66 protein-coding genes and 1 pseudogene are annotated in these 54,418 nt (G+C 27.4%); 48 read left to right on the forward strand and 19 right to left on the reverse strand.

Going from position 1 to position 54,418, the window contains the following annotated elements; translation table 11 throughout:
- Positions 1-620: 620 nt before the first annotated feature.
- Positions 621-950, forward strand: coding sequence for a hypothetical protein (locus OY14_04370; protein ID AJA90689.1), 330 nt, complete (start codon positions 621-623; stop codon positions 948-950).
- A gap of 232 nt (positions 951-1,182) precedes the next feature.
- On the opposite strand, the gene OY14_04375 is transcribed toward OY14_04370, so the two are convergent.
- Positions 1,183-2,355, reverse strand: a complete 1,173-nt coding sequence (locus OY14_04375) for a hypothetical protein (GenBank protein ID AJA90690.1) — start codon at positions 2,353-2,355, stop codon at positions 1,183-1,185.
- 219 nt (positions 2,356-2,574) lie between these two features.
- Here OY14_04375 and OY14_04380 point away from each other — a divergent pair, with 219 nt between their 5' ends.
- Positions 2,575-3,060: a hypothetical protein gene (locus OY14_04380; GenBank protein AJA90691.1), complete on the forward strand. Its 486-nt coding sequence runs from the start codon at positions 2,575-2,577 to the stop codon at positions 3,058-3,060.
- Between the two features lie 275 nt (positions 3,061-3,335).
- Positions 3,336-3,863 (forward strand): membrane protein, encoded by a 528-nt coding sequence (locus OY14_04385; GenBank protein AJA90692.1) that lies wholly within the window; start codon positions 3,336-3,338, stop codon positions 3,861-3,863.
- 81 nt (positions 3,864-3,944) lie between these two features.
- Here the strand turns inward: OY14_04385 and OY14_04390 are convergent, their stop codons facing one another.
- From OY14_04390 to OY14_04400, 3 genes are all read right to left on the reverse strand, one after another.
- Positions 3,945-4,784 (reverse strand): hypothetical protein, encoded by an 840-nt coding sequence (locus tag OY14_04390; GenBank protein ID AJA90693.1) that lies wholly within the window; start codon positions 4,782-4,784, stop codon positions 3,945-3,947.
- A gap of 88 nt (positions 4,785-4,872) precedes the next feature.
- On the reverse strand, positions 4,873-6,129 hold the full coding sequence (locus tag OY14_04395) for a hypothetical protein (protein AJA90694.1): 1,257 nt from the start codon (positions 6,127-6,129) through the stop codon (positions 4,873-4,875).
- 402 nt (positions 6,130-6,531) lie between these two features.
- Positions 6,532-6,996 carry a chpAI protein gene (locus OY14_04400; GenBank protein ID AJA90695.1) on the reverse strand — a complete coding sequence of 155 codons (465 nt, stop codon included), beginning with the start codon at positions 6,994-6,996 and terminating at the stop codon, positions 6,532-6,534.
- A gap of 170 nt (positions 6,997-7,166) precedes the next feature.
- Here OY14_04400 and OY14_04405 point away from each other — a divergent pair, with 170 nt between their 5' ends.
- The 15 genes from OY14_04405 (at position 7,167) to OY14_04475 (ending at position 17,891) form a co-directional block, all read left to right on the forward strand.
- A complete protein-coding gene (locus OY14_04405; protein AJA90696.1) occupies positions 7,167-7,502 on the forward strand; it encodes a hypothetical protein in 336 nt (111 codons plus the stop codon).
- Entirely contained in the window at positions 7,499-8,371 is an 873-nt protein-coding gene (locus tag OY14_04410; GenBank protein ID AJA90697.1) for a hypothetical protein, read from the forward strand. The genes OY14_04405 and OY14_04410 overlap by 4 nt, the downstream gene beginning before the upstream one ends.
- 2 nt (positions 8,372-8,373) lie before the next feature.
- On the forward strand, positions 8,374-9,000 hold the full coding sequence (locus OY14_04415; GenBank protein AJA90698.1) for a hypothetical protein: 627 nt from the start codon (positions 8,374-8,376) through the stop codon (positions 8,998-9,000).
- Between the two features lie 56 nt (positions 9,001-9,056).
- On the forward strand, positions 9,057-10,091 hold the full coding sequence (locus OY14_04420) for a hypothetical protein (GenBank protein AJA90699.1): 1,035 nt from the start codon (positions 9,057-9,059) through the stop codon (positions 10,089-10,091).
- Positions 10,092-10,115: 24 nt separating this feature from the next.
- Complete coding sequence (locus tag OY14_04425; protein ID AJA90700.1) at positions 10,116-10,295, forward strand: holin; 180 nt, start codon at positions 10,116-10,118, stop codon at positions 10,293-10,295.
- Positions 10,292-10,705: a hypothetical protein gene (locus OY14_04430; protein AJA90701.1), complete on the forward strand. Its 414-nt coding sequence runs from the start codon at positions 10,292-10,294 to the stop codon at positions 10,703-10,705. Before OY14_04425 ends, OY14_04430 begins: the two co-directional genes overlap by 4 nt.
- Positions 10,695-11,060, forward strand: coding sequence for a hypothetical protein (locus OY14_04435; GenBank protein ID AJA90702.1), 366 nt, complete (start codon positions 10,695-10,697; stop codon positions 11,058-11,060). Before OY14_04430 ends, OY14_04435 begins: the two co-directional genes overlap by 11 nt.
- A gap of 204 nt (positions 11,061-11,264) precedes the next feature.
- On the forward strand, positions 11,265-12,074 hold the full coding sequence (locus OY14_04440; protein ID AJA90703.1) for a cell surface protein: 810 nt from the start codon (positions 11,265-11,267) through the stop codon (positions 12,072-12,074).
- A 9-nt stretch (positions 12,075-12,083) separates the two neighbouring features.
- The gene (locus OY14_04445; GenBank protein ID AJA90704.1) at positions 12,084-12,974 is read left to right on the forward strand and encodes a cell surface protein; all 891 of its coding nucleotides are present in this window, start codon (positions 12,084-12,086) and stop codon (positions 12,972-12,974) included.
- A 628-nt stretch (positions 12,975-13,602) separates the two neighbouring features.
- The gene (locus OY14_04450) at positions 13,603-14,796 is read left to right on the forward strand and encodes a peptide transporter (protein ID AJA90705.1); all 1,194 of its coding nucleotides are present in this window, start codon (positions 13,603-13,605) and stop codon (positions 14,794-14,796) included.
- A gap of 47 nt (positions 14,797-14,843) precedes the next feature.
- Complete coding sequence (locus OY14_04455) at positions 14,844-15,428, forward strand: partition protein (GenBank protein ID AJA90706.1); 585 nt, start codon at positions 14,844-14,846, stop codon at positions 15,426-15,428.
- Positions 15,404-16,156, forward strand: a complete 753-nt coding sequence (locus tag OY14_04460; protein ID AJA90707.1) for a chromosome partitioning protein ParA — start codon at positions 15,404-15,406, stop codon at positions 16,154-16,156. Before OY14_04455 ends, OY14_04460 begins: the two co-directional genes overlap by 25 nt.
- A gap of 29 nt (positions 16,157-16,185) precedes the next feature.
- Positions 16,186-16,731: a permease gene (locus tag OY14_04465; GenBank protein ID AJA90708.1), complete on the forward strand. Its 546-nt coding sequence runs from the start codon at positions 16,186-16,188 to the stop codon at positions 16,729-16,731.
- A 262-nt stretch (positions 16,732-16,993) separates the two neighbouring features.
- The gene (locus tag OY14_04470; GenBank protein ID AJA90709.1) at positions 16,994-17,188 is read left to right on the forward strand and encodes a hypothetical protein; all 195 of its coding nucleotides are present in this window, start codon (positions 16,994-16,996) and stop codon (positions 17,186-17,188) included.
- Between the two features lie 271 nt (positions 17,189-17,459).
- Positions 17,460-17,891: a BppB gene (locus OY14_04475; protein AJA90710.1), complete on the forward strand. Its 432-nt coding sequence runs from the start codon at positions 17,460-17,462 to the stop codon at positions 17,889-17,891.
- Between the two features lie 438 nt (positions 17,892-18,329).
- On the opposite strand, the pseudogene OY14_04480 reads toward OY14_04475, so the two are convergent.
- The 3 genes and pseudogenes from OY14_04480 to OY14_04490 form a co-directional block, all read right to left on the reverse strand.
- Positions 18,330-18,892: pseudogene (locus OY14_04480) on the reverse strand (hypothetical protein).
- Between the two features lie 135 nt (positions 18,893-19,027).
- Positions 19,028-19,576: a cytochrome D ubiquinol oxidase subunit II gene (locus tag OY14_04485; protein AJA90711.1), complete on the reverse strand. Its 549-nt coding sequence runs from the start codon at positions 19,574-19,576 to the stop codon at positions 19,028-19,030.
- Between the two features lie 536 nt (positions 19,577-20,112).
- The gene (locus OY14_04490) at positions 20,113-20,436 is read right to left on the reverse strand and encodes a hypothetical protein (protein AJA90712.1); all 324 of its coding nucleotides are present in this window, start codon (positions 20,434-20,436) and stop codon (positions 20,113-20,115) included.
- A gap of 105 nt (positions 20,437-20,541) precedes the next feature.
- Between OY14_04490 and OY14_04495 the strand changes: the two genes are divergently transcribed.
- From OY14_04495 to OY14_04520, 6 genes are all read left to right on the forward strand, one after another.
- Positions 20,542-21,135, forward strand: a complete 594-nt coding sequence (locus OY14_04495; protein AJA90713.1) for a hypothetical protein — start codon at positions 20,542-20,544, stop codon at positions 21,133-21,135.
- A gap of 3 nt (positions 21,136-21,138) precedes the next feature.
- Positions 21,139-22,491, forward strand: coding sequence for a phage portal protein (locus OY14_04500; GenBank protein AJA90714.1), 1,353 nt, complete (start codon positions 21,139-21,141; stop codon positions 22,489-22,491).
- A 293-nt stretch (positions 22,492-22,784) separates the two neighbouring features.
- On the forward strand, positions 22,785-23,186 hold the full coding sequence (locus OY14_04505) for a hypothetical protein (protein ID AJA90715.1): 402 nt from the start codon (positions 22,785-22,787) through the stop codon (positions 23,184-23,186).
- A gap of 121 nt (positions 23,187-23,307) precedes the next feature.
- Positions 23,308-23,496, forward strand: a complete 189-nt coding sequence (locus tag OY14_04510; GenBank protein AJA90716.1) for a hypothetical protein — start codon at positions 23,308-23,310, stop codon at positions 23,494-23,496.
- A 164-nt stretch (positions 23,497-23,660) separates the two neighbouring features.
- The gene (locus tag OY14_04515) at positions 23,661-24,194 is read left to right on the forward strand and encodes a hypothetical protein (GenBank protein ID AJA90717.1); all 534 of its coding nucleotides are present in this window, start codon (positions 23,661-23,663) and stop codon (positions 24,192-24,194) included.
- A 175-nt stretch (positions 24,195-24,369) separates the two neighbouring features.
- Positions 24,370-24,744, forward strand: a complete 375-nt coding sequence (locus OY14_04520; GenBank protein AJA90718.1) for a hypothetical protein — start codon at positions 24,370-24,372, stop codon at positions 24,742-24,744.
- Between the two features lie 75 nt (positions 24,745-24,819).
- Here the strand turns inward: OY14_04520 and OY14_04525 are convergent, their stop codons facing one another.
- Complete coding sequence (locus OY14_04525) at positions 24,820-26,406, reverse strand: ABC transporter substrate-binding protein (GenBank protein AJA90719.1); 1,587 nt, start codon at positions 26,404-26,406, stop codon at positions 24,820-24,822.
- 168 nt (positions 26,407-26,574) lie between these two features.
- Positions 26,575-26,760, reverse strand: a complete 186-nt coding sequence (locus OY14_04530; GenBank protein AJA90720.1) for a hypothetical protein — start codon at positions 26,758-26,760, stop codon at positions 26,575-26,577.
- A 189-nt stretch (positions 26,761-26,949) separates the two neighbouring features.
- Here OY14_04530 and OY14_04535 point away from each other — a divergent pair, with 189 nt between their 5' ends.
- From OY14_04535 to OY14_04635, 21 genes are all read left to right on the forward strand, one after another.
- Entirely contained in the window at positions 26,950-27,600 is a 651-nt protein-coding gene (locus OY14_04535; GenBank protein AJA90721.1) for a hypothetical protein, read from the forward strand.
- Positions 27,601-27,714: 114 nt separating this feature from the next.
- Positions 27,715-28,323, forward strand: coding sequence for a hypothetical protein (locus tag OY14_04540; GenBank protein AJA90722.1), 609 nt, complete (start codon positions 27,715-27,717; stop codon positions 28,321-28,323).
- 368 nt (positions 28,324-28,691) lie between these two features.
- Positions 28,692-29,921 (forward strand): phage portal protein, encoded by a 1,230-nt coding sequence (locus tag OY14_04545; protein ID AJA90723.1) that lies wholly within the window; start codon positions 28,692-28,694, stop codon positions 29,919-29,921.
- 11 nt (positions 29,922-29,932) lie between these two features.
- Positions 29,933-30,535, forward strand: coding sequence for a hypothetical protein (locus OY14_04550; protein AJA90724.1), 603 nt, complete (start codon positions 29,933-29,935; stop codon positions 30,533-30,535).
- A 54-nt stretch (positions 30,536-30,589) separates the two neighbouring features.
- Positions 30,590-31,201: a hypothetical protein gene (locus OY14_04555; protein ID AJA90725.1), complete on the forward strand. Its 612-nt coding sequence runs from the start codon at positions 30,590-30,592 to the stop codon at positions 31,199-31,201.
- A gap of 16 nt (positions 31,202-31,217) precedes the next feature.
- Entirely contained in the window at positions 31,218-32,135 is a 918-nt protein-coding gene (locus OY14_04560; GenBank protein AJA90753.1) for a hypothetical protein, read from the forward strand.
- Positions 32,136-32,138: 3 nt separating this feature from the next.
- A complete protein-coding gene (locus tag OY14_04565) occupies positions 32,139-32,600 on the forward strand; it encodes a hypothetical protein (GenBank protein ID AJA90726.1) in 462 nt (153 codons plus the stop codon).
- A complete protein-coding gene (locus tag OY14_04570; GenBank protein ID AJA90727.1) occupies positions 32,597-32,971 on the forward strand; it encodes a hypothetical protein in 375 nt (124 codons plus the stop codon). The genes OY14_04565 and OY14_04570 overlap by 4 nt, the downstream gene beginning before the upstream one ends.
- Entirely contained in the window at positions 32,968-33,318 is a 351-nt protein-coding gene (locus tag OY14_04575; GenBank protein ID AJA90728.1) for a hypothetical protein, read from the forward strand. Before OY14_04570 ends, OY14_04575 begins: the two co-directional genes overlap by 4 nt.
- On the forward strand, positions 33,315-33,854 hold the full coding sequence (locus OY14_04580) for a hypothetical protein (protein AJA90729.1): 540 nt from the start codon (positions 33,315-33,317) through the stop codon (positions 33,852-33,854). Before OY14_04575 ends, OY14_04580 begins: the two co-directional genes overlap by 4 nt.
- Positions 33,855-33,907: 53 nt before the next feature.
- Entirely contained in the window at positions 33,908-34,978 is a 1,071-nt protein-coding gene (locus OY14_04585; protein ID AJA90730.1) for a hypothetical protein, read from the forward strand.
- Complete coding sequence (locus OY14_04590; protein ID AJA90731.1) at positions 34,978-35,400, forward strand: hypothetical protein; 423 nt, start codon at positions 34,978-34,980, stop codon at positions 35,398-35,400. Before OY14_04585 ends, OY14_04590 begins: the two co-directional genes overlap by 1 nt.
- Before the next feature lie 45 nt (positions 35,401-35,445).
- On the forward strand, positions 35,446-35,937 hold the full coding sequence (locus OY14_04595; protein ID AJA90732.1) for a hypothetical protein: 492 nt from the start codon (positions 35,446-35,448) through the stop codon (positions 35,935-35,937).
- Positions 35,930-36,145 (forward strand): hypothetical protein, encoded by a 216-nt coding sequence (locus OY14_04600; GenBank protein ID AJA90733.1) that lies wholly within the window; start codon positions 35,930-35,932, stop codon positions 36,143-36,145. The genes OY14_04595 and OY14_04600 overlap by 8 nt, the downstream gene beginning before the upstream one ends.
- 8 nt (positions 36,146-36,153) lie before the next feature.
- Positions 36,154-37,539: a hypothetical protein gene (locus OY14_04605; protein AJA90734.1), complete on the forward strand. Its 1,386-nt coding sequence runs from the start codon at positions 36,154-36,156 to the stop codon at positions 37,537-37,539.
- Between the two features lie 20 nt (positions 37,540-37,559).
- Positions 37,560-38,123: a hypothetical protein gene (locus OY14_04610; protein ID AJA90735.1), complete on the forward strand. Its 564-nt coding sequence runs from the start codon at positions 37,560-37,562 to the stop codon at positions 38,121-38,123.
- Between the two features lie 39 nt (positions 38,124-38,162).
- A complete protein-coding gene (locus tag OY14_04615; protein ID AJA90736.1) occupies positions 38,163-38,966 on the forward strand; it encodes a membrane protein in 804 nt (267 codons plus the stop codon).
- A 123-nt stretch (positions 38,967-39,089) separates the two neighbouring features.
- Positions 39,090-39,365, forward strand: coding sequence for a hypothetical protein (locus OY14_04620; protein AJA90737.1), 276 nt, complete (start codon positions 39,090-39,092; stop codon positions 39,363-39,365).
- Between the two features lie 41 nt (positions 39,366-39,406).
- Complete coding sequence (locus OY14_04625) at positions 39,407-39,676, forward strand: hypothetical protein (protein AJA90738.1); 270 nt, start codon at positions 39,407-39,409, stop codon at positions 39,674-39,676.
- 66 nt (positions 39,677-39,742) lie between these two features.
- Entirely contained in the window at positions 39,743-40,684 is a 942-nt protein-coding gene (locus tag OY14_04630) for a hypothetical protein (protein ID AJA90739.1), read from the forward strand.
- Entirely contained in the window at positions 40,674-41,246 is a 573-nt protein-coding gene (locus OY14_04635) for a hypothetical protein (GenBank protein ID AJA90740.1), read from the forward strand. Before OY14_04630 ends, OY14_04635 begins: the two co-directional genes overlap by 11 nt.
- Before the next feature lie 37 nt (positions 41,247-41,283).
- Here the strand turns inward: OY14_04635 and OY14_04640 are convergent, their stop codons facing one another.
- The 4 genes from OY14_04640 to OY14_04655 all read right to left on the reverse strand — a co-directional run bounded on the left by OY14_04640 (position 41,284) and on the right by OY14_04655 (position 45,060).
- Positions 41,284-42,510, reverse strand: a complete 1,227-nt coding sequence (locus OY14_04640) for a lipoprotein (protein ID AJA90741.1) — start codon at positions 42,508-42,510, stop codon at positions 41,284-41,286.
- A gap of 498 nt (positions 42,511-43,008) precedes the next feature.
- The gene (locus OY14_04645) at positions 43,009-43,227 is read right to left on the reverse strand and encodes a hypothetical protein (GenBank protein ID AJA90742.1); all 219 of its coding nucleotides are present in this window, start codon (positions 43,225-43,227) and stop codon (positions 43,009-43,011) included.
- Positions 43,228-43,324: 97 nt separating this feature from the next.
- Positions 43,325-44,074: a lipoprotein gene (locus tag OY14_04650; GenBank protein AJA90743.1), complete on the reverse strand. Its 750-nt coding sequence runs from the start codon at positions 44,072-44,074 to the stop codon at positions 43,325-43,327.
- A gap of 362 nt (positions 44,075-44,436) precedes the next feature.
- Entirely contained in the window at positions 44,437-45,060 is a 624-nt protein-coding gene (locus OY14_04655; protein AJA90754.1) for a hypothetical protein, read from the reverse strand.
- A gap of 245 nt (positions 45,061-45,305) precedes the next feature.
- Between OY14_04655 and OY14_04660 the strand changes: the two genes are divergently transcribed.
- Positions 45,306-45,485: a hypothetical protein gene (locus OY14_04660; GenBank protein ID AJA90744.1), complete on the forward strand. Its 180-nt coding sequence runs from the start codon at positions 45,306-45,308 to the stop codon at positions 45,483-45,485.
- A gap of 235 nt (positions 45,486-45,720) precedes the next feature.
- Here OY14_04660 and OY14_04665 read toward each other — a convergent pair whose 3' ends face one another.
- The 6 genes from OY14_04665 to OY14_04690 all read right to left on the reverse strand — a co-directional run bounded on the left by OY14_04665 (position 45,721) and on the right by OY14_04690 (position 51,990).
- Positions 45,721-46,704, reverse strand: coding sequence for a hypothetical protein (locus tag OY14_04665; GenBank protein AJA90745.1), 984 nt, complete (start codon positions 46,702-46,704; stop codon positions 45,721-45,723).
- 175 nt (positions 46,705-46,879) lie between these two features.
- Positions 46,880-47,722 carry a hypothetical protein gene (locus OY14_04670; GenBank protein ID AJA90746.1) on the reverse strand — a complete coding sequence of 281 codons (843 nt, stop codon included), beginning with the start codon at positions 47,720-47,722 and terminating at the stop codon, positions 46,880-46,882.
- Between the two features lie 173 nt (positions 47,723-47,895).
- A complete protein-coding gene (locus tag OY14_04675; GenBank protein ID AJA90747.1) occupies positions 47,896-49,101 on the reverse strand; it encodes a lipoprotein in 1,206 nt (401 codons plus the stop codon).
- A gap of 158 nt (positions 49,102-49,259) precedes the next feature.
- On the reverse strand, positions 49,260-49,940 hold the full coding sequence (locus OY14_04680; GenBank protein ID AJA90748.1) for a hypothetical protein: 681 nt from the start codon (positions 49,938-49,940) through the stop codon (positions 49,260-49,262).
- A gap of 85 nt (positions 49,941-50,025) precedes the next feature.
- The gene (locus OY14_04685; GenBank protein ID AJA90749.1) at positions 50,026-50,742 is read right to left on the reverse strand and encodes a hypothetical protein; all 717 of its coding nucleotides are present in this window, start codon (positions 50,740-50,742) and stop codon (positions 50,026-50,028) included.
- A 363-nt stretch (positions 50,743-51,105) separates the two neighbouring features.
- On the reverse strand, positions 51,106-51,990 hold the full coding sequence (locus OY14_04690; GenBank protein ID AJA90750.1) for a hypothetical protein: 885 nt from the start codon (positions 51,988-51,990) through the stop codon (positions 51,106-51,108).
- 480 nt (positions 51,991-52,470) lie between these two features.
- On the opposite strand from OY14_04690, the gene OY14_04695 reads away from it, so the two are divergent.
- Positions 52,471-53,316 (forward strand): porin, encoded by an 846-nt coding sequence (locus OY14_04695; GenBank protein AJA90751.1) that lies wholly within the window; start codon positions 52,471-52,473, stop codon positions 53,314-53,316.
- A 202-nt stretch (positions 53,317-53,518) separates the two neighbouring features.
- Positions 53,519-54,328 (forward strand): FAD-dependent thymidylate synthase, encoded by an 810-nt coding sequence (locus tag OY14_04700; protein ID AJA90752.1) that lies wholly within the window; start codon positions 53,519-53,521, stop codon positions 54,326-54,328.
- Positions 54,329-54,418: the final 90 nt, after the last annotated feature.

Here is a 54,418-nt window from a genome sequence, read left to right on the forward strand (position 1 = left end):
GGTGTAATCTTAAGCTATTTTGCTCGAAAAGACTTATACTAGTACACAATAATTATTTAATTATTGTGTACTAGTATAAGTCTTTTCGAGCAAAATAGCTTAAGATTACACCTTACACTAAAAATTGATTATTAAGACATTACTTTTACTTTTACTTTTACTTTTACTTTTACTTTTACTTTTTTTAAAAAAGTTTTCACAATATTTATCTAATAAAGCCCAAAAAATCCCTCAATTCTACGATTAGATTTTAATAAATCCAATTTTTCAAAATCCATACCAAGTTTCTTTAAATCTAAAAAATTAATAATTGCTATTATCTTTTTATAAAAAAATCTCTTTCCTTTTAAAAACGATTTTCGAAACTGTTAACAGCTTTCTAATAAAATATTAAATTTTTTAATTTTTGGAAATTTCAAAATTAACAATACATTGTATTTATATTAGGATAAATAAAATATATTGTTTTACTTTTTATATTAAATACAAAATGTGTCATACTCCCTAGCTATTCTTAGAATAATAATTTTATTATCAAATAATAAAATTATTTGATATTTTGTCAATATGGTATATAATATTATTTAATAATGGTTAAATATCATATTAAAGAACGTATTTTGAAAAAACATGTATTTACTAAAATAGTATTAATGGTTGGCAATGAAATATATAATTTAAATACGAGAAAAACCTTGAAATTATTCTACAACATTCAAATAAGACAAAAAATAACTTCTTTAAGGGGTTATATAAAAAAACTTATAAAAGTTAAAGGGGTTTTTAATAAACTTGAAAAAAGTAATACAGCAAATAAGCCAAATCAGAGAGATTTTAAAATAGGGCAACTTAATTCCAAACATTACTTTAAATTAATAACTAAAAAATCAAACAAACAGCAAAATAAATTGGAAATTTTAAGTCCAAAAACACTAGAAATGCTCAATTAATCATTAAATTGATAAATGGTTTTAAAGAGTTTAAGGAAGAGAAGATTAATCTTCGATTCCTTTTTTTTAAATTTAAAAGTAATATATAATATATTTACTAAAAATCGCCTTGGGAACTAATTCAATAATAACAAAAAGTGCAAATACTGAAAAATAAGTACAATAAATCAGCATTTCAAGAAGATTTCAACGCCCTAATGGGCGTTGAAATCGATCTACAAAATTATTTTTATTATTTAATAGCCACTACCAAAGTATCTAAAGCTTTAATTCTTTCTTTTAATTTTTTAGAAAAACCTTTTGCTTCATCAAGCTTAGTTAATAAATCTTCATAATAATGACTACTACTTCCAAGCATGCTAATTAATTCTTTACATCTATGAATTAAGTTTGAATAATATATTGATTGTAATTTCTCAGGACCAATGCCTTTGGGATTAGAATTTATATAATCTTCGTAATTATAAACATTTTTGAAATCTGCCTCTTCATGGATTGAAAATGATTTAAAATAAAGCTGCTTCAAAGTACTGTCTTTGTGAACATTGCCACTTGTTAATGCCTCATCATATCCAATCAGCTTTACAGCCTCATTAACTAAATTAAGAGATTTACTATTTTCTGCTTTAACTTCCCTATCAAAAAGAAATCTTAAAGGGTATGGATAACTGGTAGATAGTACTTTCTCATAGTAAAGCTTTGACTTAGTAGTTGCAATTTTAGCCTCTAAGATTATATCTAGGATTGAATCTAATACATTCCCCATTTTCATCTTTATAGTCTCATCATCATCCTTATACCCAAACAAACTTCTAAATCCGCTTCTAATAGGAGCTCCAATAAGACTCTTAAATGAACCGCCTATGTCTGTCCAACTCATTGAAGAATCTTCTTTATACTCCAACCCTTTAGCTTGCTTTTCAATCTCAGATTTAACTTTTTCAAATTCTTCTTTTACATTTAATTTCTCTTCTTCACTTGGAATTTTTGTAAAATCCAATACTACAGGAGTAAAAGAGCTTCTAGTAGAGTAAGAATAAGAATCTTCTTCTTCAATAGCATTAGAATAACCACTAAAAATAGTTTGTGACTCAGATCCATATGAATCATAAGAAACTTCAAAAAGATTTGATTCACCCTCAAGAACATTAAAATGATTGCTTGATCCTGCCATATAAGAAGAAAATTCTCTTTCCCCAGAAATGAAATTATTTGTTTCACCACCCAACCCAATCAAACAGTTTTCCAAAGCCTCATCCTTATCAAGACCTTCAACAGCTGCCTTCCCGCCCAAAGTAATTCCTGCTTCTAAATACCCTTTAACTCCTCCTTTTGCATTCATATCACAGCTTGCAATTAAAGCTAAAGACATAAGCATAATTTTATTAAAAATCTTTTTTCCCAAAATTTTCCTCCTTTGTCTGTAATAAAAACAAACATTATACAGCAAATACTAAAATTTGCTCTTCAAAACAAAAACTTATTAGGGATTTTTACTTAACTTAAAAAATTGATTTTTGCAAATCACAACCTTCTTTACTTACAATAAAAAATAATATTAATTTATTCTAAATTGAGCTAATATTTTACTTGTCAAAATTTATTCTCAGGAGATAACAAAAATATGAAAAAAATTTCAACATTAATATTGATTTTTTGCTTAACAATTCAAATCTTTGCTACAAAAGATAAACAAGATAGAATTGAAAAAGGAATTGAAAGTTTTAATAAATACGATGCGGACAAAAAAAATCCAATAGGACCATTTCTTTTAAATTTATTTTTGCCTTTTGGAATAGGATCCTTTGTCCAAGGTGATTATATTGGCGGTAGCTCCGTGCTAGGATTCAATTTACTAGGAGCAATCCTTTGGGGAACTGGTATTATGCTTAACGCCCGTGAAGCGCAATTAACTGGAACCATACTAATAGGAGTAGGAGCAAGTATGATTTTAACATCCTACATAACCTCACTTATTATTCCATTTACATTTGCAAATTGGTATAATGGAAATCTTAAAAAAAGGCTCAGCACTGAACTTGCGGGCTTTGAACCTAATTTTGATATTGGAATAAATGGATTCCAACTGTCATTGAAAAAAAGCTATTAAATGAATAATAGAATAGTAAAATTTTTATTTCTACTATTAGATAGTAGAAATAAAAATTAAATTAAAATCTCTTTTAAAAGACCTTGAGAATGCTGAACATTCTTACAATATTTAAACTTGTATAATATTAATCATTAAAATGCTCCAAATGCGAAATTGGCATAATTATTAATAATGCATAATTATTATTATTAATTAAAATGTTCTAAATATCATATTTAAATGATATAATTACTAATTATTAATAATTAAAACTACTTTTTAAGGAGACTATTTTGAAAAAAAGTATTATTATATTTACCATGTTGGCATTTCTATTTAGCTGTACAAATAAAACTAATGTTGACAATCTAAATAATGATCTGGATGAAGAATCTCAAAAATTACAATCTAAACCAAATCTAGTTGATGATGATAGAATTGAATTTAGCAAAACAACAGATTTAGAAAAGTTAATCAGCAAATTAAATTTAAATGACACTGAAAAAGAAGCACTAACCTTTCTAACAAACTCGTTAAAAGAAAAATTAATGGACGAAAATATCGGCATAAATTTCAAAAAAACTGGTGGAGATGAGAGTAAAATAGAAGAGACTATACATCAATTCTTATCGGATTTAAAAGAAAATGAAATAAAAGAAATGCTTGCAAAAATTAAGGAAAACAAAGATAAAAAAGAACAAAATCCTAATAATGCTCAAGAGCTAGATACTTACAAAAGTATACTTGCTAGCGGATTTGATGGGATGTTTGAAAAAATAGACTCAAAAAATACATTTGAAAATCTTAAAATAGTCGAATAATAAACTCAAATTAAGTCTGAAATTTGTAATTAATTGAAAAAAAGCTAGTGGTTAAAAACCACTAGCTTTTAAAACAACCTTTTAGTTAATCAACGAACTGAATGCACAACTTTTACTTTTTATACTAGGATATTTTTCAATTATTTTTTTCATAGAAACATCAAAAAGCTTAGAATCAAGTGAAATTCTGTGAACCTTCTCATTTTGCGGATTTTGTTTAGACTTAATGGTAACCTCAGCAATCATATCGCTCCAAGCTCCGTTGCTATAAAGAGCAGTAAAAGCTTCAACCACCTTTTTAGCATCACTAACCCCAAAAGGATAGGCGGTTACAAGTCCCGATTCAACCGATTTTTCAGACATTGGAACTCCAAAAAATCCTCCCTTATTCTCATTAAAATTAATATCTCTTCCCTTACTTATCAATTTAAATCCAGAAATAGAATAAAGAGGATCACTCTCAATAGTAGTCTCAAAAATTATTAATGGCATGGCATAAGAAATATAACTCCCATCAACAGGGGAAACAAGATAAGAATACTTAATGCCTTTAAGCTCTTCAATAGAACGACCACACTCATCAAGCAAATCTCTGGCTTTAATTTTCACCCACCTAACATTAACCGATAAAAACAACATGGAAATTGATTTTGTTCCTTCTAAAAACTCAATTTGGTTGTAATCAATAAATTTATTTTTATTTTCAAGAACCTTTAAAGGCTTATAATTTTGAAAATCAGACACCACCCCAGAATTATCATACAATAGACCAAAATTAGTTAAACCCAAAACCCTTTTCCCCTGACCCAGTCTACCTGATCTATTTACTCCAAAAAGCTCACTTTCTTCTTCTATTTCTGACTTACTATCTAAAGAACAGCTGAAAATTAAAACTACAACAGATACAATGACTCTTTTCAAAACACTCCCCCCTTAATATTTAAAATTCTTAAATTATATTATTAGAAGCAAATGTAGTCCATTTAACAATAAAATCAAAATAAAAAAATCAACGCCTGCTAATCTCTTTTACCAAACTGTTTAAAATGCGATTTATATAATCATAGAGTTTTTTATTCTTACCAATATTGTTGTAATAAAGTTTAAAAATCTCTAAAAAAGTATTTCTAACCTTAAGAATCAATACTCTTCTGTTTTTATTCTCAACAGAACCTAATGCTTGTTTGAAAGATTTGCGTGATTTTTCCATTTCATTTAAGAAAACCTTAACATCATAATTTAATGTTATTTCCTCTAGCTTTCTTAATATCAACCTAGAATATTCCTTCCCAAGTCTTTTAAATAAATTATCAAGACTCTCATTATCTAACTCTCCGTCTAGCAAAACCCTACAAAATTGCAGCACCTCATCTTCTTCGTCTGTTAAATTACGCTTCCAATTTAAATACCAATCAAGCTCTGACTTTGTAGTAAGAGAAAAATTTTTTAATTCAAGAAGCTCTTTGCTAATACTATTAACTTGTTGATCGATTGTTTTTTCAAGAGCAACTAGAATGTCTGTGTTTGAACCGTTAGCATTAATCTTGGTAAGATAAAATTGTTGACACAAATTCATATCTAAAAGAGAAATTTCGTCTTCTCTGTCGCTTTTATCGGAATAATTTTCAATCAACCTCATTAAAACACTTATTTTAGAAGATAAATCCCCCCAACGCTTTTTACCTATATCAATCAAAAATTGATTCACATCTTTTTCACTGTACCTATACTTTACTAACACTTCATCAGCGTTTAAAAGCCATCCACCAAGAGCATATCTATTTTCATCATTTTGTAAAGATTTCTTGAAAAACTCAAAATTCTTATCCTCTTCTAAGTTTAAATTAGGAATCCAAATCTCATTATGAGTATTTTTCAGCAAAGCTTTACTGTACCTTGACTTACCAATATTGTGCTTTGAAGAATTTTTTTGCAAAGGACTAGAATTGTCTAAGATAGCTAAATCATGGCTATCTTGATCTAAATTTGTTGACAATAAATTCTTAGAATTTTTTAAAGTTTGTAAATCCTTTTCAGAACCTTTAAATTCTCTTAAGCTTGATTGACTATTTTTTCTACTTTTAAAATTACTTGAATTAGAACCTTTAGATTCATTATTTTTAAACTCTAAAGATCTTTTTTTATTGCTGATTAAATCTTGTTTATTGTTAGAAGTGGTAATTTTTAAATCTTCTTCTAAAGACTTGCTATTACAATTAACAAACAATAGAAAGCTCGTAACAAATGCAATTCCTATTTTATTCATAAATTAAATTTCCTCTATTTAATTATTGGTTTAAATAAAAATATAGCTCACTTTATATACACTAAATGCATACATTATGTTAATTCTTACTTTAAAAGGAATTAAGCTTAAAATTGTTTTAACAATTCTTTTTTTAAAAAACAAAAAAAGAATTAAAATAGCTTTAATACTTGTTAAGCTTAAATTACTTTGTAAAAACCTTTTAAAATAAATTAGTATTAATAATATATATTTTTTTAATATTTTAAAATTTCGCAAAAAATCACAAACGCTCTCAGTATTTAAATAATGAAAATTTGCATTTCAAAATTTAAAGATATTTACAGCAAATATACAAATACAAATAGAAAGATCAACTCTCTTTAGGAGAGTTAATCAAACAATTTATTAACATGGAAAAAGTTAAAAAGAAGCAGACACATCATAATTCTTCACGCGATTACAAGCCTCTTCAATGCTTTTACTAGTAATAAAGGATTGTCTCAAATTTTCTATGTAAACTTTTTCAACTTGTAACAACTGCTGTTTAGCATTAGCAACATTCGCATCATTTGAACCCTCAAGAGTTATTTTGGCCTTTCTTTTAGCTTGCAAACACTTAACAACAGTAGCAAGCATTTCTTTAGCTCTATCTTCACCTAAAGTGAAAATTTGATTAAACTTATCCGGATTGCTATCAAGAACCACTTGTTTAAGAAAAAACAAAGCTTCCTTTTGGTCATCATTTAAAGAGTCTACTAAAGACCTTTTAAGGTCACCATTTAATGCATCATTAGAAGAGTTTGAAGACCTTTCCCTAATCTCAGGATAATTAAATTCTTTACAAGAGAAGAGCAATAAAATAACAAATAATAAAATATTTTTCATACAGTCTCCCACGCTGTGCTTGCACAAATATTTAAATTTAAAAATTAAATAAACTTTTTTTTAAAAAAATATAAACTATAATATATCTCAACATTTAAAATAATAAACATTTTATAAAACTTTATAGCAATATCGAATAAAATATGTTAAAATGACTTTAGTAGTTAAAAATGGAAATTAAAATTGACGAAAAATTTAATATTGTATTTAACAATGATCTTGAATTAATAGAAAACATTGAAGAACAAAAACAGCGTTTATTCTTTTATCTTAAAACACCAAAAGGTAGCTTAAAAGAAAATCCAAATTATGGATTTGACCATAACTTTTACTTTAAGCTTTGCAAAGCCAATAAACTAGAATCTATTAAAAATTTTTTTCTAAACCTTTCAAAAGAGCTTAAAATAGATCTTATCAATGTAAAGCCAAGCATTAAAAACAAAACAGTAATAATAGAATTTTTCTTTTTAGGAAAAGACACTTTAAAAATGGATTTTAAAATATGAGTATAATTTTTGATAAAAACTTAGGAATACTAGAAAAAACAATAGAAGAAATTCAAAATGAAAAAAAACATATTTTGAGAACAAAATATGGCATAAACATTAAAGATAATTCAATTTACGACATAATAAACTTTCCAAGCTCAAGTATTGACAAACAAATATCAAAAGCCTTGAAAGAGCTCTTTTCTAAAATAGAAGAAAACGGAAGCTATTTTAATGCACTAAAAGAAGATTTGAGCACACCTAAAAGCTCAACTTATGAAGCAATACGAAAGACTTTACTAAATGTTGATGGTGTTCAGTACCTAAATATTTTAAGTGGACCTGGAACAATTGATCTTTATTTAATACTACAAGACAATTGTTTTGAAGACGAAGAAAAAACTCAAATTAAAATTAAAACCAAACAAAATATTTGGCAAGCAATATACTATACAGCACCAAGTGGAACTGTTTTTAAAGGCAATATTGAGATTGAGTTTTTAAACAGCCATAATCAAAAAAAAATATACAAATTCAGCTTAGGCAAAATAAAATACGTGTATCTTAAAGCGGTCTACAAAACAGAAGCAAAAGACGCAATCTACAAAGAAATAGATTCTCAAATAAGAGATATTTACAACAAAATTGTAAACGAAAAATACATTGAAATGGGAACATCTCTTAGATACCAAGACTTTCTTGCACCAGTTAGCATTATAAAGGGAATAAAAGAGCTGAGAATCGGAACTTGCATTAAAAAAGACAATACAAAAAAAATCTCAGAACTGGGTGACAGTGATTTCACATTCAATAAAGATGAAAGCGTTAAGGAGAATGAAATCATTCTTTTTGACACAAGCAAAAGACTGCTTATTAACAGAGAATGAAAATGAACAAAAAGATACCAAAATTTTTAGAAAATACCCAAATTGAAAAGTTCATCTACAATGAACTTGATTACAAAAAAGAGATCTTAAGAGAATTAAAAGAACTGCTTGAAAACTTTGGGACAATCAATGTTAAAGACAGTATTAACTCAAAATATATTGCACTACTGATGCTTTCAATATTTAATGCATTTCACTTTAAAAAAGAACTAGATAAAAATCTTGTTAACTCTTTAGACGCTATTATTTTTGCTATCAAATATATTGGAACTGACGAGAGCTTTATTGTACTCTTTAAAGCCTTTTTACACGCAAATGTAGAAGTTAGCTCAAATGAAAGCGCTCCAGGCGAAATAACAATAAAACTACTTGAAAACATTAAGTCTCCAATTGAATTTAATATTGCAGCAAGAAACCAAAACAAACTAAAAAAAATAACTGCAAAACACAGAAGATTAAAAAAAGATCTGGTTTCTAGCTATATGCCAAAAGATTACAAAAATTCAGTATATGAATTTATTAAAATATTAATTCCTATAGGAAGAGTAGTAAAAATCATAGACAAAGAACAAATAGAAATAAAAAGTACAAGAACAAGAAAACTTTACAAAGCAGATTATTTTTTTTGATCTACTAAATTATAAATAACACTTTACAATTAATAAAAAATTTAAAAGGAGAATATATGAATACTAATGAAACACAAGAGAGTGTACAAATAAAAGATTTAAACAGAAAAACAAAAGTTAATCAAAGCGATCTTATTCCTATTGACGACATAATAGAAGATACTTGCGCAATCACATATAAACATCTCCTAGAACAAATACAAGACGATACATTTTACAATAACGAATTTCACTACTTTAAAAAAGTAATAAAAGAAATAATTAGCAAAGAACTTTTAGAAAACAAAGAATATATAAAGGATATCTACATTAAAGTAATCTCTCAACTTTTAGGACTAAACACACCACTTGACAATATAGACTTTGATACTGTTTTTAGAAAAGTTAAATCTACGCTTATTTCAAGCTTAAAGCACACAAATACAAAATTGTCTTCAAATAAAATTTCAATTTACAACTCAACCACAAAAGATCTTGAACTTATTCAATTTGAAATCTTAATTGAGAGTTTAAAAGAAGTTCTTGCAGAAAAATCTGAAATAAATCAACTCAAAAGTAACTTAGTGAATTATTTAAAAATAAACGAATTTATAGATAAATTCCAAAACTCTTTCAAATCAATACCTAAAAAAACTTTTGATACAAAAAATGAACAACTTGTAAGTTGCTACCAAAACGGTATTCCGCAAATTGTAGACATTCCTATTTGGTGGCAAGGCAAACCTCGTGACTTTGGGGGACTACACACAATAGTTGACGACACTGTAATAATGGAATACCAATACAAAAACAAAGCAACAACTATTGTGTTGAAAAACAAAAGTAGTGTATCAATCATAATAAACGAAGAATACAAAGACGATTACATTTACTTACAAATTGATGCAGAAATTAGACATTCAAACGAGACAGAAAATCATAATAAACAATTTTACCTTCAGTTTGAAAAAAGCTCTACCAAAATACTAATAGCCTCATTTTCTTCGCAGAACATTCACACACTTAAAACACCAATTTACAATGGTTGGTACTTCGTTGGATCAGGCAGTTTAAACAAAGTACAGTCATTACCAATACTAAATAAAGTATAAAAATAAATTTAAAAGGAGATATTTATGGATACAATACTTATTTTTTTGTCAACAATTGACAATACAAAACTAATTATATTAGGGGGATTTAGCGTGTTGGCAATAATGCCAATGATTTCAGCAATAAAGCCGCAGTTTAGAGAAAGTTTAAAATCTTTTGTAAAAAAACTCCTTAAAAAAACAAATAAAAAGGAAACAAAATGAACAGTAAAATAAATATCAACTCTGGGCTTGAAGCTTTAAACAATTTATATGATTTTTTTAAAAGTAGTGATTCTCCAACAGAAATCAAAGTTGAAAAAGGAATATATTTAGGACTCAATCTCTACAACCTAATAATGAGCATCTACAAAGACAAAATCAATAGCATTGAAAAAGAAGAGTCAATCAAAATATTAAATGATATTGAAAATGTTAATAATAAAATTACTCAACTTATATCAAGCATTAATGACGAGAGAGACATAAGCATCATTGAATCTTTAAGAGCAGAAAGAAATGAATTAATGGCAAGCAAATCAAAAGCACTACAAGATCAAATAAAAGAATTCTCAAAAGAATCAGACAATAGCGCTCAAAACAAAGATCTAAAAGGAGATAAAATTGAAAATTAAACATTCCCCTTTTTTGTTTTTATTAAACACACTTATAATTTTTTCATGCTCTACAATAGCAAGACTTCCGGAAGAGCCACCGAACCCAAAATCGTCAACATTAAAGGCTTTAAGCTTATACGAAGCGCATCTTTCAAGCTATATTATGTACTTGCAAACATTTCTTGTGAAGACTAAACAAAAAGTAAATAACAAAAATTACCCTGAATTTAAACTTTTTGACACTAGCAAATTAGAAAAAGATCAAACTTTAAAATCAATCAAAACAAATATTGCTAATTTAAAAAATCACATTGACAAAATAAAACCAATTGCAACACAAGTTTACAAAAAATACTCAAAAAACGTACCTTAAAGTCATTTAACTTTTATTTTTTCCTAAAGTCCCAATTGTGGGACTTTTTTAATAAAAATTAGATAGTTGCTCTACACCTAATTATAAGTTAGGTATTATTATCATTTTATTTTTTTTCAATTTTCTATTTGTTATTTATTAATCTTATACTATAATTATACTTGTATTAAATTATATTAATATAATATAAAAGGAGAATATATTATGAAAAGATATTTATTGGGAATAGGTCTAATATTAGCCTTAATAGCATGTAAGCAAAATGTTAGCAGCCTAGATGATAAAAACAGCGTTTCAGTAAGTTTGCCTGGTGAAATCAAGGTTCTTGTAAGCAAAGAAAAAGACAAAGATGGCAAATACAGCCTAATGTCAATAATAGACAAAATTGAGCTAAAAGGAACTTCTGACAAAAATAATGGATCTGGAATACTTGAGGGTGTAAAATCTGACAAAAGTCAAGTAAAATTAACAGTTTCTAATGATCTAGCTCAAACTACACTTGAAATTTTCCAAGAAGATGGCAAAACATTTATGTCAAGAAAAGTAAATTCTAAAGACAAATCATCAATCGAAGAAAAATTTAACGCAAAAGGCGAATTATCCGAAAAAATAATGGTAAGAGCAAACGGTACCAGACTTGAACACACAGAAATAAAAAGCGATGGAACCGGAAAAGCTAAAGAAATTTTAAAAGACTTTACTCTTGAAGGAACTCTAGCTGCTAACAAAACAACATTAAAAGTTGAAGAATCAAGTGTTACTTTAATTAAGCACATTGAAAAATCTGGAGAAATAAAAGTAGAGCTTAAGGACACTGCTGGTCAAAAATCTGGGAATTGGGATGCAGCTAGTAGAGCTTTAACAATTATTGTTAACAACAAATACATTTCACAACTTGTATTTACAAAACAAGATACAATAACTTACCAGAAATACGACACAGCCGGCACCAAACTTGAAGGTACAGCAGTTGAAATCAAAACTCTTGCTGAACTTAAAAACACTTTAAAATAAGGAGAATTTATGAAAAAATATTTACTAGGATTTGCCTTGGCAATAACTTTAATAGCATGTGCACAAAAAGGCGCTGATCCAAAAAATACTTCTACTCAAGAATATAATGATCAAGAAATTATAGACACCAGCAACAAGGGTGATGTAACAACTTTGCCTTTGACAACAGAAGACTCAGTACCTTTATTTAATGGCACTGAAATTTTCATAAGTAAAGAAAAAAATCAGGCTGGTAAACATACTTTAAGAGCAATAGTTGACAATGTTGTACTTAAAGGGACTTCTGACAAAAATACTGGCGCTGGACAACTTGAAGGTTTTAAAGCTGATAAAAGTAAAACAACAATATTAATTTCTGATGATCTAAATACAATAACCATAGAAGAATATAATGTAAGTGACAAAAAAATCTCAAGCAAAGTTCTTATAAAACATGGGTCAATAACAGAAGAAAATTACAAAGCTAATAAACTAGACTCAAAAAAATTAACAAGAGCAAACGAAACTACCCTTGAATATTTAGAAATGACAGATGCTGACAATGCTCAAAGAGCATTAGAAACTCTAAAAAATGGAATTAAGCTTGAAGGAAACCTTGTAGGTGGAAAAACTAGTTTAACAATAAAAGAAGGTAGCGTTACCTTAACAAAAGAAATTGAAAAAGATGGAAAAGTAAAAATGTTTTTGAAGGATACTGCAAGTTCTAATAATAAAACAGGGGTATGGCAAGAAGCTACTGGTACTTTAACAATTAGTGCTGATAGCAAAAAAACTAAAAATATTGTGTTCTTAACAGATGGTACAATTACTGTACAAAAATATGACGCAGCAGGTTCTGTCCTTGAAGGCAACCCAATTGTAATTAAAGATCTTACAGAACTTAAAAACACTTTAAAATAAAATATATAAACAACCAACTACATTGGCTAATGCCTTTGTAGGCAGTTGTTTATTACAACTTAAAAATTGAATTTATATATTTTTCAATTTGTTACTTCTGGAAAAAGCCTCTTAGAAGGCTTTTTCTCTTGTAAAAATAAAAATCACAACACAAAGCAAATCGAAACATTTAAGCCTTTAAAAGAATAAAACTCTTTAGAAACACCAAAATAAAGCATAACCCTTATTGAAAATTAAGATATTCAAAATCAAAATAAAAAGTTCTAATGAAACTAAATATATTTCTAGAATTAAGAAAACTAATGGGGCTAAATCCTTCACCCAAGCCTAATCTTGAATGAAGGATAAATAAATAAAATAATTGAAATTCTTAATAAAATTAAACCCATTGCTAGTAAGCTCACTATTTTAAATAAAAAATTAAAGCGTAAAAATAATTTTCTCTTAATATAAGTACATTATTTATTATATTTTATTACAAAATCATGCTTTTGTAAAGTTTATTTAATAAATATTTGTTAAATAAACTTTTTTTATATTTTTTCTTAAAAAATGCTTTACTTTTTTAAGAAACTGTACTATTAATTAATTTAGAATTAAAGAAACTACTTATATTAGGAGTATAAAATTGAAAACATCAAAGCAAAAATCACTAAACACTACAAAAAAAGGAAAAAAAACTACAAAGAACTTCCAACATAACTTGATTGTATTAATCTCTACCCTCAACTTTATAAACTCAAACTTTAAAAAATATACACAAAAAAACATACTTTATTTTTTAAATAAAAACCTTGAAAGAAATAAACAAAAACCCATAAAACTAAAAACACTACAAAACTATTTATACATACTAGAGAAAAAAATTAAAGTCACACTAAACTACTGTAAACATTTGGGTAAAAATTCTGGAAGTGAAACTTATTATAAACTTAAATACGAAAAAACAAAATGCTATTCAGCAATTAACAAACATTTTAAGGAAAAAACAAACAACGAAATCAATGAATTTACGCAAAGAATAAACAAGTTTAATCAAATAAATAGCAGTGTTAAATGGGAGTGTATTAATAATACTAATAATATATATAAATATAAAGAATATAGAAATATACACAAAAATTTCGAAAAAACAACAACAGACATGCTAAAAAAATATTTAAGCAAATGTAACTTCAAAACAGAGATTCCATCAATAATAATGGATTTAAAAACAACACACGAAACAAAAATATACCATTTGAGAAATTTAAAACACATTGAAAATGATCTTAAAGAAACAGATCCTAAGGATATTGAAAAGCATCTAATAAGTGAAATAAAAGCAAATGTGAACAATCCAGGATACTTGTGTAAGTTTTTTAAGAACAATGGTTACAAAAAAGTAATCAGCAAAATAAAAAAAACAAACAATAAATACAAAAACAAAAAAGAAATTTTAAAAAGAATACTCAAAGAGAAAGTAAAAGAATTGGAAAATGAGCAATATAAAAAAGAAGATCTTGAGAAGTTTTTCAACAAAACATACGAAATTTACAAAATAAAACCCCATTTCATAATAGAATATAAAAAATATCCAGACTTGGATAAATTGATTAAAAAGGCAAGAACAGAAGCTTCTAAAATTCAAGACAAAATGATAAAGCTCAAAAGTATAAAAAACAACATTTTTAGTATATTATTAGAACAGTTGAGGCATAAAGTAGATTGCGATAAACTAATTCCTACTTTAAAGAAATTCATTGAGAATGAGCCTGATCTTAAATATAGCAAGGTATTTGATAATTCCTACTATAATAATTTGATTAAAATAGTGGGCTAAAAAGAGAATGTATAGTTTGGTTCTACTATTAAGGAAAAAGGAAAAAAATGACGGCTTTACTTGAACGATTAAAGCAAAAACAAAAAGAGTTAAAATTAAACTTAGATGATAAATCAAAATTCAAGAAAGAAAAAAAGACCAATGTCTTTTCTAAGATTGAGGAGGTTAAAGGTAGAAAAATATATCATACTAAAATATTCAACGACTTTTATACATTTGGAATAAGCAAAAATGAACCCACGAAATTCTTCATTTCTCTAAGAGGAATCTTTAATATAGAAGACATAAGTATGTTTCATTTGTTCTCCTTAAGAGAAGATGATGAATTTATAGGAATTTATTACGGGATAAGAAAACTTGATAAAGCTTTCATTGTAAAGAATTTTAACAAAAAAGAGACTTATACACTGAGAAAATGTGAATATATCGAATTTAAGTTCAAAAAAGGCTCTGTTTTTTGCTATTTAAATGGTCTTCACATTTTACTTAAGAAGGATAAGATTAATAGCTCCTATTACAATACACTTTTAAATATTATTCTGGAATTAGAAACGGAACTCTACATTTTTTATAACAAAAAATTATCAAAAGGGGGGATTATTCCGGAATGGATAAAAAAGAGACAAAAGTAATAACAGTAGCAAGTATAAAAGGTGGTGTTGGAAAGAGTACAACAAGTTTAATTTTTGCCACATTACTTTCGATCAAATCTAAAGTTCTTTTAATAGATATTGATACGCAAGCTTCAACAACAAGTTATTTTTTTAATAAAATTAAGGATTATAGTGTAGACCTAATAAACAGAAATATATATGAGGTATTAATATCAAATTTACATATAGACAATTCATTGATAGAGATTAACAAAAATTTAGATTTAATTCCAAGCTATTTAACATTACACAAATTTAATTCAGAATCTATTCCATATAAAGAATTTAAATTAAAAGAGCAGCTAAAGTTGCTTAGCAATCATTATGATTATATAATACTTGATACAAATCCCAGTTTAGATTTTACGTTAACAAATGCTCTTGTATGCAGTAATTATATAATAATACCAATAACAGCAGAAAAATGGGCAGTTGAAAGTTTAGATTTGTTTACTTTTTTTATGAACAAGTTGCTATTAACTTTACCAGTATATTTAATCAATACTAAATTTAAAAAAAACAATACTCATAAAGAACTTTTAAAGATTTTAGAGAAAAATAGTAATTTTTTAGGAACAATATCTGAGAGAGAGGATTTGAATAGAAGAATAGCTAAAAACGACGGATTCGATTTGACAAAGGATTACATAATAGAGTACAAAAACACGCTTAAAGCCTTTTTGAATAAATCAGGTTACGTACACTAAGTGTACTCAATTGTAAAGGAGGATTATAAGTGGATATAAAGATAAATAAAAGAAATTTATCTGATAGTGTTAGAGAAGAAGAACAAGTGCTTGTTCATTATAATAAGCTTAAAGAAAAATTAAATATCAATTTCCAAAAAGAAATTTTTTGTAAATTAGAGGCAATGAAAGTTTTAAAAGAAATTAAAGATAAAGAATATTACAAGTTGGACAACTATTCTAGTTTTGATGATTTTGCAAAAGATTATAGGCTTGCAAGAACTCAAACTTATAAGTATCTTAAAATTGCAACAGCAATAGAAGAGGGATTGATTGAAGAAAAATATGTGGTTAAAAATGGAATCAATGAGACAATCTGTTTGCTTAAAACAAAAGAGGGTCCAAATTTAAGAAAATCCAACCAAAATCCAATAAAACCACTAAGATTTCAGCTTAAGAAAGAAGAATCTTATTCTTTTTATAAAAAAAATGCCAAGCTTACGAGTTTTCTTTTGGAAAAAATTTTTTTTGAGGAAAAAGATTTTTTATTAAAAATCATTGAAGAATTTAAAAATTCAAAGTGTAAACAAAAATGAAATATTTATTTGCAAAACTTGAAAAGTTAGTGTATACTTTATAGGTACAGACTGACACGCAATGTGTCGCTCTTAATATAAGGACCTGTTACCTTAAAGGGTTTATTGGAAATTCTTTACAAGAATTTCCAATAAACCCTTTAACTTTTGATGTAAAATTTTCAATTTTTAGCAACGACTTTAGAAAAATTTAGAAAAGTATTTACAAAACATAAATTTTTTTATACTATAGTATTAGTAAAAACTTATATTAAGGGTTAAGATGAAAAGGCTTAATAGGATTAAAAATAAAGAATGCTGCGAATTTTTAATTAAATCTTTTGCCATTAAAAACAATGGGTTTGAGTGGCTTGTTTCTAGTAATATTAAAGGTTGTTCTTTGATTAAATATTTTCCTATTAAGTTTTTAGATTCTAAATTGGGATTTAGTATTGCAGTGCGGACTATTAAAATGTAAAAAAACAAAATATTGGATTGTCAATGTTTTGGAGATTTTAAGAGCATGTTTTAATAAAAAATCCCAAATGTGTGTTCTTTTAGAAATGGAGCAGACATGTATGATTATTTAAAAATTGTTTATTTAAAAATTTATGAAAAACAACTTGTGAGTGAACCAATCACAAGTTGTTTAAACTTTCTATTCAAATACTTGAAATATTAAGAGGCTAAAAGCCATATTTTTAAATAATAAACATTTTTACAATTTAAAGTTTTGGGAGAATTAAAAAGTGTTTGTTGAAAAAATACTGCAAAGTAATGGAGAACTGTTGAAAGACGTCCAAAAGTTTGGGTGTTATTTTTTATCTTTACATTATTGGATATTTGTTTTAACAGGTTTTGATTTTAAGGCAAAAGACATCAATGTTAATTATCAACGGTTTTTAGAATTGGGCTATATTAGAAATGATTGTTATATTTTAAACCCATGTAAAATTCTTCGTTATTATAAAATATTTTCTAAGGTTAGATATGAGAGTCCTTTGTATTTGCCTATAGTAGGTAAAGAGTTTGAAATAACAGAGATTAGGTTAACAAATAAAGATTTTGTTCATTTTATTGCAATGGATAATAATAAAGTTCTTTACGACAGCCTTGATTTAAAATCAAAAAGTAAGAAATTTAAAATAATATCAAAGAGAATATTTAATTATTTTGCTTGAAAATTTTAATGCCAGTTTCTAAATTTTAAATTTCAACTTAATGAAAGGCTAGCCAGAGATATTTCTAGCTAACCCTTTTGACTCCAATATTTTATCTATCTACTTAACTTTTTAGCTGCTTTTATTGGGGATCTCATTAATTTTAGAGCTTTTCATTATTGTTTGGCACAGTATTTTTTAATTTGTATTAGTCTCTTTGATAATTTTGGTAGAGCTTTTTCTAGCAGTTTTTCTGTTGTGGGTACAGTTTTTTAAACTGATCATTTTTAATAAGTTTGCCGCTTTAAGAGTAAAATCAACCATTTCTAAAGTTTAAGGAATTACATTTTGCATTTAATTTAGTGCATTTCATTTTTATTATTAATGTATTAAGCCTATTAAGCTTAAAGGCCAAAAACTAAAACGATTTTAGGTTATTTGGCCTTTGTTGTTTTAAAGTTAAGAAGAACTGTTAGAGCTGCTTTTATTAGCTTCTTCTTTTTTGTTTTTTAGTTGTTTGTCTTTAATTTCTTTTAATTTTTTTCCCATACTATCTTTAATCTTAAGCACCATTTGAGCTGTATTTACAGATTGGTTGTTAGTGCTTATTAAGACAGTCTCTTGCATTTTTTGTATTCCAACATCTTCTAAGGCTTTTGAAGCGCTCATCATTAAGTCAAACATTGCCAAGAATTGACCACCGCTTCCATTCTCTTTGATTTTAGTAGCTTCTTCTTCTATTGCTTGTAGGAATTTTTCTGCTACGTTAATAGCCCGTATTTTTGCTTCTCTTATGATTGCAGGTTTTTCGGATACTTTTCCACCTGTGGCACTTTTTGTAAAAGCATCAAAATTTACACCTTGTGCTGCGGCCTCTTTTCTAATTTGATCTATTTCATTTTTAATTCCTTTAACCGATGATTCTAGTTTTATTTCCATCTCTCCTGTTAGCCGCATGCTGTGAGCAGGTTAGCAATTAGAGTTAGTTTAAGCAAAGTTTTCAAATTAGTGATTTTTATCATATGATTCCTCTCCTTTAAATTTAGTTACAATATTTATTATATTTGAAATGATATTAAAATTGTAAATATGTAAGTATTAGAAAGAGCTAAAATTTTGTTTTTAGCTCTTTCTTTTTAATTACAATATTTTAAGATTTATTTATGTTTTTGTTTTTTCTCCTTTTTATCTCCGTCATCAAGGCCTTGTTTTCTCCTAACTTCTTCTAGCTTATTTTCTATTTGCACCTTAACCTCCATTACTCTTTCGGCTGTGTCTACGGGATTATTCTTAGCTTTCTCTGAAACATTACCTTTAACTCCTTTTATTCCCACCGCTTCTAATGACCCTACAGTTTCAAGCATTAAGTCAAACATAGCTAAGAATTGCCCATTGCTACCGCTTTCTTTAAGTTTTACAGACTCTTCTTCTATTGTTTTGAGAAACTTTTTTATTGCGCTAATAGCTTGTACTTTTGCTTCTCTTAAGACAGTTCTCCCATTTGACACTTTAGAGCCAGTTGCGCTATCTGTAAAAGCTTCAAAATTTACACCTTTACCAGTGGCTTCTTTTTTTATTTTTAAAATTTCGTTTTTTACATCCCTAGCAGATGATTCAAGCTTTATTTTTGCTTCTCCTGTTAAGCCAGAATTGCAGGCTGCTAACAAAGCAACAAACAAAGCTGTTATTAAATTAAATTTAATCAAAATATTTGTTACCTCCTAAAGTTATTATTATTTATTTTTAAATTCTAAAAAGAATTATTAATGCTTAAATTTTAGTTCATTTTATTGGAAATCAAACAATTAAAGATATCCAATTTAGTATTACTTATTATACAATCAGTCCAATAAAAATAGATAGTTTAGTGCATTTTATTTCCGATATAAAGGACTAAACTAAAATGTCTAATAAAGTTGGCAAAGTTTTTTGAATTGTGCAAAATTCAAAAATTTTATTTTAAAGCTTATCATTTTAAAATTTTATTTTTATTAGGGGACATAAGTTTGTTTTATGCAAATATAGTAATAATATTGTTTGGATATACAAGTAATTTTTTGTAGGTTAGCTGTTGGTTTGAAGATTAAATGTTTTAAACGGCAGTTTGCCAAATTATTGTAAATTGGTTGTTTTGTAATTAATTCAAAGGCCTAAAAAATTTAGGTCTTGAAAATAAAAGAGAAGCCATGCTCCCGCAATTAATTGGCTTCTCTTTTTGACTACTTTTTGACTATTTTTCTAATCAAGGAGTTGAAGGGGTATCGGGAGTAGATTTAGAGGGCATAACAGCGGTTTTTAATCCTTTAAAAAATTGTCCTGTTTTTTGTGCTCCGGAAACTATTTTATTTTTCCCTTTAATTATTATGTCTAGCAAACTTTCATTAGATGTATTGTTTCCAGCAGATTCTATTAAGCGTTGAAATGTATCAGCTTGTTCTGTAACAACGATTTCTCTAATTTTTGTTTCTTGTTCTGGAGTGAATCCTGAGCTGTCCATATTACAAGATAATATTAACGCTGGGAACAAAATACATTTTATTTTAAACATGTCTTTCTCCTTTACCATTTTTTATTTTCTTCTATGCAAAAATATATCTCGTTAATTTAATTATTCCCAATAAAAATATATAATTTTCTTGAGTTTTTAAAAAAACTTAATTAAAATAAAATAATGATATTTAAAAATAGAAAAGAAGAATATATTTTTTTATTTAAAAAAGGTTTAAAAGATCTAGACATTGCTCAAATCTTAGGTGTTGGCGAAGCTTTTGTAGCAAAGGCTCGAAACAAATATTTTAAGTCCAATGATTCTGTTTGTAAAAGAAACTCTTTTCCTAGCAATTTAACAGTAGAGAGTATTTCTAAAGAATCTTTTAATGGGGACAATTTTGACAATTTGGTATTACTTGCTACTAAAAAGGCTTGTGAGTTGGAAAATACTAAAAACGAGACTGAAAGATTGTTTTACGAGATAGTTTGTTCTTTTATTGATTCTCACAATAAATATAAAAATCTTAGTCTGAAATCAATAAGAAAAGATACATTAATCTTAGATTTAAAAATTAGCAAACTTCAAAGCAAGCTTGACAGCAGTAAAAAAAGAGGCTTCAAGGGGGATGAAAATCTTGAAATAGAGCTTGCTGCTAAGATTAAAGAAAAAGAAGATCTTGAAAAACAGCTTTTTAATATTTGTATGAGAGAAGATTATGATGCTCTTGTTAAGCTTAAATCTGTTTTAAGTGGTAAGAATTTAAAATTGGAGTAAAATTTGAAATTTTTGGAATCCTTAATATTTCTCAATCTTCAGAAAAAGTTTAAAAGTAAGTTTAATATTAACATTTTGGATTATATTAAACCCAGCTTAACTAAGCTTTGTTTTAAAGATTTTGAAAATAAATATTTAACTGTCAAGCAAAAGGAAGTGCTCTTAGACATAGAAAGTCACGATTATTCAAAAGTAATATTTAGCGGCGGAATTGCAAGTGGTAAGACGTTTTTAGCCTCATATTTGCTTGTTAAAAAGTTAATTGAGAATAAATCTTTTTACGAGCAAGATACTAATAATTTTGTCATAGGCAATTCTATTGGTTTGTTAATGACAAACACCATAAAACAGATAGAAAAGATTTGTAGTTTACTAGGGGTTGATTATCAGAAAAAGAAAAGTGGTAGATCTTTTTGTAAAATAGCAGGGCTTGAGCTTAATGTTTACGGGGGTAAAAACAGAGATGCTTTTTCTAAGATTCGAGGAGGTAATAGTGCAATAATTTATGTAAATGAAGCAACAGTAATTCACAAAGAAACTTTGCTTGAGGTAATGAAAAGGCTTAGAAAGGGCAAAGCAATTATTATTTTTGATACAAACCCCGAAGGTCCAGCGCACTATTTTAAAACAGATTATATTGAGAATACAGATGTTTTTAAGACATATAATTTTACAACGTACGACAATCCTTTAAATTCAGCAGATTTTATTGAAACTCAAGAGAAACTTTACAGACATTTTCCTGCGTATAGGGCTCGTGTGCTTTACGGCGAGTGGGTTTTAAACGAATCTTCACTATTTAATGAAATGATTTTCAATCAAGATTATGAGTTTAAAAGCCCAATAATGTACATTGATCCTGCATTCTCAGTAGGTGGGGACAATACGGCAATTTGTGTTTTAGAGCGTACTTCTGAAAAATTTTATGCATATCTTTACCAAAATCAAAAACCAGTAAATGATAGTTTAATTCTTGGAGCTATTCAAATTTTAATAGAAAGTTTTAATGTAAATACTGTGTACGTTGAGGAGCGAGATAGCATAAAGGGAGACGGAATTTTGACTAAAACAATTCTTTTGCTAAGAAATAATAGCGCTCATTATTTTAAAATTGTGCCAATAAAACCCTTGAGCAATAAATTTAAAAGAATATGTAATCTTATTCCTTTGTTTGAAAGCCGCAAAATAGAATTTTTAAAGATAATTAGTAAAAATGTAATAGCTGACATTTACAACTACAAAGGAGACGGCAAAACAAAAGATGATGCACTTGATTCTCTTGCAAATGCTTATCTTCTTTTGACTCTAAACTATCAAGAAAAATTATTCCATTTTGGTAAATTTAAATATTTATGATTTGATCTAAATTTTTAGGTGTCAATTCAAGTTTTTGGTTTAATCTTTTTGAAGTTTTTTTAGTTCTTGCATTGATTTTCTCTTTAATTTGCTCTGGTTTAAGGCAAGATTACATAAATTTAAAATAATTAAAATATTATTTTAAAAATACAATATTTTGCAAATAATAGAATATCAAGATTTAATCTTTTAAAAGCTTTGAAAAATTATTTTTAAATTTAAAAGGTTGGAAAATGTTATTGCTATGCTTTATAATTTAGATTTTATCTAATCTTGTTTCAAAGGAGTTGTTTATGATAAATAGGGTTTTTGTGATGTATTTACTCTCAGGCTTAATTTTTTTGTTTAGCTGTAATTTATTTGTGAAGCCTGAAGACATAGAAAAATCAAATTTTACAGATAAACAAAGGTTAAAAGCTTTAGAAGCTATTAAAAGTCAACTTAATGGTGACTTTAAAAAAATAGCCAGAGTTGATAAATATTTTGAACAAGTTGGTGATTCTAAAAGAGATGTTGTTTTGCAATTATTTTTGATTGGATTTGAATACATAAAAGTTAAAGAGTCAAAAGATGTAAGTTCTAATATAGATGCTTTAAAGAGTGATTTTGAATCCAAACTAAAACAGTTTAATTACACAGAAGATGATTTTAACAGCTTGGTGGAAGAATTTACCAAGTTTATTGAATCTGTTTAGTATGATGTGTGTGAGTTAAACAAGGTTATTTTAAAAATGTATTATTTAATATTTTGATAATTAAAAAAGTCTAGTCAGATATTTTTTTGTCTATTCAAGTGTATTTCAAGGAGAGAGAAATATGAGAATAGTTTTGTTTATTTGTTTTTTAATATGGCTTTTTGGATGTAGTTCTTTTGATCGGCACAATAAGGATTCACTGTCTGATAAAAAGAGAGTCTCTAAATATAACAAAGAGTATTATAAAAAGAACAGAGAAAAACTTAAATTAAGAGCTAGAGAGCGGTATCGTAGAAACAAAAAAAATTAAATCAAGTAAGAAAGAATTAAACTTATTAAAAATTTTAAAGTAATTTTGATATTAAGCAATATATTTAAGTTTATCGGTGGATTTATGTAAAAAGTATGTGATTGATAGTTATTTAAAATGTTTTATGGTTTGAAATAAATTGAATTTTAATTAGGAGAATATACATGAAGAGATATATTTATGTATATATATTGGTAATAATAGTAAGTTCGTGTCATTTGAATGATATTTCTAATATGGGCAAAGGAAATCTTAATAAGTACGATTTAAATTTTTCCAAGCTTTCTTTGGCTGAAAGAGAAAGCGCTATTTTGAAAATTCAAAGAAAATTCAAAAGCCTTACCGAGAGAATAAGCTCAAGAATATCTAACTATAGTGAGATTAAAGTTAGCAATTTCTTTAGCGAATCGAGCGAGCAAAAGATTGCGCTTTTAAACAAAATATTAGAGCTTTTAAAAGTACAGCATGGTTTGATAGAAAAAAGTAGCAATAGTTTAAGCAAGCTTAGTATGTTAAGTGGAGGAAATTACGCTGTTTTAGATCCACAGCCAGAATTACGACTTTTAAATCAAAAATATTCAGATATAGATGAAAAATTAAGAGAAATATGTGGTTACATTCTTAGTAACAATGTTGACTTTGATAAGGTTTTAAAGGATTTAGCTTATTTGAAAGACAGCTCTTTAGTATTAATGTAAAAATAAGCTTTAATTTTTTATTTATTGTGTTTGTATTTTTTATATTTACCTTTAAAGAACAAATATATTTTCTTATTATTTTAGCAATGTTTTTTAGAGTTTAGAAATTTTCAAGACTCAAGCATTGTTTTTGGGGCCTTAAAAGGACCAATATCTGGCTTTGGAAAGTAAATTTATGAAAAAAAATGGTGATTTGCTTGTATTTTTTTTGTGTTTTTTGCTTGGGTGTAGTTTTTCAGATTCTAGCATTCTTAATGCTAAGAAAACAAATAAATCTTTACTAGAGGACAAAAAAGATTTTAATAAGGATAGAGCCAACTTAGTTTCTAAGTTAGAATTAAATCAAAAAGAAACTTTTTACTTACTAGAAGAAGATTTAAAAAACCATGAAAATCAAAATGATTTAAAAAATTTTATTAAAGATTTAAGCGAATTAGATGCTAAAAAGCTTAATAGCATATTTTTAACCATAAATGACCCACTTCTTAAAATTTTATCTGATATTTCTAAAGCAGAAACAGCTTTAAGCATAAATGAAGAAAACAATTAATTTTTTTAAAAGCATTTTTTTAAAAAGGTTTTTAAAAACAGAACCAAAGATTTAGGTTCTGTTTTTAAGAATTATTTATTCTTCTAAAGGCTTTATTTCTGATAGGGCAAATCTTTCTGAACTGTTTGGGCTCCACCCCGTCCATTTGTCATTTTTAAAAAGATAATTTCCAGCAACATTGTATATTGGGATTATTGGAAAATCTTTTTCAATAATTATTTCTTCGGCCTTTTTTAATATTTCTAATCTGATTTTTTCATCTGCTTCAAGTTCAGATTTGCTTATCAATTCGTCAAATTCTGGATTTGAATATCCGTAAGATGAAAGATGTGCGTTTTTAGTTTCAAAGATGTTAAAGAATGTCATGGGATCTAAATAATCTCCTTTCCAGGACCTTACTGAGATCTCATACTGTCCTTTTAAACTATTTGATACGTGATTTTTCCATGTTTCAGGCTCAATTTCCACATCAATATTTAAAACTTTTTTCCATTGGCTTTGAATAAAATTGGCAACTTCCCTTTCAAGCTCATTTTTATTGTATTTTATTGTAATAGTTGGAAATCTTTTCCCATCTGCATACCCAGCTTCAGCTAAAAGTTTTTCTGCTTTTCTTGGGTTGTAAAGCTTTAACTTTTTTCCATAATTGTAGCTGTTAAAGTTAGGGCTTACTTTGCGTGTTGCTTTAAAGTTGTTGTCAAGCACTCTGTAGACCAATGTTTCTCTGTCAATTGCAAGAGATAATGCTTCTCTTACTTTAACATTATCAAGGGGTTTGACTTTTGTGTTTAATGAAAAAAATCCAATTTGGTTAATGTCGTATGAATAAAAATCTTCTCTTAAGATAAGCTCATTAATAAGTTTTAAGGGAATGCTGTTAAAAATAGCATCTATTTCGTTGTGTTCGTACATGCTGTAAATTTTACTTGCATCGTTTATTGTAACAAATGTAAGCTCATTAATAACAACGTTTTTAGCATCATAAAATTTTTTATTCTTTTCAAGAGTTATTTCTTCGTTTAAAACTCTTCTTTTTAATTTGAAAGGCCCGCTTGTAACCATATTGTCTTCTTTTGTCCACTGATTACCAAACTTTTCAACGATGTGGTTAGGAATAGGCATAAATACTGGGTTTGTAAGCATATCAAGAAAATATATTGCTGGTCTTGAAAGGGTTATTTCTAAAGTTTTCTCGTCAATAACTTTTATTCCAACTTCATCTTCATTTAATTTTGTTTCATGGAATTCTTTTGCATTTTTTATTGTTGACGTTAATAGGTTAATATTGGGCACTTCCTCACTATTTGCTAAGGCGTTGATGTATGAATTGCGGATAGTATTTGCAGTTATTTTAATACCATCGCTCCAATAAATGTCATCTCTTAGATGAAATGTATAGCAAGTGTTGTCGTAAGAAATATCCCAATTTTTTGCAAGCCCCGGTCTGTACCCACCTGTTTTTGGATCACCCTTTAAAAGTCCTACAAATAGCTCACTTATAATTAAGTTGCCAAATCTATCACTACAAAGTTGTGGGTCAAGTGATGTTGGTTCGTTTCCAATTCCAACCCCAAAGACAAGATCATCTTTTTCTTTTGAAATTGTGCACGAGATTACAACTGCAATTAATAATGATACAAGTGACATATTTTTCATTATCATACTATATTTTTCCTCTCTTTAGTTCGTAATAATTTATTTTATAGCAAATTATATTGCAATATAATTTTTAAAAACACATTTTATACTTTTGTTAAATTCCCCAAAAGACCAATTGAATTCTTAATTCAAATGCGATTGAAGCTGAAAAGCACAAGCAGAAAATACCTTTTATTTAAACAAATACATTTTCAAGATTTGTTTTAGAGCATGAAAAGTGTTAATAAAAGCATAATCAAAACAGTAAAAAGTTTTAATGCTTACTATTAGCTTTAAAACTACAAATAAAGCCCTTAGGGCTTTATTTGTAGTTTTAAAGAAGTTTTCAATGAATTGTTGATTTATAACAATAAACAAAGTATATCTCCCTCTTTATTTTTTTCAAATAAAATTTTCAATCTTTCTTTTTGGGATTGTTTGGGGGGAAATGAAAAGTTAATCTTTAAATTTGCTTATTGTTTTAGAATATAAAGATTGTTTTTTTAAAATTTCTTGAGAATGCTAAAAAATGAACTATAATTACGACTTATTTTAGGGGAGGTTTTAATGCAAAGGATAAGTATTTTATCGATACTATTATTAGTATTTTCTTGTAAGCAATTTGGCGCTGTTAAGTCATTCACAGAAATTGATTCTGGCTTTGGAGATGATGATTCTCTTGTTGTTAGTGATGGTTTAGCTAAAAGTACTAATGATGATGTTACCCAAGTGCCTACTTTAACATCACAAGAAGCTGAAATGTTAGGGGCTTTAAAAAGCTTCTTAAAAGATGCAATGGAAGTTAATGGTAAAGAAGAAAATTTGAAAGCGGAGTATGATAAATCTTATAAAGAATTTTTCGATTGGCTTTCTAAGGATGTTAACAAACAGAAAGAATTTGTGAATTCTTTTAATAATATTTGTGAGATTGTCACTAGGGCAGTAGATGCATGTAAAAAAAGATCTCATGAGCAGCAATCTTTAGGTCTTAATGAATATGTTTGCTATAAAATTAAAAAGAGCAAAGGTGAGGCTTTAAGTTTATTTTTCCAAAAGGTAGCCGATGCATTTGGTACTGAAGAGTACAAAAATAAGAATGAAGAGAGTCAAAAACCTGAGAAATGCAATCAAGAGATTTTCAAAGTGATTAAAAGATTGTTTACTGAAAGTGAGAGTAATAAAGAACTAGAAAACTTAAAAAATTTTGGGAAGGTTTAAACCTTTGTTTTGATTTTAAAAGACAGGTTCCAATTGGTGCTTGTCTTTAAATATTTTTTAAACTGCTTTTAAAGCATTTTTGTAAGTATTATATAATTTATATTGTTTTAGACTATGAGTGATAATGCCAACTTAAAGAGTAATTTTCAAGATTTTAAACTTAATGATACTGGGATTGCCAAAAAGTTGGCAGCTCAAGTTATTGATTCTTCTTTAAGAGTAGAGACTGATTTTAATAAAGTTTTAAATACAATAAATTTGCAGGATGCTTATTCAAAGATCAATAAGTCAAAATTTAGACTTGTTTCTACTATTAAGCTAGCCAGAAAACTAAACAATCATTTACTCTTAGAGATTGATAAAATTCCTCTTGATTTTGAGATTCCCATAACACTAAATATTGCTGACAAGATTTTAAAACTATTTTATTGGGTAGTAATCAATTTTGATTCTCATACAATAAATGAGATTGAATTGTTAGGTTTAAAAGAAGCTGATCTTTTATATGAAGAGGAAGAAGGAATGAAATCGGCTGAGGAAGAAATTAATAGTATTAAAGATCTCCAGCAAAGAGAGTCTTTTTGCAATCTACTTCTAATCATTAAATCTACATTTCAAGCAGACAAGGCCTTAATAAAAGCAATTCGAGCATCTCTTTTAGCATCATCTTTTGTAGCTCAACGAAGAATAGAAGGCAAGCAAGTTTTATTTTTGTATATTTAGGTTATTTTAATTTGATTTTCAAATGAAGCTAAATATTAAAAGGTAGAGAACAGCTCTCTACCTTTTTAATATTTATTGGGATTGGGTAAAGTATTAATTTAATCTTCTTTTTAATCTAATTATTATAATTTCTATATTTTAACAGTGCGCGTAACAGTAAGTAGAATATTTTGTAGATTTTACTTAATATCCTTAAATTAATATTAGCATAAATATTATAAAACTTATTGGTTTTTTTTATAAAATTTTAAATGAATTTTAATATTTAAGTTTAATATATTAATATCAATTAATATTTAATATTAATTGATATTAATTTGCATAAAAAACTGTTTTTGATATAATAATGTATTATGATATTTAAAAAAATGATTAATGAATTTAAAATGGAAATAAAAAACAAAGAATCCAAAATTAATCCTTTTGATGTTTACCGGTATTCAATTTTTTTTAGGAATTATATATATAGCACAGCTGAAGATGCACTTAAGAATGGAATTAATTTAAGTTTACTTGAAACTTCTTGCTTAAAAGAAGGCAGAGAGTCTCTTTTAAATTTAAAGGTAGAATTAAAAGAAGCTCTTTTTGAAGCAATGGTAAGTTATAGGTTTAATGGAGCAGGCTATATTTTGGTAAAACCCAAAGGTGAGGATGAAGATTTAAGTAAAAAAGTTAACAGTGAATTACCTACAGGTTTTAAATATTTAGATTTTCAAAGAATTCTTAACAGAAGAGAATCTAAGTATATAGAGTATCTCTTTAGTTACGAAGATTTAGATGGCGCAGAAGAAAAAGCAAGGATTGTAAAAATAGACAAAAGTAGAGTAATAATTTATGAAAATTATGATTATGTTTTAGGCTCTTATGAGCCTGCTTATACTCAAAGCTTGTTGCTTAATATTTGTCTTTTAGAACAAATTTATTTAGAGATTGAAAAAAGAATAAGAAATTATAACTTTTTGTTTTACAAAGATGAACATTTAGTAGGACTTGTTGAATCTTTAGAACTTGCAAAAGAAGAAGTTAGTGTTTTGGCAAATAATAAAGGTGGAATATTTTCTGCTTTTTTTAAAGGTCAAGAGCCAAACAAAAGCTTGTCAGCATTAAGTAGTGTTTCTGATCAGCTTAACAGAGAGCTTAGTAAGATTAAAAACAGTCTAAACAATGATGGAATTTTTTATACAGCATCAGAGAATGCGCGCCTAGAAGTAATAAAATATGACTTAGAGTTTTTAAAAGACACATTTGAGCTTGTTAAAGCAAAAATTGGTGCTGATACCAAAGAGCCTCTTACTAGAAGTTTTAATGAGCAAGTCAAGGGGCTTGGTAGTAGTGGTAAGGGAGATAAGAGTAATTATTACGATTATTTAAAAGGCGTACAAGAGTCTGTTGCTAATGCATGTAATCTTAAGCTTAACAAATATTACAGATTAAATATGAAATTTAATGAGCTTGAGATTTTAAGTTATGAGCAAAGACTTGAGAGGGACAATTTACTTCTTGATGTTTACTTTAAATATTTAGAGTTAATTAAAAATGAAAATCTAAGTGACAAAGCAAAGGAAAATTTAAAAGAACAATTAAGTTTAGTTATTTAAAAGGAGTAATTATGGAGAAAGCAGTTTCTAGCGTAGATTACAAAAGTAAAAGTAGCCAGGAAGATTTAAAAAATCTAAGTACAAACAGTAATGTTTTAAGCGATGACCTGATTCAAGAGTTTCTAGAATATAAAAATCTTAAAAGTGCTAGCAATAATTCAATAGGTAGTTTTTCTCACAAAGATCTAAGAGAATCTGTTGAGATAAATAAACTTGCAAATGATAATTTGAGTTTTGAATATAATACAGAAAATCTTTTAGCAAAAGGGTATTCTTTTAAGGATATTGTAAAAGGTCAAGCTGAAGAGCTTATTAGAAAGTATGTAAATTCAACCCAAATTGTAGCAATAGCTGGTACTAACAACCTTGATGAGATTAATTCAGATTCTCGTGCTATACTAATAAGGGTTGCAAAGACTAACATTAATCAGAATAAAAATGCAGAAAATTCATACAAAATAATAAATTTTCAAAGAATACAAGCAAGCCAAGCAAACAATTTAAGAAACAAAAACGCTTTTTTTAACACATACCAAGATTTAAGAAAAGCAATGCTTAATCAATGGGAAGAGCTTAAGCGTGAATTTTATTGTAATAAAAAAGTATTAGCTTGAATTTGTGTAATTTAAGCTAATAATAAAAAAATTTAAAAAAGGAGATATTTATTAATGAGTGATTCAATTGATTTTCAAAAAGAGATAGAAAAACTAAAGGCTTCAAAAATAGAACTTGAGAGTCAGCTTGAAAGTTTAAAAAAAAATCAAGCTCAAAAAATTGTTTTAGACAAATTGCAAAGTGTTAACTCCAGCAGTTACCCCGTGTTTGAAAACAGTTTTAAATTTGGAGATGAGGGGTTTTATTTTTCTCAAAAAGGCGGGCTTAAAAGCTCTTCTGCTGATAAGTTTGAAAATTATCAAGCTCAAGATTTTTGCTACAAATGCGGGGTCAAGCTTGTTATTAACGGTTCAAATTTACAAATAGCAAGAGGCGGCGGGAGAGATCTTTATGGGATTTGTGTTGACTTTGATGATTTTTCAAAGACCGGCACAGTTGTTCCAATCACATGTAGTTTTGAATGTGTTTTGATTGCTAAAGACAAAACAATCAAAGCAGAAGATAAATTAATAATAAACAGCGAAGGGTTTTTAGAAAAAGCCAGTAACAATGCAACAGTTATTCACGCTTTAGCATTGGGATCTGCTGAGGAATTTAAAGACAAAAAAGATGTTTATGGAGTTCGAGTTCTTTTTTTAGTCAAGCAAATAAAAGATGCAATTTAAAGTAGGAGAATTTAAAATGGATGAGAGTATCTTAAATAATGACGAATATGTAAACACGGTAAGAGATGTTTTAGTAGACGAGTGTCCGATTCCGGAATATTATCATTTTTTAGATTCACAGCAAATAGAGAGTAGTAACATTTCTCTTGGAAGCGATAGAATTATTAAGTGGTATTCTAATTTGACAGACATTCCGACATTAAAGGTTAATGATTTTAACACAGTCTCAACAATAAAGTTCCAAAGACAAATAGTAAAGATTAATTATTTGCCTTTTCAGTATGCATTTACATACTACGCTCCGGATGGAAAAGTTAGTGTAGAGGCAAGTACAAATATTAATATGAGGGAAGGATTGCTAGGAGCAATAATTGAAATACAAAAGTTAATGAGTGCCCACTATTTAAAAGGTGGCCTTGCACTTTCAAAAGGTAGTAAAAGAACTCTTCTTGTTGATGAGTCTAACAATGAGACTATGTACGGACTTTTGAATCTCCCAAACCAAATAGATAAAACAATTAAACATACAAACATATTGGATCAAATAAAATCAATAAATGATGATCTTGGAAAGATTAATTTAGAAGATGAACGAAGAGTGCCTTTTAAAATACTTACAACTAGTAAGATCAAAGGACGCTTACTTGAGAGATTCCCAAATAATAATTATTCATACAAAGACATGCTTTTTGATTTTATAAGCGCAATCAATAATGATGCTAATATTGAGCTTGAGACTACAAATTTATTAGATGATGAAATTTTAATATATCCAAGAAGTAGTAAACTCTTGCTTTTAAGGGATGGTCATCAACCAATATTAAATTCATATACAGAAGTGTCAAGTAGCAATTTTAGAACAAGTTTTCTTGACTTTTCTATTGGGACAATTTTGGCAACAAAAAATTCAATCCTTAGAATAAAATTGAGCTAAAAAATGAACGAAAGCAAAATAGATAATGATCAGTTTCTAAGCTTAACAAAATTAAAAACTTTAGACGGGGATGATCTAGAATTTTCTTTAAAAACAGTGTATGAGCAAATACTTAAGCTTTTAATGCTTGATTTTAAAGATTTTAGCGCTAAAGAATTTTCTTTGTATTTAAAATTACTTGAAAATATTTTAATTTTTAAGAGAATAAGGGTTAAAAGTTTAAATGATTCAACAATGTTTGTTTTGATTTATTATTTTGTTGGTTGTGAGTTAAAAAAACGAAACAGATTGAAAGGTTTTAATTTAAATCTAATTAAGTCTGAAAAATTCAAAGAGATATCATTAGAATATTTTCCTACAACACTTAGCAGTAGCAGCGGTTGTGGGGGAGATTTTTGTAAATGTTTAGATAATTTAATAGAAGAGTTAAGAGTAAAAGACTCTTTAATAGGTGTAGCTAAATGAAATCTTTAGAAATGATTAATACAAGGTTAAGCAATATTATAAGCATGTATTCACAAGATCTTTTTTTCTGTAAATTTAAAGCAATCAAAGATCCAATTAATGCGTCTTATGAGATGAGATTTAAAAGTTCTGATTCTGTTGTTTTTAAAGGAATGTTTTTACTAATAAGCCCAGAAGAAGTAGTGGAGATTGAAGGAGTAAATATTTTTGATAAAAATATTTACGCTAAGGTGTATACTCTTGAGAATTGTGAATTTGAGTACGGAGATTTGGTTAAGGTGCAGGAGGATTTTTATTCGATTTTAGGTGTTCAAAAGAGCTACGAAGAAGGTTTAAGTTACAATACGCTAATTTTAAGGAGTTCTTGTTGAGTATAAAAATTGAATTTAAAGAGGGTTGTTCTTTTAATGCAGAAAATAACATTAAAATCAAATCAGAAGAATTTGAGAGAGAGATTACTTTTAAGTTGGCAAGAATAGCTTACAAAGAGTTTTATTCTAATATTTTTTCAAATAAAGGAATAAAAATAGCTTTTAGAAAATCTATTCAAAAAGGGCTTGTTGAAATAAAGGATCAGTTTAGAGTTTTTTGTAAAAATTATCTGCTTAGCAGGCAAATAGATCTTGAGCCAAAAAAAGCTTTTAAGGCTAGAAAGTTTAAAAATTTGATTAACAATGTTGAAAAACTAAATCTTTTAAGAACAAAAGGACAATCATGATTTTAGGACTAACTGAATCTGTACAGTTTTTAATAAAAATACTTACGGCATTTAAAGAATATTTAAATCTTAAAGGAATAGAATTAGAAATTTTAAACACCTACAATCACCCTTATTTAGAAAAATTTGCTACAAATGTTAACAATTTAATTGTACTAAAAAGCGAGTCTTTTGAAGGGCTTACTCCGAGAAATCTAAATGGCAGTAGTTTTTGTAGCTCATCTAATGAGTTTAGATTGAGGTTTTCGCTTTATTTTTTGAGTTTCACCTTATTAAAAGCTTGCCAGGATTCTTATAATAGTATGTACAAAGTGTATGAACATTTTTTGGAATTTTTACATGAGAATAGATTTAGGTTTGAGTTTAAAAAAGAGCTTGAAAATGGTTCTTATTTGCTTTTGACTTATTATTTGTGTTCTATTAGCAATTTAAATAATGATGGACTACTTGGTGTTTCAAATAGGCACAGTAACATGTGTTTTAGTTCTAATCAGATTTTTGTTGCGAACATACAAGTTTTAAAGCAAGAAGACTAAATATTTAAAAAACAAAAAAATTTAAAAAAAGAAATTTAAAAAAAGGAGGATAAATGCCAAAAGATACAATAGGTGTTAGTTTAGTACAAAACAGACTAGATGCCAATAAAATTAATTATTACAATCCGCTTTTAATTTACAAAAGCAGTGTTTTAGCAAGTAAATACCTGGCATTAAGTGTTACAAATTTTGAAGAAGCACTTAAAAAACTTGAGATACAAAAGGTCTATGAATCTGATTCTTCTAAGAAGAAAATGGTAGAGGGTGAGATTAGTAATTTGCAAAAATCAATGGAGGATTTTTTTGGGCAAGACGGGCTTCGGTCTGTTGATTTTTATGTTTACAATCAGATTAAAGAGATTAAAGATTTTTTAAAATCTAATTTACATCCGTTTATAGTTTTTGTAAATCAATCAGTAGGTTCTATTAGTAGCGATTTTGAAGCTATTAGAAAAGCTCATAATTTTATTATTTTTGCTTCTAAAGACAACAGTTTGCCAAGCTTTTTAAAAGATAAAGACAAAGCTGAGCTTAAAAACATTATTGCTGTTTACAGTGACAATGAAAATTTGCATCTTAAATTTGCAGCAATGTATTTGCATCAAGCAAGTATTTTCCATGCTGTTAATCCTTATGGGATGATTTTAAATTCTACTCCTATTTATGATGATTCTTTGATTGATTCTCTGAGAAAGTCCAATATTAATTTTTATTCTCTTTTAAATGAAACTGGTAATGACGGCATTTTAGCTTTTAAAGAAGGGGTTTGTCTTTCAGGCAATCCAATTGATGAGGCTTTTACGCTTTATTATATTAGAAATGAAGCAATTAAAGAGCTTATTAGAATTTGGAATAAAAACAATAGAGCCAACAGCAAGCTTAATGCTTTAAACTTAGACTGTAATTTACCAAACGAGTACACAGCGGGGCTTGAATGTTTTTTCCATGAGCTTAAACAGAGAGGACTTATTGTTTTTTACAAACAGGTTAGACTTAAGATTAACTCTTCTGAAGGCTTAAATTTAAGCTTAGAGGTTGCACTAAAATATAATGACAGTTTCAATAGCGTTAATTTAGTAATCACCACACAAGAGATAAATGAATATTTAAGGAGAGCATCATAATGAGAGAATATTATTCATTAGATTTAATATTTTTTAGTTTTAATGACAGTTTAATAGATAGGGGTACTATTGAGTACAGTACAGAGCCTAATGTAATGGCTAAGGCAAGCACAGAAGACAGAAATTTTCCAATTCCAAGTTTTAGAGATCCAAGAACTGTTGTACATATTTTTGATTTGGAAGTAAGTAAGGGGTCTTTTGATTACAAACTCTTGACAAAGCTTAGTAATGAGCAATTTTATTCAAATGTTCCAAAAGCTCAAAAGTTAAAAAGATTGGTGTTTAACGATCAAATGGGATTGAAAATTATTTCAAATAGTGCATTTTTTGCAGAAATTCCAACTCGAAAATATTCATCTGAGAATGATACAGTTAAGTTTACAATTCACGCAATCAATTGTGATGTTGAGAAAGCAAGTTGATCAAACAATAGAAACGCTTTAATTGTTAAAGGATAAGAATTTAAAATGAGATATAAGTTAAAAATATTAACCAGAGATAAAACACATACATACATTCTAAAAGATATTCCCATGTACGAGTGGGACAATGTTTTGGGATTTGATGTTGAAAGAGATGAGCTGATTAGCAAACTTAACGATTTGCAAACATTAAAAGAAATAACCAAATTGATGATATCAAGAGGGTTTTTAGATGAATTTTATGAAATCTTAAACAAAGAGAGAAGATATTCTGAGCTTTATAAGTACGCTTTTCCCACAATTCTTTTTTCAGTTCAGTATTCACTTTTTGAAACAGTGGAAGGTTTTAAACAGCCTGGTTTGGTTTACATTGAAAGTTTCCAAGATCAAAACGGTGATTATATTAAGTATGATTACATTGACGGGCGCTGGAGATATGATTTTTTAATTTCAAGTAGGAAGTCTTTAGATTTAAATCAAGAAGATTCTTCTAAGCTTGATCTTGATTCTTTAGTGCAAGAAGGTGTTAATGAATAAGTCAGAGATTGCAAATAATTATTTTAAATACATAGACTATTTGACAAGAGAAGCTAATAAGTATTATTTTCCTATTGTAATGGGCATTTGTACATACAAAGATGTTAAGAAAATGAGCTACAAAGAACTTGTAGAGGTTAACCGAGTAGCTAATCTAAAGCTTAACAAGGAAATGTACGAACGATTTTTGTCCTTTAGCGTGCTTTAAAGGTTTTTATGTACGAAGAAAATAATAATGAAGATAAATTCACAATTACATTAGAAGGTGTGCTTGATAAAAAGTCCACTGAGATTAATTTGAAAAAAGATCTTTTAAGTTTAAAAAAAGAAAATTTTTTAAATGGCATTAGTTTGAGTCCAAAAAGTAGTAAAGATTTTTTATCTTTAAGTCTTGAGAGACTTGAAAGTTTTGAGAGACTTAAAAAAGATAATCTTCAAAAATCAATAAGCTTTAAATCTTTGAATGTTCCAAGTAAAAGTAATCCTTTTAAGGGGTTCTTTGAAGTAGATTCTCAAAAAAATAATCTAGAGAGCGTTTTAAAAGACTTAAATTCAAAAGACAAAAGCAGTTTAAATCTCAAACATTCGGCTATTCAGAAAAACAATCTTAGTTCTTATTTCAAGCCTAAAGTAGACAAATTAGCTTTAAAAGCTAGCAAGCAATACTCGTATTTTAAAAATGAAAATATTAAAAATACTTTTAAGCAAAATTTTATTAGCGATTCTGCTAAAGATCAAACTAATCCGACATTAAAAGATTTTAGATTAAATCCCAATTTTGGTAAGATTCAGTTTAGCTTTGCTGAGAGTGATTTGCAAGAATCATTGGGTTTAAAAAGCAAAAATAATCAGAGTATTTTGGAAAATCCAATTTCTTTTAGAGATTTTTCAAAAGACTCAGCATTAGTTGATTTTTTTAATATTAAAAGCTATTTTGATGGCTTGAAATTATCTTTAAAAGAAAAAGAATTTCAAAATTTAAAAGACAAAAAGATTCCTCAACTAAGCCTTGAGAATTTTATTTACAAAGACAATCAAAAAGAGAGTGCAAATAAAATATTAAAAAGGCAAAGATCTTTTGAAACAGAGTTTCAGAGAAATGATTTCTTAAGAAAACTTTATGTTCTTCAAAGTTCTCAAAATTCAAATGTGAATGATCTTTCTTTTATGGTTGAGCTTGCACAGAGATTGAAAGACGAAGGTCATGCAAAAAACGATACAAAAGTCGTTAGTCTAATAAGCGATTTGTTTAACAATCAAAATAATTTAGAAAAGGTTTTAAGCTTTGACAATCCAACAATTTCTTTAAAGAATTTAAGCGGTGAACCTGAGGTTTTAAGTAGTAATAAAATGCTAAACAGTACTTCTGAGTTAAGATTAGACCCACTTTTAGAAAAAACCGTAGAACTTTTAGAATGGGCTAAAAATTACGATTTTACTAATAGCGTATTAGAGCCTTTGAGGAATACTTTTTCAAATCTTGGTAATCTGTTGGGACAGGCATTTGAAAGCTTGCCTTTGGTTGAGTACATAACGAATGTATTAAGAGATGGTAGTGGATTTAGTTCAAGAGGAATTGATGATGATTCAAGAATGCCTTAGTAAATTTAAAAGAGGTTTTAATGATTAAAGAGCAAGCTACTAAATTAATAAAAGATGTTATAAATCAAATCTCAAGCTTAGTAAGCATTTCTAATTTTGTTTTACTTTTCCCAAGGCTTGATTTTAAAGGGCTTGGGTACATTCCTCAATTATTTTTTATTTTTGTAAAGCATGATCTAATAGAGGAAAATCTCTCAAGCGTAAGCTCAGACCGCGCAGTAATTGATTTTACGAGTACAAAAAGTGAATATGTAAACTTTAATATTACTCCAAGGCCTGAGATTGTAACAATTAATAAAGGGGTTTTGTCGTCTATTTATGATAAAACTTTAATAAGAGCGCTAAAAGCAACTCCTTTTATGAACAGTGCTTTAGAATTTAATAGTAATTTTATAAAAATGCAATTTAGGCAAAGGTTTAACTCAGGAGTTTATTATAGTATGTACAGTCCATCAGTAGGATTTCACGAGGTGGTGAGTATTAATTCATTAAAGCTTAAAGATACAGTTTATTTAGAAGAAGTAGAAGTTAGTTTGCAAGTAAAAATTTGTAAAACGTTTAATATTTTAACCTATAAAGGTTAAAATATTAAACAAGCACAACTAAATATTAGGAGAATATTAATGGGGCAATTTAAGCTTATTTTGATATTTGTTTTATTTATTGTTTCAACAACATATTCAAATGTTGCAAGACCATTTAATTTAAAAAAATGGAATTTTAAGAAAGATATAGATTTGGCTTATGTATTAATGTATGATCTTGATAATGGGATTTTAATCAAGTCTCAAGACAGAGCTGGCGAGATTAAAAGCCAAGAAGTGCTTGCTAAGCTTAATAAGTTAAATGCTTATTCTAAAAGTTTGCAGCAAATAATAAAAAAAAGACTTGTTAGGAGTAGATTTCAAAAAGAGGTGCAATCCCCATTATTAAAAATTATTAGAAAGTATAAATTTTTAACAAGAAATTACAAAAATAAACGTTTGATTGAAAATCCGGAATATACAAAGCTTATTGTAGAAAAGAGTATTCAAAAGGCTTTGTTTCTAGAAAATTACTTTAAATTTAAGCTTAAGAATTTAAAACCTTTGAGAAAGCTTGAAAGAATGGATTCTAATCAGAGTAGCTTGAAGAGGTCTTTAAAAGATAGTATCAATGGTCTTGTTAGGTCAAAATTTTCAAACTCAAAACCTTCAAAAAGATTATACGGTTTGAAAAAATGTAATAAAAGACGAGGTTTAAACAACCAAAAGCTTAATAATTCAGATGATGAGGAATTTCTAGATGAGTTAGACAGTGAAGAACCAGATGAATTAGAGAATGAGCTTTTAGATGAACTAGATAGTGAAGAGCTAGATGAACTAGATAGTGAAGAGCTAGATGAACTAGATAGTGAAGATATTCAAGAAGAAGATGAGTTTTCTTGAGAAGATGAGTTTTATGGTTTTCTTTAAGAGTAATTTAACTAAATTCTTTAAAACTTGAGTATTTTTATTTTAATTTAATTTTAAAGTTTAGCAAGCAGAATAATTTTTATTTGGAGAATATTGATGAGAAAATTAATTTTAATTTCTTTTTTTGTTTTAGGTCTTAATGCGTATTCTTACAATCTCCAAGATGATGAAGAGATTGCGGTTAAGTTTTTGTACGAAGAAGTAAAATTTAGTAGTAATTTAAATGAAAATCATACTACTTCTTCTGTTGAGATTTTAATACAAAATTTAATTGATAAAATAGGATCTGAAAATATTTTAAGCATTGAGCACAATTTAACTTTTAATGGGGTGTCTATAATGGTGACTTATAAAATTAAAAAGAGAAGTTAGTAAAGAAATATTTTGAAATATAAGGCAAATTGGTAGGATCAGTGAGAGAAGTTTTTTTGATTTTTATTTTATTTTTTTATTTATCTTTTAATTTGCATTCTTATATCGTTTTTAACGATACAATCGTTAAGGTTAAAATTTTTAATTTTAACCTTAATCAGCAGAAATCTTTTGAAAAATTAGAAGAAGATTTAAGACTTTTTATTCGAATGGTAGGTTCAAAAAATATTTTGGATATTAATCATAAAATCTTGTTCACAGGAGTAGAAGTTGCAGTAATGGTGATTTACAAATTAAATCAACAAGAGTAAAAGATTAAATTTTGCTTTTAATGTTGAGTTATCATTTAATTTTAAAAGGAGTTTTATTTAAAAAAGATGTTAATATTTCAATACGATTTTAAGATTGAATTTTACAATACAGTTGATTCTAAGAATAGTATTGGTGGAAGACTTGCAGGCTTGAGACCTAGAGTTGTTATTGTCACTCAAAATGGTTCTCCTGATCTGAATATTGTTATTCAAAATACATATTCTGAGAATAGTTTAATAATTGGTAAAAAAACCAAACTTCAGATTTTTAATGTACCTTTAAATTTTTCTGATTTTAAGGCTTCAGACATTGTAAAAATTTATTATAAAAAGTTTGCTCATCAGCAAGATTATCAATTTATTATGGCTGGATACTTGGGAGCACCTATTGAGAAAATTGGCGGGTCTGGGAATTTTAGTTTTGAGTGTGAGTTATACCTTTTGTCTAGGGCAACCTTTTTAGAGAGAAAGTTTGAGTATAAAAATTTCAAAGGAAGTACTGTTGCCGATTCAATAAAATATGCGTTTAAGGATAAGGCAATCTTTTGTATGAATGAGCTTGAAAAATCAAGAGTAATTGGCGAGAGTTTTGCCTGTAATTCTCCAAAAAGATTAATAGAGCACTTAAGGCGACAAGGATACGTTCATTCTATCATTGTTGATATTGGAAATCTTGGGCAAGATGTTGATTCGAAATTTATTTTTACTAATTTTGGACAGTTTATTTCTGGCGAGTACAAAAGACTTGAAGATTATGGACTTTTGTTTATGCCTCAGCAAGATTCTAGCGGAGATTCTGAGAACTTTGGATTAAGCTTGTATCAAGCACAAGTAATGTTTACTAACAGCATAAGGATTGGAGACGATTTAAGCTTTAAAGACAGGTATGGGAATAGTATTGCTTGCAAGGTTAAAAACACTAGCGCTAGACTAAGTAGTACTAGAGAGTGTGTTTTAAATCTTGAGCTTTATTCTGAGAGAAAAAAAGGAATGTATTATGAGAAATAATGATTTTTGTGTGGGACTAGAGCGCTTGAAGGTTTCTTCACCTGTTGGTGTGTTCAAGCAGTATCTTTTTGAGAATGTTTTTATTTGCAGAATAGGTATTATTAAAAGTTTTGATTTTGAAACTCAAACAGGGGTTGTTCTTATTAAGGAGTATGAAGGGTTAGAGATTAATACCAGAAATATATCTAACTTTAATCTTAATTTAGAAGAAGATGATGAAGTAGTTTTGATTCAAAGTAATTTCAATATTTTCCAAGAAAGTGATAATAATCATTTTGACAAAAATTATTTTTACATTCTAAGCGTACTTAATCCCAAAAAAATTGGCATTAAGCTTAATCAGCTTGAAGTGAGCTTGCAAGAGTTTGATGCGCAAAGCGAAAATATAAGATTTAAAGCTAAAAAATTAATTATTGATGTAGATAATATTGAAATTAAAGGCAATTTAAAAATTAATGGAACTAAATTCGAAAATCATATACACAGTTCTGGCACTCTAACTTATATTAATAGCAGCGGATCTCCTACAACTACAACTGGTAAAACAGGACCTCTTGTTTAAAGTGGCATCTAATGGCATTGCTTTGCGACTTAGTAGCTTACTTGGTATGAGCTTGTTTATGGGTTTGCCGGTGATTGTTTTCTACTAATACGATTAAATTTTTTACTTGATTTGCAAATTCTTTTGTTGCGTCAATTATTTTTCTGATATTGTTGATTGTTGATTTAGATTGAACTTTTAGTTGTTCTTTTGTGTATTTGTATTCATTTTTTACCTTGGTGAATTTTTCAGCTAAAACTTTATATTCTTGAGCTACTGATTTATTGTAAAGTTTTGGTTTTGGATGAAACTTTGATCCTAAATTCCAGTTTATTTGATTGTAGTTTTCTTTCTCTTGCCATTTGTTAGCAGCATCCATTACTTGCTTTATTGTGCTTGTTCCTAGAGGATCTTTAGTATCTTCAAAAACAAGTTCACTTTTTTTTAGCTCTTCAAGCAATCTATTTTTTGTTTTTTCCATGTTATCAGTGCTAATGTGATTAGTCAGGTTGCTTGTTGTTGTGCTTTCAGAGTTTTCTTGATCCTTTAGTAAACTTTCAATCTCAAGATCTGTTGTAGATTTTTCTAAATTTTTTATTGCATTTAGTGCTTTATCTAGAGATTCTCTTACTTGATTTGCGTATTCTTTTGTTATTGAGTTGCCATTTTTATTCAAGTATGTTTCGTATTTTTGGAATTGATCTTGTGTGGGGGTTTTTATGTTTTGGGTTAAAGTGTTGTTTTTTCCTTTTTGATCAAAGATTTTGTCTTTAGTATTAGCATCAATCTCGGTATTAATCTCTTCTTCAGCAGGATTTAGTATTTCTTGTTTGTCGTTGGTTCTTGAAACTCTGAATTCTATTATAGTTGGATTTAAAGGGTTTTTCATGCTTGAACCTAATTCTTGCTCTGTAATTTCTTCAGATGCACCGATTAGCAACAATTTTTCTTGTATTTTTGCAATCTCTTCTTCTGAATTTGCCATTTCTGTTTCTTCTAGTAGCATTAAATTTTCGTTGTCAAATTCAGACTTTAAGAAGATTTCTTGTTTGCCAGGTTCAATTTTTTCAATTTCTAAAATAGGAGGAGTATTTGTATTTATCTCAAGCTCTTTTTTAAGGTCCAATTCAATTTGTAAGCTGTTTTTAATAATTTCTTTAGATTTAAATTCGTTTAAGGCTTTGTTTTTATTATTTGTATTCATATTAGCATTACAGCTAATAACTAGTAGCAATGGTGCAAGTATTAAGAATTTGCTTAAAACTTTTCCAAGCTTGCTTTTCAAAGCCTTGCTCTCCTTTTGAATAAAAATATTGAGAAACATTATACTACATTTTATTATTTTTTAATTTTGATTTTAAAATAAAAAAAAATCCCCTTAATAGGGGACCCCTTAACAGGGGGCTAGGGGGTATCAAAGATTTTTCATTATGATTTTTAAATTTTTTTACTACTTTTGTATGAATTAAATACATATATACAATACTTTTTAGTATTTTGCCTTTGGTGTATTTATAGTTTGGTGTTAGAAGTAGTGGCGCTGTTTTAATTATTTTTCCAAAATTCTCAGCACCATTCTTCTCTTTTTGTATTGATGCAAAGAATTTGCTTTGTACTAAGTGTATAGCATACTTTTAATTTTTCAGATTTATTAATAAAGGAGAACATCGAATAAAAAACGATGTTCCTTTGAATATATTAATATATTTAAATGTAAGCTTAAAATTTTAAATATTAACCTAATAAAATGCTTGCAAAATATTTAAATTATTTTGTTGTTTTACTAGGCATCATCATCATCTTCTTCAGAATTGTAGTTGTCTTCTTCTTCTTCTTCCAGCACGGGTTTTGAGTCTGATTTTTTTTTGTTACAATCTTGTTTTTCTTTAGGCGAGCCGTCCATCATTTTATTAAGAATAGAATCTATTAAAAATCCACGACCAATTGCGCTACAGGATATAATGAATACTGAAAACGAAATAAGTATTATTTTTTTAACCATTTAATCATTCCTTTAACCTAAGCAATTTAAATGTAATTATATATCATAAAATTTAATTTATCAATTAAATGGATATTCTTTTAAAGCTTAATTCATTTTAAATATATTCTTTTTGAATAACTAATCTTAGCTTATTTATGTCTGTTAGTATTTCTAAGATTTGAGCAAAATTTTTACTCATTTTAAAGATTTGATTGTGAGGTGCAAGGTCCAATTCTATGCTATTTTCACTAATAGACACTTTGTTGTAATCTATTGAATGGTAATCTTTTTTGTTTTTTATTTGGAATCTATAGATAGGATTTAAGTATTTCTCACTTACATTATTTTTAATGAGATTTTTAAGATCCAGTAAAGCATAATTTTTAGGCTTTTGGGTATCATTTGGAGGATTAAGCATTATATTAATAATATTTTTTTTATTTTTTTTAATGTTGAAAATAAATAATAGTTCTTGTTTTTGGAAAAGATTTTCAATATTTTTGATCTCTTTAAGATTTTTTAAAGTTAAGCCTTTTGAGTCTAATAATTGTTTTCGTATTAGAATGCTCAAAGATTCCACTTTTCCTTTTGTAGATAAAATTTTATCCTCTGCTTTTTGAAATTCATTTTCTCTGTTAATGTTAAAATCAATAGCTAATGTTTTAATCGGATAGGTTTGTGAGTAGTATTTTTCAAAGCTTGTTGGGTTTTGATTTGACTCTCTTATTTCTATGCTTTGAATTGACACAGGGATTGTTCCTACTACATTTTTGGTGTTAGTAGTTTTTTGTTTTTCATTTTCAAATAGTAGATCACAGGACAATATCAAGGCACCTAGCGATATTAAAATTACCTTTTTAACCATTTAATTACTCCTTATCCTTTAATACATTTATTATAAACTATTGTACGTATTAATAGTGATTTTAGTTTTATTGGATTAAAAAACATAAAAGGATAGGCAGTAATTTTTACAAAAAGAAGTTCTCTAATGCAACATAAGAACTTCTTTGGAGGTAGTTAAAAAGTAGCTCTAAGTTTTTGTTATATCGATTATTTAATAAGCTACAGTTTAGAAACAGTATTGCAGATACTTCTAAATATAGCTCACATTTGAAAAAGTCGAATTTTTGTTTGTTTAAATCCAAACAAAGAGGGCTCGAAGTGAATCCTCTTTGAAACATGTGTGGGAAGTGTTTAATAAGTTTAATTTTTTATTTCTTTTGATTATTTTATGAATTCTTTTAGTTTGGAAGTATTAGTTAGTATTTCTATTGTATTGTAAATGTTTTGACTTACTTTAAGATAATATTTTTTATTAGAATAAGGGGAATAAATAAGCTTAATTTTACCCAGGCCTTTTTTAAATTTGGTAAAGTTGAGATATTTCCAACTGTAATTGGTTGATACATAAAATGAGCTGCCAAATTGCAAATCGCCGGATTTGTCTTTGTTTGTAATTGCTTTGTTTATGCTTGATAAACTGTGATAATGAAACAGTGGCATTAAATTAATCACCTTTTTTTGTTTATCTTCGAAATTTAAACAGCATCTTATGTAATTATTCTCATAAAAGTTAATAAAATCTTTGTGGTTTTTTAATTTGAGCAGGTTTTTTAAACCTTTTTTATCCATATTATTTTTGTGAGCCAATATGCTTATTGATTTTAGTTTTCCTTTTGTGAGTGTAATTTTGTCGTATTGGTCTAAATATTGTGCTTCTGATTTTATTTCAATTGTTGCATTTGAGTCCGTATTGTAGGTTCTAATGTAAAATTGCGAACAAAGAATAGGATTTAAAGGTTTTGTATATTTACTTTTGTAAATTAGATTATTTTTAAATGAATTCACATTGTCTCTTGTAATATTAGAATTGTTTAATTTCTTTTTAAAAAAACTCAAAGTTGTGTACATATAATTATTTAATTATTCCTCAGCCCAAATTTATTTAAATAAGATATCATTTTATATATATTTTATCAATAGTTTTAAAATCATTTTATAATTTTTTATTAAAACAAAAAAACTAATTGATATTGATTATTTTATGATTATATTTTAATATGGTATAAATTTTAAATAAGGAGAATTAAATAATGACAAAATTAATGTATGCTGTATTTTTGAGTGCAATATTATTTGTTGCTTGCGAAACTACAAGAATTTCAGATGAGATGGAAAGCATCAAAACTGACGATTCAAAAGTTACAACTCCAATGACAGATAAATCTATGAAATCAACTCCACAACCTATGATGAAGACAATGAAAAAGTAATTTTTATTACTTTTATATGGGTTTAGAAAGAACACTGACAATAATTTTTTATAAAACTTTTTTAATAAATCTTATTAAAAAAGTTTTTAGTTTTTAATTTTTTTCAAAAACAAACATTTTGTTTTACCGGTAAATATTATTGCTCTAAACAATAATGTTCTTAGCAAGAAAGATTAAATATAAAAAAAGGGGAGGGATTGTTAACAATCCCTCCCCTTTTAATCGTAAACCAATATTATTGAATTGGAGCAAGAATATTGGTGGTTGTGTTTACTAGATTTAAAATTAAAGTTTGAATAGCTGCGAATTTAGCTTTTGGATTTTTCAATTGTATGTTGTCGTTTAATTTTGAAATGTTATTTCTTAATTCAGGGTTATTATTGTATTCCTTAATAATGTTATCTACATCTTTTAGCCACTCTTCTTTTAGTGTTGTAAGTTTATTAAAATCATAGTAGAGTGTTTTCAAATTAGGTTTGCTTAGATTTTGTAGCCTGTGTCTTACATACATTATTTTTGCGCTTATTTCTTCTATTGATAATTGAATGCTAAAACCTCTGTTTATGAGAGTTTCTTTAACTAAACTTAGGTAGTTTGAATCTTGGCTGAGTTTAGATAAAATTTTTCCAAGGTTTACAATAGTGCCTTCGTTGTAATTTAAAGATGTGTAAAGCATTCTTCTTTCAGTTAGATATTCTTCTTCGTCAAAATGTATTGTTGAGCCGGCATTGAAAATTATTTTACTAAATATGTCTTTTTTCATTCCAAATTGGTCATCAGGTTCATCCCTGTTAGAATCAAATTCGCTTATTTTAATAATATTCGCAGATCTATCTATTATTTTTTGTATTAGCTCTTGAGCTTCAGGATCCAATGTTTGTTTTGGGGCCTTGGATTTAGCATTAGCATTAGCATTAGCATTAGCATTGCCCTTATTGGGTTGTTGTAAAGCTGCTAAATTTGGGTTGTTAGCAATATTGCCAGCTGCGATTTGTGGTGGATTGTTTAGAGCATCAATTGCAACAAGCAAATCATCTATTTTTGGTTCTTCATTTTGAGTATTTTGAGACACTTCTTCGGTGCCGGGTAAGTCATTTTCGTTTTCAAATTTTTTTGTCTTTTTGTCATTATCTTTGTTGCCTTCGAATGAGCAAGAAAGCATAATGAGCACAGTTAATATGAGCAATAAAAATATTGCAGTTAATTTATTTTTTTTCAAAATGTTATCCTTCAATAAAAATTTTAAGTAATTAATATTAATTAATAATTTTAATTACCTAATTAATAACTTTAATTCAAAATTTATATTGTACAATATAAATTTTTTAAAAAAAGAGAGCTTTTGCTCTCTTTGGATACAAGGGTTTATATTTTTTGGGAATTTTTAATTATTATTATTTTTTAAATAATGTGTCTAAGTAAAATAGTGTTTGCTCAGATTTTGAGCAAAGAGAAATCATTTTGTCTGTATATATTTGATGGATATGGTCTTTTAGCTTTTCTGTGTTGCTTTGTAGTTCTAAGGTAGCGTTTGAACTTTTTATTAATGTTTCTATTGTTTTTATCCATTCTTTTTTTATTTCGATTAGTTCAATCATTGCAGCACAGATTTCTTTTAAAGTATTTTGATTAAAATCATTTTCTTTTAGTGTATCCATTTTGATTGCTAAATCTTCAAGAGCAACTTCAAATCTTTGTTGAATTCTTATTCCCCCCGATATTTTTTTTATTGTCTCGTGGGCTTTTGGATTCTTGTAGAGCTTGTTTACAATTTCTGCTAAATTAAATATGTCAGTAGTGTTGTAGCCTAGTGATGAGTAAAATTGTCTTCTCATTTTTTGGGATTCTATTAGGCTTGAGTTCATTTTTTCTCTGTGTTTTTGTCCGCTTTGAGAGTTTATTTTGTAAACATTAATTAGTTCAAACATGCTATTTTTTAGCCCAAATTGACTAGGTATTTCTGTTTGAAGCTTGTCTCTTTTTATTATTGCCATTTCTCTTGCCAAGATTTCAAAGAGTTCGTCAATTAGGTCTGCTTCGTCTTTGCTTTGGTTCTTTAAGTCTTGTGTAGATCCTAAATGTTCTTGCTCTTTTATATCTTTTTGAGGATTTAATTCATCGTTTTTTGTTTCTGTAAAACTTGCTACTTTAGTTTGACTGTCTTCGTGGTTTAGCTTACAAGAAAACAATGTTATTATTCCTAATGTTATAAATATCGATAATTTTGCTTTATTCAAAATTTTATCCTTTAATAAAAATTTTAAGTAATTTTTATTATTTAAAAATAATACTTAATGATTTAAATTTAGTTCAAATTTGAAATTGAACAATAATAAAAAAGAAAAGATTAGATCTCTTCTTTTTTAAAAGCGTTGTAAAAATAGTTTATTTTTGTTATTTAAATAAATTATTAAAATTCTGTTATTTCAATGTACATGTCAAGAACAGATTGTCGAGCATTTTGCATTTTATCTAAATATTTGGTTTGAATGTATTCTGCTAAAGATTTTGGATTTTTTAAGCTTGAATTAGAGTTTGCATTAGTAATAAGGGTATCAATGTATTTTGACCATTCTTTTTTTTGAGCCAATATTGTATTGAATTTTAAGTCAAGCTCTTTTAGCTTAATGTCAAAATCAAAGCTTCTAATTTTATTGTTTAAGTATTCTTTGCTTAATATCTCAATTTTTTTATCTAGCTCTTTTATTGCAAGTTCAAAAGAAATTTGTATGCCAAGTCCTGATATTATTAAGGATCTGATTAAATTATGATTTTGGTCTTCCTTGTAAAGGGTTTCCATTATTGATCCAAATTGTTCAATTTTTAATTGATCAAAGTCCATAATTGCATAGAATTTGTTTCTTTCATTTTCTGCTTCTGGTGTGTTAGAGCTAAGTTTTGGTGCGTAGCTTCGATCAAAAACCGAAATATTTGAAATAACATCTATTAAAGTAAATGCAGAGTCTTTCATTTTAAATTGATCGTAAGTTTCTCTAAATCCTTTGTTGTTTTCCAGTTTAATTTTTTCTTCAGAAATCTTTTTGAGAATTTTATTTTTCAGAGTTTGTGATTTGCCGATTTGTTTATAAGATGTTTGGATAAAGTTTGGTTTAGTTTGTTTGAAGATTGTAGGAAAATTGTCAATTTGTGTACTTTTTAAGTTTGGGCCTATTGGTGGCTGACTTAAATTGTAATTTGAATTTTGGTTTTGAAATTTTCCAATCTTTTGGTTAGGAGTTTTTGTAATTATGGGCGCAGTTGTAGCTATTTGAGTAGATGTTGTTTGTTTTTGTGGTACAATTTCTATTTTTGTTGCTACAATCTTTGTATTTTTTTCGTATGGACCTGATGGATTTGCTTTGTGTTGCAGAATTCGCAATTCTTTATTTTTTGTTGGTTGTAGTTGTTTTTGAGATGCTTCTATTTTATTATTGTTTGTTTGGTCATTCTTATTGTTTGAGCTTGTGTTGATAGTGATTATTGCCTGATCATTTGTTGTACTATTGAGAAGTTCTTCTACTTTGTTTTTATACCCTTTGCTTAGATTAGCATCAATTGTGCAAGAAGACAAAAACAAGGCTATTAGCTTTAAATATATTAATGATTTAGTTTTCAAAATGTTATTCCTCGGTAACTTTTTAATAAATTTTAATAATCAAAATTAATTAAAATTTAAAATTAATTATTAATTATTAAAAATTTAGTTCAAATTAAACAATATTCAATAAGTATAAACAAAAAAAAGAGCAAGAGATTTGCTCTTTTTTTTTGTGATCACAAGTTTTCCTGTAACTCTCTTCCAATTTCTATCATTAAATCGTAAATTTCATTTGAGTCTGGCTTTAATGTATTCTCATAGGTTGTTTTTATGTAAGCTTTTAAATCTTCAATTTTTTCTTGAAGATTTTTATTATCATTGTATGTAATAATAATTTTGTCTATATTTTTGATCCATTGTTGTTGCATTCCCAGAATTTTATTGAGTTTATTTTTAATGTCATTTAATTTTTCTTTGCTATTAAAATTAATCAGGTCGTCTTTTCTTTTACTGATGTCAAGAACAGCTATTTCTAGTGGATTTTGTACAAAGATTGATCCTCTGTCAATTATTGCCCTAATCAAAGTTTTAAGTTCATCTTTGTTGGTATCAAATTTGTTTAAAATTTCTATTAGGCTTGTAATTCTTATTTTATTGTATTCAAGAGATGAATAGAACTGTCTTCTGTAATCTTTGCTCAGATCATCATTTTTTTGAATATTAAGAAAAATTTTTTTTACTTGCTCAGAGGTTAATTCTTCTTCTTTTTTATCACTTTCTATTTTTTCTACTAAGGGTTTGATTATTTTATCTATTTTTTCGACAAGTGTTTGTTTTGAGCTAGTAAATAAACCGCATGAGAACGACAGCAATGTTATTGCTGTTAGGCTAGTAACTGCCAATCTGTTTTTTTTCACAATCTTCTCCTTTTATAAAAATGTATCTTAAGTTGTTTAATTCTAAATTTGTGCGAAAACAAAAATATTTTAGCCTTAACATATTTTAATTTTGAATTCCAGGCATTGTTAAAGCTGGCAAATTGTAACGAGGATTTAATATTTCTTTTATTTTGGTAGTAGCAGATGTTGTGTCATATTTTTCTAATTTTATTGTATATCTAATGTGTTCTGCTAGTCTGTCGGCATCGTCTTTAATTTCTTCTAAATTTTCGTTGTAGTTAAGAATAATCTCATCTATCTTTTTGATCCAATTTTTTTTTATTTCAAAAAGTTCTTTTATTGTAGTCTCAAGAGTTTTTAGATTTTCTTTGCCTAGTCTTTTTAATTCGTCTTTATCATCAGATATTTTTAAAATTGTTTCTTCAAGGTTTTCTTGAATGTTAAAAAATCCTATTTTGACAACTTCTTCTATTAGTTGGTGGTGCTGTTGTTTGTAAAGTTGTGTGAGTATTTTCCCAAAATTTACAATTCTTGTTGTATTGTAATCCAGTGAAGAGTAGAATAATCTTCTCTCATTGTTTTTTGAGTCTGAGCTGAGTTTTGAAAGTTTAAGCGAGGTTGTATCTGTGTTAAAGACTGAATGTTTCATTCCAAATTGATCAGCAGCTTCAGTTTTTTCTTTGTCTTGTTCTACTTTTTCTTTAAATCTTTTTATTTCTGTTGAAATTCTTTGGGTTATTGTTCCTTGGAATAAACTACAAGAGTACAAAAGAAGTGTTGTAATGACAATATTGGTTAATATTAGTCCATTTTTTTTCAAAATATTCTCCTTTGATAAAAAAAATAATAATGCTGATACAAATTAATTTTTAGTACATATTACAAATGTATCTCAAATTATTTAAAGTTTAAGTTTAAACTTTAAATAAAAATTAAAAGACATTGTTGGTTTTTTGGATTTAGATTAAATGAGTTTAAAAAAATAGAAAAATTAACTTCTCTTTTAAAAATATTAAGAACAATATATTAATTTTTTGTTTATATTAGTAATTTTAGCTATTTGTATATTTTATTTTTTCTCTTGGGCTTTGATGTTCTTACTAATTGTTTTCTAATGTTAATTCTGTAATATTGATCTTGATTTTGTAATATTTTAGTAATTCTTTAATTCATACACTACTAATTAGTAGTGTATGTGGTCGCAACAATCTTTTAGAGAGTCTTTAATACTGTCTAAAATTTGTATACTTGCATTTGGGTTGAATTTATTTGCGTATCTAACCCTTATTAGTTCTCCTAAAATTATGCCATCAGCTCTAATTCCGGCTGTATTTTTGTCGTATTCGCTAATAATGTTTTCTACAGTTGTTATCCACGCATTTCTTTCTTGTATTAGTTTTTCAAAATTTTCTTGAATATCTTTTACTGTTTTTGTTCTAAAATTGAATATTAGACGTCTTTGCTCGTTTTTGTTTAAAAGATTGACAGTCTGTTCAAAGGATTCTTGTATTTTGAATCCTGTCCAAAGAATTGAGCCAATAAGATTGTAATGGGAGTTGTCTGAGCTTGATACTTGTGAGAGTATTGTTCCAAATTTTTTTATTTTATTTTCGTCGTAATTTAGAGATGAATAAAAAAACCTTCTAAACAGATTGTTTGCCAATATTAAGTCAATAGTAATGTCTTGTTTTTCTGGAATTGTGGTTTTATTTATTCCAAATTGATCAATAGGTTCGATTTTTTGAATATCTATATTTATTTTTTGATTAAATATTTCTATATTCGGCCTTATTTTTTTAATTAGTTCTTCATTTTCGTCAAATTCTTGTGTAATCTTTTTGATTACCCCTTCTTTTTCGTTATTTGATAATTGATTTTTTTGCAAGTTTTGGATCTTTTCAAGATTTTCTTTTTTTTCAATGCTATTTTCGTCAATTTTAGTGGGAATGGAGCTTGGTTGTAATTCATTTGTTGCTTCTGTGTTGTTTGATTCAGAATAAAAAGAACATGAGAATAGTAAGGCTATTTTAAATAGTTCTAATATTTTATAAATTGTTTTCTTTTTCAAGATCTAATCCTTTAGATAAAAATTTAATCATAAGTGTTATTTGACAAGCTCAATATTTCTAATATAAATATATTTCAATTTATTTAGTATTCAATATTTGTTTTATTTATTTAAAATAAAAGACAATAAATTAACTTTTTTAAAATACGTTTGTAACGTAATTAATATTGGGGGCTTAATACCGTTTTGGTGGTTATATTTATTTTAAAAAATTTTTTCTAATAGCCTTTGTTTTCATTGGTGATTGCACTATATTTTTCACGTGTTGTTTTATAATAAACTTAAGTTTATTATAAAACAACACCGTTCTCCCCATTTTACGGTAAATTTATGTTTTAGAATTTTTGTTAAAAGTCTTTATTCTAGGTGATTGTAAGTTAATTAAACTAGTTGATTATGTATATTTATACAAATATGTATTGATTCTAATTTAGTTATGTTTTAAAATATTAAAAATAGTTTAAATAAGGAGAATTAACGATGACTAAAATATTTGTTAATTTAATAATTAATATATTATTGTTTGGATTTGTAAGTTCAAATGTGTTTGCAGATTCTAACAATGTAAATATTCTACAATCTCAACCCAGCATTTTGCTACAATCAGATGAAAAAGACAATAAAAATTTAGATCAAAAAGACAATGAAAAATTAGATGAAAAAGACAATAAAAAATTAGATGAAAAAGACAATAAAAAATTAGATGAAAAAGATCAAGTTATTCAAGCTTTGGATACTATTAATAAAGTAACAGAGGATGTTTCTAATAAATTAGAAGAGGTTAGAGAATCATCTCTTGAGTTGGTAGAATCAAATGATGAGAGTTTGGTTAAAAAGTTTGTAGGGTCAATGTCTTTGATGTCAGATGTTGCTAAAGGAACTGTTGTTGCATCGCAAGAGGCAACAATTGTGGCAAAGGCTTCAGGAATGATTGCTGAGGATGCAAATAAGGTTGTTGAAATTTCCAAAAAAGCTGTTCAAGAAACACAAAAGGCTGTTACTATTGCAAATGAAGCAATATTTTTAATAGAAAAGCGAATAATGTCAAATAAATCTCCAAATAATAAGGAGTTGGAATTAACAAAAGAAGAGGTTGCTAAGGTAGAACGGGTTAAAGAAACTTTAATGGCTTCTGAAAGAGCTTTAGATGAAACAGTTCAAGAGGCTCAAAAGGTTCTCAATATAGTTAACGGTTTAAATCCATCAGATAAAGATCAGGCCGTGGCAAAAGAAGATGTTACAAAAGCTATTTCTAATGTTGTAAAGGTAGCTCAAGGTGCAAGAGATCTTGCAAAAGTAATGACCATTTCTTTGTATATGAGATAGTTTCTTATATGAGCTATTTATAAATTAATTAGAGGGTAAAGCAAAAAAAGGTTTGAGGCTGATTATATTAGTTTCTACCTTTTTTATTTTATATTTTACTTAAAATTAATATTTAAAGTTATTCTTAAGTTTGTTATCATGGTATTATATTTTTCAGAACGAAAAATATAATAAATTTGCTTTGAGTAGGGAGTATTAATTTTTGAATAGAGAATATAAAATTTTGAATAATGGCTTTTTAAAGCTTTTAGATTTTATGGGAGATGACAAGAGAATAGTTGAGGCCGCAAGGATTTCTTATCGAGGAGAGAGTGTCAAAAGAAAAGATGAAGAGCTTATTGACTATTTGATAAGAAATGGGCATACAAGCCCATTGGAGCAGGTAGTTTTTACATTTCATATTAAAGCTCCAATATTTATTGCACGGCAGTGGATGAGGCACAGAACCGCAAGGATTAATGAAGCTTCTGGATGTTATAGTTTAGCAAGAGAGGAATTTTATGCTCCTTTAGAAGAAGATTTGATATGTCAAATTTCTAGTAATAGTAGTAGAAATTCTGAAAGAGTGTTCAAGTTTTTGGGTAAAGGTTTGTCAGAGAAGATAAGGCATCATCAAAAATATTCTTATGAGCTTTATCAAGATATGATAAATTCCAATATTTCAAAAGAAGTCTCAAGAATAGTTTTGCCTTTAAGTTTATATACTGAATGGTATTGGCAAATTGACCTGAACAATCTTTTCCATTTTATTAAGTTGCGATTAGCTTTAGATAGCCCAAAAGAGGTAAAAGAAAATTCGCCAAAAGAAATGCAAGAATATGCTAAGGCATTGCTTAGTGTAGTAAGAGAAATCGTTCCCGTTTCTTTTAACAGTTTTGAGAATCATTTTTTAAAAGGAAAGAGATTTTCTCACGAAGAGATAATGGCAATTGCGAATGCTTTGGATTTAAATAAACTTAGTATTGATTCTAATAAATTGAATATATTGAAAGATAAGCTGGGGATTGATTGAAATTTCAAATTATTTTATCAAGTTATTATGATATATGCGGATATTGCGAACAGTTATTTTAAAAGTATTTATACTATTACATAATAATTA

Origin of the sequence: Borreliella chilensis (assembly GCA_000808095.1) — a bacterium.
Taxonomy (GTDB): domain Bacteria; phylum Spirochaetota; class Spirochaetia; order Borreliales; family Borreliaceae; genus Borreliella; species Borreliella chilensis.

What these genes read in the sequence shown, in the direction of transcription:
- OY14_04380 (AJA90691.1), top strand. Translation starts at nt 2,575, where the DNA reads ATGAAAAAAATTTCAACATTAATATTGATTTTTTGCTTAACAATTCAA.
- OY14_04395 (AJA90694.1), bottom strand. Translation starts at nt 6,129, where the DNA reads ATGAATAAAATAGGAATTGCATTTGTTACGAGCTTTCTATTGTTTGTT.
- OY14_04400 (AJA90695.1), bottom strand. Translation starts at nt 6,996, where the DNA reads ATGAAAAATATTTTATTATTTGTTATTTTATTGCTCTTCTCTTGTAAA.
- OY14_04405 (AJA90696.1), top strand. Translation starts at nt 7,167, where the DNA reads ATGGAAATTAAAATTGACGAAAAATTTAATATTGTATTTAACAATGAT.
- OY14_04410 (AJA90697.1), top strand. Translation starts at nt 7,499, where the DNA reads ATGAGTATAATTTTTGATAAAAACTTAGGAATACTAGAAAAAACAATA.
- OY14_04415 (AJA90698.1), top strand. Translation starts at nt 8,374, where the DNA reads ATGAACAAAAAGATACCAAAATTTTTAGAAAATACCCAAATTGAAAAG.
- OY14_04420 (AJA90699.1), top strand. Translation starts at nt 9,057, where the DNA reads ATGAATACTAATGAAACACAAGAGAGTGTACAAATAAAAGATTTAAAC.
- OY14_04425 (AJA90700.1), top strand. Translation starts at nt 10,116, where the DNA reads ATGGATACAATACTTATTTTTTTGTCAACAATTGACAATACAAAACTA.
- OY14_04430 (AJA90701.1), top strand. Translation starts at nt 10,292, where the DNA reads ATGAACAGTAAAATAAATATCAACTCTGGGCTTGAAGCTTTAAACAAT.
- OY14_04440 (AJA90703.1), top strand. Translation starts at nt 11,265, where the DNA reads ATGAAAAGATATTTATTGGGAATAGGTCTAATATTAGCCTTAATAGCA.
- OY14_04445 (AJA90704.1), top strand. Translation starts at nt 12,084, where the DNA reads ATGAAAAAATATTTACTAGGATTTGCCTTGGCAATAACTTTAATAGCA.
- OY14_04455 (AJA90706.1), top strand. Translation starts at nt 14,844, where the DNA reads ATGACGGCTTTACTTGAACGATTAAAGCAAAAACAAAAAGAGTTAAAA.
- OY14_04460 (AJA90707.1), top strand. Translation starts at nt 15,404, where the DNA reads ATGGATAAAAAAGAGACAAAAGTAATAACAGTAGCAAGTATAAAAGGT.
- OY14_04470 (AJA90709.1), top strand. Translation starts at nt 16,994, where the DNA reads ATGAAAAGGCTTAATAGGATTAAAAATAAAGAATGCTGCGAATTTTTA.
- OY14_04490 (AJA90712.1), bottom strand. Translation starts at nt 20,436, where the DNA reads ATGGTAAAGGAGAAAGACATGTTTAAAATAAAATGTATTTTGTTCCCA.
- OY14_04495 (AJA90713.1), top strand. Translation starts at nt 20,542, where the DNA reads ATGATATTTAAAAATAGAAAAGAAGAATATATTTTTTTATTTAAAAAA.
- OY14_04505 (AJA90715.1), top strand. Translation starts at nt 22,785, where the DNA reads ATGATAAATAGGGTTTTTGTGATGTATTTACTCTCAGGCTTAATTTTT.
- OY14_04510 (AJA90716.1), top strand. Translation starts at nt 23,308, where the DNA reads ATGAGAATAGTTTTGTTTATTTGTTTTTTAATATGGCTTTTTGGATGT.
- OY14_04515 (AJA90717.1), top strand. Translation starts at nt 23,661, where the DNA reads ATGAAGAGATATATTTATGTATATATATTGGTAATAATAGTAAGTTCG.
- OY14_04520 (AJA90718.1), top strand. Translation starts at nt 24,370, where the DNA reads ATGAAAAAAAATGGTGATTTGCTTGTATTTTTTTTGTGTTTTTTGCTT.
- OY14_04525 (AJA90719.1), bottom strand. Translation starts at nt 26,406, where the DNA reads ATGATAATGAAAAATATGTCACTTGTATCATTATTAATTGCAGTTGTA.
- OY14_04535 (AJA90721.1), top strand. Translation starts at nt 26,950, where the DNA reads ATGCAAAGGATAAGTATTTTATCGATACTATTATTAGTATTTTCTTGT.
- OY14_04540 (AJA90722.1), top strand. Translation starts at nt 27,715, where the DNA reads ATGAGTGATAATGCCAACTTAAAGAGTAATTTTCAAGATTTTAAACTT.
- OY14_04545 (AJA90723.1), top strand. Translation starts at nt 28,692, where the DNA reads ATGATTAATGAATTTAAAATGGAAATAAAAAACAAAGAATCCAAAATT.
- OY14_04550 (AJA90724.1), top strand. Translation starts at nt 29,933, where the DNA reads ATGGAGAAAGCAGTTTCTAGCGTAGATTACAAAAGTAAAAGTAGCCAG.
- OY14_04555 (AJA90725.1), top strand. Translation starts at nt 30,590, where the DNA reads ATGAGTGATTCAATTGATTTTCAAAAAGAGATAGAAAAACTAAAGGCT.
- OY14_04560 (AJA90753.1), top strand. Translation starts at nt 31,218, where the DNA reads ATGGATGAGAGTATCTTAAATAATGACGAATATGTAAACACGGTAAGA.
- OY14_04565 (AJA90726.1), top strand. Translation starts at nt 32,139, where the DNA reads ATGAACGAAAGCAAAATAGATAATGATCAGTTTCTAAGCTTAACAAAA.
- OY14_04570 (AJA90727.1), top strand. Translation starts at nt 32,597, where the DNA reads ATGAAATCTTTAGAAATGATTAATACAAGGTTAAGCAATATTATAAGC.
- OY14_04580 (AJA90729.1), top strand. Translation starts at nt 33,315, where the DNA reads ATGATTTTAGGACTAACTGAATCTGTACAGTTTTTAATAAAAATACTT.
- OY14_04585 (AJA90730.1), top strand. Translation starts at nt 33,908, where the DNA reads ATGCCAAAAGATACAATAGGTGTTAGTTTAGTACAAAACAGACTAGAT.
- OY14_04590 (AJA90731.1), top strand. Translation starts at nt 34,978, where the DNA reads ATGAGAGAATATTATTCATTAGATTTAATATTTTTTAGTTTTAATGAC.
- OY14_04595 (AJA90732.1), top strand. Translation starts at nt 35,446, where the DNA reads ATGAGATATAAGTTAAAAATATTAACCAGAGATAAAACACATACATAC.
- OY14_04600 (AJA90733.1), top strand. Translation starts at nt 35,930, where the DNA reads ATGAATAAGTCAGAGATTGCAAATAATTATTTTAAATACATAGACTAT.
- OY14_04605 (AJA90734.1), top strand. Translation starts at nt 36,154, where the DNA reads ATGTACGAAGAAAATAATAATGAAGATAAATTCACAATTACATTAGAA.
- OY14_04610 (AJA90735.1), top strand. Translation starts at nt 37,560, where the DNA reads ATGATTAAAGAGCAAGCTACTAAATTAATAAAAGATGTTATAAATCAA.
- OY14_04615 (AJA90736.1), top strand. Translation starts at nt 38,163, where the DNA reads ATGGGGCAATTTAAGCTTATTTTGATATTTGTTTTATTTATTGTTTCA.
- OY14_04620 (AJA90737.1), top strand. Translation starts at nt 39,090, where the DNA reads ATGAGAAAATTAATTTTAATTTCTTTTTTTGTTTTAGGTCTTAATGCG.
- OY14_04630 (AJA90739.1), top strand. Translation starts at nt 39,743, where the DNA reads ATGTTAATATTTCAATACGATTTTAAGATTGAATTTTACAATACAGTT.
- OY14_04635 (AJA90740.1), top strand. Translation starts at nt 40,674, where the DNA reads ATGAGAAATAATGATTTTTGTGTGGGACTAGAGCGCTTGAAGGTTTCT.
- OY14_04645 (AJA90742.1), bottom strand. Translation starts at nt 43,227, where the DNA reads ATGGTTAAAAAAATAATACTTATTTCGTTTTCAGTATTCATTATATCC.
- OY14_04650 (AJA90743.1), bottom strand. Translation starts at nt 44,074, where the DNA reads ATGGTTAAAAAGGTAATTTTAATATCGCTAGGTGCCTTGATATTGTCC.
- OY14_04660 (AJA90744.1), top strand. Translation starts at nt 45,306, where the DNA reads ATGACAAAATTAATGTATGCTGTATTTTTGAGTGCAATATTATTTGTT.
- OY14_04695 (AJA90751.1), top strand. Translation starts at nt 52,471, where the DNA reads ATGACTAAAATATTTGTTAATTTAATAATTAATATATTATTGTTTGGA.